The following is a 54,192-nucleotide window of genomic DNA, read 5'->3' on the forward strand; positions in this document are numbered from 1 at the left end:
CGTCGAGCATCGCGGTGACCGCGCGGTGGTGACGCTGGACGAACCGGATCGGCTCAATGTGCTGTCGGCGCCGTTGGTGCGACAGCTGCGGCGCGCCCTGACGGCGCTTGACGCCGATCCGGATGTCCGCGCCGTGGTGCTGACCGGCGCGGACCCCGCGTTCAGCGCCGGCGGCGACCTGAAGATGATGCGCACGTTCACCGAGCGGCGCACCGACCCGCCGCCAGGCGGTGCGGCCGATGTGTGGCGCTGGATTCGTCGCGAATTCGGTGGTATCGCGCGGCTTATCGCCACCTCGGACACCATCTTCGTGGCCGCGCTCAACGGTTCGGCGGCGGGCGTCGGCCTGGCCTGGGCGCTGACCTGCGATCTGGCGATCGCCAGCGAGCAGGCGGTGATCGTACCCGCCTTCGGCCGGCTCGGTCTGCTCCCGGAAGTGGGTACCAGTTGGGCCCTGACCAGGCGCTTGGGCTATCAGGGCGCGCTGGCCTACTACCTGCGCGGTGAGCACATCGACGCCCACACCGCCCAACGGCTGGGTCTGGTGCATGAAGTGGTGGCCCACGACCAACTGTTGGCGGCCGCCGATCAGTGGTGCTCGCGGGTCGCTGCGATGCCGGCTCATGCCGTGTCGATGGCCAAACCGCTGCTGCGCGCGGCAGCCGATACCGGCTGGAACGAGGCGATCACGCTCGAGGAGTACGCCGAACCGGTCTGCTTCACCACCGCCGCGTTCGCCGACACCGTGCACAGCATGTTGACCCGGCGTTGACTCTGCCCGCCAGGCAGAAGTGCGAGGGCGGCGTCTGGTCAGCGCAGAGTCATCCCTGAAGGGGTGAGGCGCTGAGCCGCTACGGCTGGCGGTATCCCGGCGGGTTGGGGGTGTCCACCCACAGGTCGACGCCCAGGTCCGAGCCCGGCACGCAGTCGTAGACCGACAGGTCGCTCACACCGGATTCGAGCAGCACGTCCTCGCACAGCGCCGAGTTGCCGGTGTACTCGGTGGACGGCCGGTTGAGGATGGCGTAGGCGGCGTCGGCGTAAACGTCGGGCTTGCGGGCCCGGGCCATCGCCTCGTCGCCGCCCAGCAGGTTCTGCACCGCGGCGGTGGCCACCAGGGTGCGCGGCCACAGCGTGTTGGACGCGATACCGGCGGCGCGCATCTCCTCGGCGATGCCCAACGCGCACAACGTCATTCCGAATTTTGCCATCATGTACGCCGTCGGCTTGAGCCACTCGGACTCCAGCCGGATCGGCGGAGAAAGAGTCAGGATGTGCGGGTTGTCGCGGCCCTGCATGTGCGGGATGCAGGCGTGCGAGACGGCGTAGGTGCCGCGCACCTGGATGCCGTTCATCAAATCGAAGCGCTTCATCGGCACCTCGGTGATCGACCCCAGGTTGATCGCCGATGCGTTGTTGACGCAGATGTCGATGCCGCCGAACTGCGCAACGGCCTGGGCGACCGCAGCATCGACCGCCTCGGAGTCGCGGATGTCACCGACGATCGGCAGCGCCTGCCCGCCGGCTTCCTCCAGCTCCTTGGCCGCGGTGTACACGGTGCCCTCGAGTTTGGGGTGGGGCTCGGCCGTTTTGGCGATCAGCGCGATGTTGGCGCCGTCGCGGGCGGCCCGCTTGGCGATGGCCAGCCCGATGCCGCGGCTGGCGCCTGAGATGAACATGGTTTTCCCGGAGAGCGACATGGCGTCAACCCTATGCCGCCCCGATGTCCGCCGTGACCGCAGTGGTCACAGAGATCAGATCGCGCGGCGCCACCGCTACCTCGAGGCCGCGCTTGCCGGCACTGCACAGCACCCGGTCCCAGCACAGTGCCGAGGCGTCCACGACGGTGGGCAGCGGTCGGCGCTGGCCGAACGGCGAGATCCCGCCCAACACGTAGCCGGTCGAACGTTGAGCTGCGGCGGCATCGGCCATGACGGCCTTGGACGCGCCCAGCGCAGCGGCCGCGGCTTTGAGTGAGAGCTTCCAGGGCACCGGCAACACCGCGACCGCCAAACCGCTCGACAGGGCCAGGATCAACGTCTTGTACACCTGCGCGGGGACGAAGTCGGTGTCGGCGGCCAGCGCCGCGACAGCTTCCGCACCGAACGCCTCCTGATGCGGATCGCGAGGGAAGCTCAGCACCTGGTGGGGTACCTGCGCGGCGACCAGAGCCGCGATCGCCGGGGTCGCTGCGCGCACCATGGCCTCAGGTTAGCGTCGGGAATGCAAGTGACCCGCGGTGCTGTTGAGTCGTAGGATCGACCGGAAGGAGAAAGCTGGTGTTGACGGCGTGCCTGGAACGCTCGGTGTCGCACCCTCCGACAACTGAAGGGACCGCGATGGCTGACGCCGCTGGCGCGAACAGCACGGTCGGTCTGGCGCAGGGCCAGGAGACGGACGCCGAGCTCACCGCGCGTTTCGAGCGCGACGCGATTCCGCTACTCGACCAGCTCTACGGCGGTGCGCTGCGGATGACCCGCAACCCCGCCGACGCCGAGGATCTGCTGCAGGAAACCATGGTGAAGGCCTACGCCGGGTTCCGGTCCTTCAAGGAGGGCACCAACCTCAAGGCGTGGCTGTACCGGATCCTGACCAACACCTACATCAACAGCTACCGCAAAAAGCAGCGTCAGCCTGCGGTGTATCCCACCGAGGAGATCACCGACTGGCAGCTGGCGTCCAGCGCCGAGCACACCTCGACCGGGCTGCGATCCGCCGAGGTGGAAGCGCTCGAATCGCTGCCGGACACCGAGATCAAGGAAGCGCTGCAGCAGCTGCCCGAAGAGTTTCGGATGGCGGTGTACTACGCCGACGTCGAAGGGTTCCCGTACAAGGAGATCGCCGAGATCATGGATACCCCGATCGGGACGGTGATGTCGCGGCTACACCGCGGCAGACGCCAGCTGCGTGAGCTGTTGACCGACGTGGCCAGGGACCGCGGATTCATTCGCGGTGAACACACACCCGAGGAGGTCTCGTCGTGACCGAGCACTCCGAAGACACCCACGTCGACGCCGACTGCTCGGCCGTGATCGCCGACGTATGGACGCTGCTGGACGGTGAATGCACCCCGGAAACCCGGGCGAAACTGCAACGCCACCTCGAAGACTGCCCGGGATGCCTGCGGCACTACGGGGTCGAGGAACGAATCAAGGCGCTGATCGCCAGCAAATGCAGTGGTGAGAAGGCCCCTGAGGGGTTCCGGGAACGGTTACGGCTGGAGATCAGCCGCACCATCATCATCCGCGGCGGCTGATCGAGAATCAGCCGACAGAATCAGGCGTTAGGCCGCTTGCCGTGGTTGGCTTTGCTGTACTTACGGTCGCGCTTCTTGCGGCCACGCTTGGCCATGACTGATCCTCCTTGCAGATGTACCGGTGCATATTCTCTCATGCCGCCGGTGTAATGCAGCCACGGGGCTGAATGGTCAGCTGACCGGGACGGTTGGATCTGCTGGCGTGGTGTCGGCCGGATCGGGCAGGGTGGGGCTGGTCAGGCCCGGTGTGGTCGGCGACTGGCCGGGCACCGTCGGGCCGGTCAGATTCGGGGTCTGCCCCGGCAGCGACGGCGTCTGGCCGGGCAGCGTGGGGCTGGTCAGACCCGGGGTCTGCCCCGGCAGCGACGGCGTCTGGCCGGGCAGTGCCGGGCTGGTCAGACCCGGCGTTTGGCCGGGCACGCCCGGCAGCTGGCCGGGCAGCGTAGGCGTTTGGCCGGGCAGTGTGGGGGTCTGGCCCGGCAGCGCCCCGGGGTAGCCAGGTGCCGTTGCGCCGGGGTAGCCGGGAACTCCGGTGCCGGGGTAGCCGGGCATCGTCGTCCCTAAATAGCCGGGCAGGGTGGAACTCGGGTATCCCGCCGCCGGCGACACCGCGCTGGGGCCGGTGGGCGTGATGCCCGGGAAGAATTGATTCAGGATCGAATTCACCGGACCCATCAGCGTGTTGACGACGGTGACGGCGGTGTTGGGGTCGGCGCCCACGGCGGGGTCGTCGGTGAGTACTGGTTGCTGGGGAGCGGCCGCCGCGACCGGGCCGGCCAACCCGAGGATGACGAACACCCCCGCTGCGATTCCCGCGCTCAGCCCCACCCGGCTCACCGGTTTGCGTGTCCACTGAGTGTCAAACTTGTTGATGGACAACGGAATACTCCTCACCTCTGCTGATGCACCAGGTGTGCTTCAGTCCCCTCAAGTCGCTCCTGTAACAGTGGTATTCAATAATCACATCCGAAACGCGACATGGTCACAGAACGATCTCTATAGGTTTGCTTATTAATCTTCGAATTCGTTTATCCCGCATGCACAGTGGCGGCCGGCACCGGCCGTTCAGGGCCGCCCGGCTGGTCAGCGGCACGCCCTCCTCACCAGCGCGGGGCCCTTGTGGTTCGATGGAGCGGCAGGATTGCCAAACGCCGGCTGGGTTGGAACGAGGTGATGATGGCCGAGGATGTTCGCGCGGAGATCGTGGGTAACGTGCTGGAAGTCGTGGTCCGCGAGGGCGATCAGATCGGCGAGGGTGACACCGTGGTGCTGCTGGAGTCGATGAAGATGGAGATTCCGGTCCTCGCCGAGGTTGCCGGCACCGTCACCAAAGTCAGCGTCTCCGTCGGCGACGTCATCCAGGCCGGCGACCTCATCGCCGTGATCAGCCCGCCGTCTGACTGATGTCAACCCTCGGTGACCTGCTCGCCGAGCACACCGTCCTACCCGGCAACGCCGTCGACCACCTGCACGCGGTGGTCGGGGAGTGGCAGTTGCTGGCCGATCTGTCCTTCGCGGACTACCTGATGTGGGTGCGTCGCGACGACGGCGTGTTGGTCTGTGTGGCGCAATGCCGTCCCAACACCGCGCCCACGGTGTTGGTCAGCGACGCGGTGGGCACCGTTGTCGCCGCCGACGGGTTGCCGCTGGTGACCATGGCGTTCGACTCCGGCACCATCGGGCGGCACAGTGACGCCCGCCAGCACAGCACCGAAGCGGTGCCGGTGCGCTACGCCGATCAGGTGGTGGCGGTGTTGACGCACCAGAGCGCCCTGGCATCCGAGCGCGCATCCAGCCCGCTGGAGACCGCCTACCTGGATTGCGCGGCCGACCTGGTCCTGATGCTCTCCGAGGGGACGTTTCCCGACATCGGAGACCTGGCGATGTCGCGATCAAGCCCACGGGTGGGCGACGGTTTCATCCGGCTCGGGGTCGACGGTGTGGTGTCCTACGCCAGCCCGAACGCTCTGTCCGCCTACCACCGGATGGGTCTGACCGCCGAGTTGGAGGGTCATGACCTGGTCGCCGTCACCTGGCCGTTGATTTCGGACCCGTTCGAGGCCCAGGAACTCGCAGAACACGTCCACGACTCGCTGGCCGGCGGGTCCAGCATGCGCCTGGAGGTCGATGCCGGTGGCGCCGCGGTGCTGCTGCGGACATTGCCGCTGGTCGTGCGCGGTGCGGCGGCCGGCGCGGCGGTGCTGGTCCGCGACGTCACCGAGGTCAAGCGCCGCGATCGCGCCCTGCTGTCCAAGGACGCGACCATCCGCGAGATCCACCACCGGGTCAAGAACAACCTGCAAACGGTGGCGGCGCTGCTGCGCCTGCAGGCCCGCCGCACCACCAACACCGAGGGCCGCGAGGCGCTGTTGGAGTCGGTGCGACGGGTGTCGTCGATCGCCCTGGTCCACGACGCGCTGTCGATGTCGGTCAACGAGGAAGTCAACCTCGACGAGGTCATCGACCGGATCCTGCCGATCATGAACGACGTCGCGACGGTGGACACCCCGATCCGGATCACCCGCGTCGGCGCGCTCGGTGTGCTGGACGCCGACCGTGCCACGGCGCTGATCATGGTGATCACCGAACTCGTGCAGAACGCGATCGAACACGCCTTCGGCCCCGCGGTCACCGCGGGTTCGGTGACGATTCGCGCCGAGCGGTCGGCGCGCTGGCTGGACGTGATGGTCAGCGACGACGGACGCGGGTTGCCCGACGACTTCAGCCTGGAGAAATCCGACCGCCTGGGTCTGCAGATCGTGCGCACCCTGGTGTCGGCCGAGCTGGACGGCACCCTGGACGCGCTGGGCTCGGCCGGCGGCGGCACCGACATGTCGCTGCGCGTGCCGATCGGCCGGCGCGTGCGACTGGCGCAATGACTCCCGAGCGGGAAGTCGTAGCCCGCACACGCAAAACGACCCCGGCGGTGTCCGCCGGGGCCGCTGCGTTCGTCTCCGCGGGTGTCAGACCCCGGTGCGGGCCTTCGTCCGCGCGTTGCGACGCTTGAGGGCGCGCCGCTCGTCTTCGCCCATACCGCCCCAGACGCCGGCGTCCTGGCCGGTCTCCAACGCCCAGGCAAGGCATTCAGTGGTCACCGGGCACCGGTTGCACACCAGTTTCGCGTCCGCAATTTGCGCAAGCGCGGGCCCGCTGTTTCCTACCGGGAAGAACAGCTCCGGGTCCTCGTCACGACAAACGGCCCTGTGGCGCCAATCCATACCTGGTCACTCCTCACTATGTGCGCTGCTCGACGCAGTGCTCTGTGCACAGCAGTGCGCACAGACATTTTCTTCGACTGTTCAGCGGGCGCAAAGAACCGTTACAGTTTGCATCCGATAATGTGATCGTTTCACAGGCTGAACAGATGTCAATAGCATTCGCGCGCCCGTGGGCAATGTCACGTCGGGCGCCGTTGGCCGACCCACTGCCGGATACACTCCCCGTTTGTACTACACTGAGCGCGAATTGTGCGTTATTTTCGCCTGTGAATCGCTATCTCCGCAGTTCAGGCGGGGTTTTTTGCGGGTGGCGCGACGACGCTGAGGGCGTCGGGGACCGCACGGAACGTCATGTCACTCCGCAGACCGAGGTAGTCGCCATCGATCTGGGTGGCGATCCCGGCTTCATCACCACCGGCACAGGTGACCCGCACCGTGGACACGTCATCGTCGCGGATGAGGTGCTTGGCGGCCATCTTGGGCTCCTTGGCGAACATCTGCCGGACCAGGCGCAGATTCGGGATCAGCTTCATGCTGGTGATTGCCCACACCCCCAACCCGGTCTCGAAGGTGCAGTCGGGGTTGGTGAACACCGGCCGGGTGTTGGCGTAGGTCCAGGGCCTGGTGTTGGACACGAAGGCGAAGTGCACACCCTCGACCGGGTCGTGGCCGGGAAGTTGCAGGGTCAGCTTCGGGTCGCTGCGGGCACTTGTCAGCATCGCCGCCACGGCCACCCGGATATAGCGCGCTGCGCTGACCTTGCGGCCCTTGGCGCGTTGCGCCTCGACCGCTGCCACCACCTCGCCGTCCACGCCCATCCCGGCGTTGAACACAGCCCAGCGCTCGCCACAGTCGATCAACCCGACGCGCCGCCAGCTACGGTTCGGCCCATACTCGCCGAGCAGGTCGATGAGTTGGTTGGTGGCGTCGACCGGATCTGCCGGGATGCCCAGGGCCCGGGCGAACACGTTCGCCGACCCGCCCGGCACCACCGCGACCGCCGGGACGTGTCCTTGCGGCACCGTTCCGGGCGTGCCCAGCAATCCGTTGACCACGCCGTGCACGGTGCCGTCGCCGCCATGAACGATGACCAGGTCGACCCCATCCTGGGCCGCCGCCTGCGCCAACTCGGCGCCGTGACCACGGTGGTGGGTGTGTTCCACGGTCAGCTGCAGCCGGCTTTCCAGAGCGTGTACCAGCAGGTCACGGCCGGCCGGGGTGGTGGAGGTAGCGGTGGGGTTCACGATCAGCACGGCGCGCACGAGGTCCGAGTCTAGGCGCGGGCTGGTTACGCTGACGGCATGACCGTCCCCGTCGCCCCGGCAGTCGTGCGCCGCGCGGGCCTCCTGGTCGCCGCCGAAGGCGCGGTCGGGCTGGTCGTTGCGGTGGTGCTGGTGTTACGGGGAATCGGCGGCGCCGACCAGCGTGTCGTCGGCGGAGCCAGCCTGGCCGTCTGCTTCGCCCTGGTCGGCGGCGGCGTGCTGGGGGCCGGGTGGGCGTTGGCCCGCGGCCGGCCCTGGGGGCGCGGCGCCGCGGTATTCGCCAACCTGCTGTTGCTGCCGGTCAGCTGGTACGTCGCGGTCGATTCGCATCGGTGGGGCTACGGCATCCCGATTGGTGTGCTGGCGCTGGGCGTGCTGGGGCTGCTGTTCAGTCCGGCCGCGGTGCGCTGGATCGCCGCGCGTGACCGCTAGCCCGCTGCCAGCGCGGTGAGAGCCGGACCGGACAGCCGGTAGGTGGTCCAGCCGTGTTGCGGTTGGCCGCCGACCGCGTCATACAGCGCGATCGCGTCGCTGTTCCAGTCCAGCACTGCCCACGACAGCCGGCTGTAGCCGTTGGTGACGCATTCGGCGGCCAACGTCTGCAGCAATGCGCGCGCCAGCCCGCGCCGGCGAAATCGCGGCCGTACGTACAGGTCTTCCAGGTGCACGCCCGCAACGCCATCCCAGGTGGAGAAATTGTGGAACCACAGCGCCACCGCTGCGACCTCGCCGTCCACCTCGGCCACCTGAGCGCGTACGGTGGCTGGATCGCCGAAAAGGGCTTCCTGCATGTGTGTTTCGGTCACCGTGCATTGTTCGGCGGCATGCTCGAAGTCGGCCAGCTCGTGGATCATCGCGGTGATGTCGGGGACGTCGGCGGGCTGGGCGGACCGGATGCCTTCACTCACTGTGCGCTCCCAGTGCTCGGAGGATGGTCGTGAATTTCGTTGTGGTTTCCGCTACTTCGTCATCTGGATCGGATTCGGCGACGATCCCGCCACCGGAATGCGCGATGACAGTGCGGCGGTCGGCGGACAGTAGTGCACCGCGGATCGCCACCACCCACCGGCCGTCTCCGGCGGCGTCGCACCATCCGACCGCGCCGGCATAGAAACCGCGATCACCCTCCAACGAGGTGATGAGTCGGGCGGCGTCGCTGGTCGGCACCCCGCCGACCGCCGGCGTCGGGTGCAGCGCCAGCGCCAGATCCAGTGCGGTGATGGAGGTATCACGCAACCGGCCGGTGATCGGTGTGCTCAGGTGCCACAGCGCTGCGGTGTGGCTCAGCTGCGGCTCCGCGGCGATCTGCAGGTCGACGCACAACGGCTGCAGGGCCTCGTGCATGGTGTCGATCACCAGTTGATGTTCGTGACGGTTCTTCCCCGACGCCGCCAGGGTGGTGCCGCTGACGCGGTCGCGCTCGGGATCAGCTGAGCGCGGCGCGGATCCGGCGAACGGTCGGCACGTCACCTGATCGCCGGTGCGTGCCACCAGCAGTTCCGGGCTGGCGCCCACCAGGGCGGTACCGGTAAACGGGTCACCGGCCGCCGTCAGGTCGACCAGGTAGCCGTAGCCGGTGGGGTCCGCGGCGATCAGCCGCCGCAGGATCGTCATGGCATCCAGCGGAGCGTCGGCCACCAGCTGCAGCGCCCGGGCCAACACCACTTTGCGCAGTGTCGTGCCCGGCGCGGTCAGCTCGTCCAGCGCCCGGCGGATGCGCTCGCGATGCTGTGCAGGCGTCGGCATCGTCGCGGCGATGCGGACCGTCGGGAGCGGACCCGCCGGTGGCTCGTCGAATCCGCCGGATCGGGTCACCGTGTCCGGGACAATCAGTGCGGCGGGTGCGGCAACGTCGAACGGTAACGCTCCCAACATGATTGGAGCCGCACCCGAGCGCAGCGCGGCCTGCGCGGTCGCGGCGTCGCGATAGCGGGCACGTACCCCCTCGGCGAACAGCGTCCCGGTCGGCCCGCATAAGACGAACGGCGGGCCGCTCACCGGCCGGTCAACCCGAGCGCAGCGATTTGACGCACCCCGTGCTCGAAACCGCAGACGGCGACCGAGCCTGCGGACATGCCGAAGCGGGAGCCCTCGACCAGCGGCAGTTCGAGCCAGCGGGTGATGACCGCCCGGGAGAAGTGGCCGTGTCCGACGAACACCACGTCACGCGAAACCAACGCGGCCAACGCCAGCTGCACCGCCTCATCGGCGCGGTCGCTGACCGCCGCGACACTTTCACCGTCCGCGCAGCCGTGCGTCCATACCAGCCACCCGGGTTGGGATTCGCGGATCTGCGCGGTGGTCAGCCCCTCATACGAACCGTAATCCCATTCGGCGAGCAACTCGGAGGTCGCGTCGACACGCAGGCCCGCCAACTCGGCGGTGGCCTGCGCGCGGCGGCGTGGGCTGCTGATCACGAGCGGCTGATCGAGGTTCAGTGCGCTCACCACGCCGGCGGCGCCGCGCGCCTCCCGGCGACCGGTGGCGGTGAGCTCCAAGTCGGTGCGCCCGGTGTGTTGGCCCGATTTCGACCATTCCGTCTCGCCGTGGCGCAGCAGCACCAGCCGATGATTCTCGACAGTTCCTAGGCCCACGCCGACCGATTGTGCCCGACGGTGCCAGGATGGGCACTTGTGACCGCCGGCACAACGCCGTGCGACGCGAGAGGAGGAGCGGTGCCAATGGCCCGCGCCGACGACGATGCAGAGCGAAGCGATGAGGAGGAGTGGCGCCTGTGACTGAAGCCCGGGTTCTGGCGGTGGCCAACCAGAAGGGTGGGGTGGCCAAGACGACGACGGTGGCGTCGCTGGGAGCGGCGTTGGTGGACCAGGGAAGGCGGGTCCTGCTCGTCGACCTCGACCCCCAGGGCTGCCTGACGTTCTCGCTGGGCCAGGATCCCGACAAGCTGCCGGTGTCGGTGCATGAAGTACTGCTCGGCGACGTGGAGCCCAACGCTGCGCTGGTGGACACCGCCGAGGGCATGACCCTGCTGCCGGCCAACATCGACCTGGCCGGCGCCGAGGCGATGCTGTTGATGCGGGCCGGCCGCGAGTACGCCCTCAAACGGGCGCTGGACAAGATCGCCGACTCCTTCGACGTGGTGATCATCGACTGCCCGCCGTCGCTGGGAGTCCTGACGCTCAACGGCCTGACCGCTGCTGACGAGGTCATCGTGCCGCTGCAGTGCGAGACGCTGGCGCACCGCGGGGTGGGGCAGTTCCTGCGGACGGTGTCCGACGTCCAGCAGATCACCAACCAGAACCTGCGCTTACTGGGCGCGTTGCCGACGCTGTACGACTCGCGCACCACGCATAGCCGTGATGTGCTGCTCGACGTCGCCGACCGTTACGACCTGCCCGTGTTGGCCCCACCGATTCCCCGCACCGTCCGGTTCGCCGAGGCCAGCGCGTCGGGATCGTCGGTGCTGGCCGGGCGCAAGAACAAGGGGGCGGGCGCCTACCGGGAGCTGGCCGCGGGGCTGCTGAAGCACTGGAAGTCCGGCAAGGCGCTGCCTACGTTCACCCCGGACGTCTAGCGTCTGGTCCGTTGGCCGCGAACGTGCACAGAATGCCAGGTTTCGCGGGGTAATCCCGTACAGGTGTGCACCCTCGCGAGGGAACTCAGCGCAGCCCCACCAGGGTGTCACCGCGCTGTTCGATCACCGTCGAGCCCGACACCGCGGGAATCACCGCGGCAGGCCCGTCGGGTCGAGTCAGTGCGATCACACGTTCGCGCTCTCCACTGGCCGGCGCGTAGACGCCGAGTCCATCGCTGACCGGGACCAGCAGTCTGCCCGCCATGATCGCGCCCGGACCGACCGGAACCGAATCTCCCTCCGGGTGAATGGTGTAGCGGTAGGTCAGGTTCGCCGCGTTGAACACCAACACGTCGCTGCCGGTCCACCAGGTGACGACGTCGCCGGTGCTGGAGACCGCGGCCGCCGCCGCTGCAGCGCTGCCCAACAGGGTGCTGGACACGGTGGCGCCGGCCTGGTCAAACACGTCGACCCGCGGTTTGGCGGCCGGCAGGTACACCAGGGTCTGGTTGTCCGAGACGGCCAGCACCCGGGCACCGGAATCGGCGTTGACTCCCGGCAGCGGGACATAACGCGCCTCGGGCTCGTCCTCATCCTTGCCCGCTCGCAACAGGGCAAGCCGCACATCGGCTTGGTCCGGGCAGGATTCCAGCACCGACACCGCCGAGGATCCGGCCGCCGCCGACAACAGGGTGCACCCGGTGCCCAGACCGTGTAGCGACGGCTTGACCGGCGCGTCGATCTCCCCGTAGGACAGCATCCGGACCAGATCCGATCGCCACAGCTCCAGCCGGGTCGGACCGGCCGACAGCACCGCCGAGCCGTTGGAGGTCACGCTGACGTGCTTGTCGGAGTAGCTGGTACGCGCGGGGCCCCGCTGACCGGTGGCCGCATTGACCGCGCTGACCTGCCCGCAGCCCCGGGCGTCGGGGTAGACGGCCAGCGCGTAGTGGTAGACGTACGACACCGCACACAGGTCGCGGTCACGGGCGTAACTCCACCGGGATTCCGCGGTTCCCGGGTCACGCCCATCCATCTGGTGCCCGTCGCCGGTGACCAGCGTTCCGGACACCAGGACGGGGCGGCTGGTTGCCGGGCTGGCGACACTCCAGCGCTGGGACAGCGTCGCCGGCACCTCGCGGGCCGCGGACGGCTCCGGCCCGGGGGACGTGGCAGGTCGGCTCTGGGTGGCGCGGGCGTCGCTGGTCCACCAGATCAGGGCGGCGGCGACGGAGACGACCAGGATGATCGCCGCGACGGCCATGACGTCGGCCTTGGTGCGGCGCTCGGGTTTGACCATTCGTTAGTCGGCGGTCGCCGCGCCGGCTTCCGCCGCCTTGCGGGGACGGCGCCGGCGGCGACGGCGTCCGGCGTGCTCGCCGGACGACGGGGCCGCGGCGGCCTCGGCGGCCGGGGCCTCACCGTTGGTGACCGGGCCGGTGACGGCTTTGCCGCCGCGGGTGCGTTGCCGGGTCCGGTTGCTGGCCGGGCGCCGCGAACCGGCGCTGTCGGCTTTGTCGCCCTTGTCATCACGCGCGGCCCGTTTGACCGGTGACTTGCGCGGCGAGCCGACGGTGCCGGTGGCCTCGGTAGGAATGTCCAGTTCCTCGTAGAGGTGCGGGGAGCTGGAGTAGGTTTCGGCGGGCTCGGGGCAGCCCAGGTCCAGCGCCTTGTCGATCAGCGTCCAGCGGGCCAGCTCGTCCCAGTCCACCAGGGTGACCGCGATGCCGGTTCGGCCGGCGCGGCCGGTGCGGCCGATGCGGTGCACGTAGGTCTTCTCGTCGTCGGGGCACTGGTAGTTGACGACGTGGGTGACGTCGTCGATATCGATGCCACGGGCAGCGACATCGGTGGCGACCAGCACGTCGATGTCGCCCTTGCGGAACGAGGTGAGGGCCTTCTCGCGGGCCACCTGGCCCAGGTCGCCGTGCACGGCGCCCACCTTGAAGCCGCGTTCGGCCAGCTCGTCGGCGACCTTCTGGGCGGTGCGCTTGGTGCGGGTGAAGATCATGGTGGCGCCGCGGCCGTTGGCCTGCAGCACCCGGCTGAGCATTTCGACCTTGTCCAGCGCGTGCGCGCGGTACACGAACTGCTTGGTGTTGTCGTGCACCGCCGAATCCTGGGGTGCCTCGGCGCGGATGTGCGTCGGCTGGTTCATGAAGGTGCGGGCCAGCGTGATGATCGGGTCGGGCATCGTCGCCGAGAACAGCATCGACTGGCGGTCGTCGGGGATCTGGGCCAGGATGCGCTCGATGTCGGGCAGGAACCCCAGGTCCAGCATCTCGTCGGCCTCATCGAGCACCAGCACCGACAGCCCGCCCAGCTGCAGGTGGCCCTGCTGGGCCAGGTCCAGCAGCCGGCCCGGGGTGCCCACCACCACGTCGGCGCCGGCCTGCAGCGCCTCGATCTGCGGCTCGTAGGGACGTCCGCCGTAGATCGACACCACCGACAACGGCCGGTCGCCCGCGGTGAGGTACTTGGCGGCGCCGGTCAGGTCGCCGTACACCTGGATGCACAATTCGCGGGTGGGAACCACCACCAGGGCGCGCGGCGCGCCGGTCAGCGGGCGGGTGTCGTCGGCGGTGACCCGGTTCAGCAGCGGAACGCCGAACGCGTAGGTCTTGCCCATCCCGGTGCGGGCCTGCCCGATCAGGTCGTCGCCGGCCAGCGCCAGCGGCAGCGTCAACTCTTGGATGGCGAACGGCGACTCGATGCCGTCTTCGGCCAGCGCGCGCACGATCTCATCGCGAACGCCCAAGGTGGCGAAGGTGGTATGGGGGGTATGCAGAAGCGGGCTCATGCGTGGCAAAGGCCTTTCGGTGTCAGTCTCGTGTGCGTCATCGAGGGTTTCGGGCGCGCACGAGGTGACGGTCGAACTTTGCCGGTGGCGGCCGCCGCGCTCATCTGGGCGGGGCCGACTGCGTGCACGCACATTTCTTCGGTAGCGCCGTCTGGGCACTATCCGCTCTTCATGGTACTTGGTCGTGGGCTGTGAACCCGCATCCGCGCGAGCGGTGAGCGTCAGCCGGGCGCAGCGGGTCACCACCAGATGGGCGGCGGGGTGATCGCCAGGGCGGCGAAGCCGGGCGCAGCGGGTCACCACCAGATGGGCTTAAAGTGGCCGCATGAGTTCGCCTCCGCCAGCAGACCAGTTGACCGATCCTCCGGCGTCGCGGCTGCCAGCGGACCACCCCGGCATCAACGAGTTGTTCGCGTTTTTGGCCTACGGCGAAGTGGCCGCGTTCTATCGGCTCACCGATGAGGCGCGGATGGCACCTGACCTGCGCGGGCGCATTTCGATGGCGAGCATGGCCGCCGCGGAGATGGGGCACTACGAATTGCTGCGCGACGCGTTGGAGCAGCGCGGTATCGATGTGGTGGCGGCGATGTCGAAGTACGCCCCCGCCCTGGAGGCCTATCACCGGCTGACCACGCCGAGTACGTGGCTGGAAGCCCTGGTCAAGACCTATGTCGGGGACGCGCTGGCCGCCGACCTGTACCTGGAGATCGCCGGCGGGTTGCCCGCCGAGACGGCCGACGTGGTCCGTGCCGTGCTGGCCGAGACAGGACACTCCCAGTTCGTCGTCGCCGAGGTGCGGGCAGCCACGGCCAAGCAGCGCAGCCGCCTGGCGCTGTGGTCGCGCCGACTGCTCGGCGAGGCGTTCACCCAGGCTCAGTACGTGCTGGCCGACCACGACGAACTGGTCGACCTGGTGATGTCCGGGCCAGCCGGGCTGGGCCAGCTCACCGGCTTCTTCGAACGGTTGCAGCACACCCACGACCAACGGATGCGCGAGCTCGGCCTGGCCTGATCTGCCCGTGACCAGCACGCCCGCCCAGCACCTGCGCGACCTCGCGCGGCTGCGTCGGGTCCGTGACCGGATCGACCGGGATTACGCGCAACCGCTGGACGTCGAGGCGCTGGCTCGCGGCGTGCACATGTCGGCCGGGCACCTCTCGCGCCAGTTCAAGATCGCCTACGGCGAATCGCCGTACTCCTACCTGATGACCCGGCGCATTGAGCGCGCGATGGCGCTGTTGCGTCGTGGCGATCTGAGCGTCACCGAGGTTTGTTTTGCGGTCGGCTGCGCATCGCTGGGCACCTTCAGCTCCCGCTTCACCGAACTTGTCGGGATGCCGCCGAGCAGCTACCGGGACCGGACCGCCCATCTCACCGCGGGGATCCCGTCGTGCCTCGAGAAACAGGTGAGCAGACCGGTCAGGAATCGAGAAGCGCCGGCGATCACGCTGCACCTACCGTGACCGTCATGAACATCACCATTCATTCCAGCTTCCTGCCACACGACGACCCGGAAGCGTCGCTGGCGTTCTATCGCGACGTTTTGGGCTTCGAGGTGCGCCTGGACGTCGGCAACGGCAGGATGCGCTGGATCACGGTTGGTCCTCCCGACCAGCCCGACACGTCAATCGTGCTGTATCCGCCCGGCGCCAACCCCGGCGTCACCGATGACGAGCGGCGGGTCATCGCCGAGATGATGGCGAAGGGCACCTACGCCACGCTGCTGCTGGCCACCAAGGATCTCGACGCCACATTCGAACGAGTGCAGTCCGGGGATGTCGAGGTGGTCCAGGAGCCCACGGACCAGCCGTACGGGGTGCGCGACTGTGCGCTGCGGGATCCGGCCGGAAACATGGTCCGCATTCAGCACCGGGCCTGATCAGCGGGTGCAGGTGGTGACCATCGAGTTGTTGGCCGACACTGCCAGCGGCTGGCCGGCGGCGTCGACAATCGAGCAGTTCAGCTGTCCGAACAGGCTCGTCGCCGTCACCGACTCGATGTTCACCCCGGGGTTCAGCACCACCGTCTTGGTCCACGGCAACGCCACGTTGAGCTCGGTGTGCGGGACGCCCTGTTCGTCGGTGTAAACCACGCTGACCAGGTCGAGCAGCTGTTTGGTGCCGGTCACCCGGTAGACGACGGTGCGCGGATTGACCATTGGCGGCGCAGGGACGGCGGCTTCGGGCGCCGCGGGCGGTGCCGGCTCCACCGAGGACTGACTCGGCGGCACCGCCGGGGTCAGGGTGGTCACCGTCTCCGGGGACCGCGACGCGCTGGGGGCCGGGGCTGTTGGGGTGGCGACCACGGTGCGGGTCGGGGGCGGCCCGACCACGGTCTCCTGGGCGCCGCCGCTGTCGCTGTTGAGGATCACCGCGGTGGTGACAGCGGCGGCCAGGAACACGCCACCGGCGACCACGGCGATGGGACGCCACCGCTGATCGACGGGCGCGGCGTACTCGTCGTAGTCGTCGTAATCGGCGTCGTACCCGTAGTCGGCGTAGTCGTCCTCGGGATAGTCGACGTATCCCGGGGAACCCTGTTCGCGAGTCCTCAAGTCGTACACGCGTCGACGGTATGTGGCGAATATCTGCAGGCCACCGTGGCGCGCGGGGGCGTTACGGCATTGTTGTCGCTCCGTTATGCGCACGGCGAACGACTGGCACGCACCATCGCTCGGCGGCGTCTACTAGCCTGCGTACGAACGCCTAACGAGAAAGGGGCCAGCGTGGAGGTCAAGATCGGGGTCACGGACAGTTCGCGGGAACTGGTCTTCGCCAGTGCGCAGACGCCCGACGAAGTTGAGAGTCTGGTCACCGACGCGCTGGGCAAGGGCGCCGAGGGCTCGGCGGTGCTGGCTCTGAGCGACGAGAAGGGCCGCCGATTCCTGGTTCAGACGGCCAAGATCGCCTATGTCGAGATCGGGGTGGCCGACAGCCGCCGGGTCGGCTTCGGCATCGGGGCGGGTCCCGCTAGCGGGTAAGGGGGACGTGCGATAGCCCGCCCCAGGCGAACACCACGGTGCCTTCGACCGCGGCTTCTTTGGAGATCGGGCGGTCGCTGTCCAGCCAGTAGCGGGCGCAGTCGACACTCAACGCGACCAGCCCCACCGCGATCATCCGGGCGCGGTGCGGCTCCAGCCCGGAGTCGTGGCTGACCAGGTCGAAAATGGCGTCGATGCAGGACTCGGTGGCCACCCGGACCTGGGCAGCCACCTGCGGCTCGCTGACGTAGTCGTTTTCGAAGATCAGCCGGTAACCCTGGCCGTCGTGCTCGATGAAGTCGAAGAACGCCTGGACCGCCGAGCGCAGCCGCTGCTGGTTGTCGGTGGTGGTGCGCAGCGCTTGGCGCACCCCCGACACCAGGTTCTCCACATGCCGTTGCAGGACCGCCAGATACAGCTCCAGCTTGGATGAGAAGTGTTGGTAGAGAACAGGTTTGCTCACGCCCGCCCGGTCGGCGATCTCGTCCATTCCGGCGGCGTGATACCCGCGGTCGACGAACACCTCGCTGGCGGCGATGAGCAGCTGACCGCGGCGTTCGTCGCGCGGTAGCCGGTTGCCGCGACGGTTGCCGCTGGCCGGGTTGGCGCTGCGTTCGGTCGTCGGGGCAACTTCGCTCATCGAGTCCTCAATCTGCGTTATTGCCGCTAGCGATCACTACACGCCGGCGGCTTGTCGCAACAGACATTACTACCGTCGCCTCCGGCTGCCCTGCACCGCAGGCCTGTACCGGGGCGGTGGGATCGGCTTCGGCGCGCCAGGAATCCCAGCTAAAGCGGGTTGTGCCATCCTGGGACGGTGACCTACGACCCGGCGCGGCGCGGCGGCGGTGGAGTGCCGATGCTCCGCGACGAGTGGCGAGAGCCGCTACGCGCCCAGCGTGACCCCCTCGCCGGGGAGTCCGGGCGGGCTCGGTCCAATCGCGACACCCGCCGCCAATGGCGCAAGCAGACATGGCTGGGACGGTTCGTGTCCACCTACGGCTGGCGAGCCTATGCGCTGCCGGTGCTGGTGGCGGTCACCGGGGTGGTGCTGTATCAGACGGTGACCGGCACCAGCGCGCCGGCTCCGGCCATTGACCCGCCGGTCCAGGGGCCGCCGACCATCGGGGCATCGGGCACCGCGATCATCGGTGCGCCGCCGCGGGGACTGACCGAATTCGACGCCAGCCTGCCCGCCGGCCAGCTGCCCGACGGGGGAGCGTTCACCGAAGCAGGCGACAAAACCTGGTACGTGGTGCCCGGCGTCACCGACAAGATCGGTGAGGGCACCGTCAAGACCTTCCGCTACACCGTCGAGGTCGAAGGCGGAATCGACACCGCCCCGTTCGGTGGTGCCGAGGCGTTCGCCAGCATGGTCGACAAGACGCTGACGGACCCCCGGAGTTGGATCCACAACCCGCAGTTCGCCTTCATCCGTATCGACGTCGGTGAACCGGATTTCAGGATCTCGCTGACCTCGCCGCTGACGGTGCGGGAGGGCTGCGGCTACGACATCCAGCTGGAGTCGTCCTGTTACAACCCGGTCTACGGGTTCGACAAGCAGCCGCGGGTGTTCATCAACGAAGCGCGCTGGATGCGCGGGGCGATCCCGTTCCAGGGCGATACCGGTTCCTACCGGCAGTACCTGATCAACCACGAGGTCGGCCACGCCATCGGCTACCAGCAGCACGAGTCATGCGACAAGCAGGGCGGACTGGCCCCGGTGATGATGCAGCAGACGTTCTCCACCTCCGATGACGACGCCGCAACGTTCGACCCGGACTGGGTGAAGGCCGACGGCAAGACCTGTCGGTTCAATCCGTGGCCGTACCCGATCGCCTGAAGCCGGGCAATCGAGCCCCGCAGCGTTCGCCGTATCGTCGGTGGCATGAGCACGCCTCTGCCGCCGCTGGTCACACCGGCAGCTGAGCTGACCCCCGCCGAGGTCGCCCGCTACAGCCGCCACCTGATCATCCCCGACATGGGTGTCGACGGGCAGAAACGGCTGAAGAACGCGCGGGTGTTGGTTATCGGTGCCGGCGGCCTGGGCGCCCCCACCCTGCTGTACCTGGCGGCTGCCGGGGTCGGGACGCTGGGCATCGTCGACTTCGACGTCGTCGACGAGTCCAATCTGCAACGCCAGATCATTCACGGGGTCTCCGACATCGGCCGGCCCAAGGCGCAGTCCGCCCGCGACTCGATCGCCGCGATCAACCCGTTGGTGCGGGTGCGGCTGCACGAGGAGCGGTTGACGTCGGCCAACGCCGTCGACCTGTTCGCGCAATACGACTTGATCCTGGACGGCACCGACAACTTCGCCACCCGCTACCTGGTCAACGACGCTGCGGTGCTGGCGCACAAGCCGTATGTGTGGGGGTCGATCTACCGTTTCGAGGGGCAGGCCGCCGTGTTCTGGGAGGACGCACCCGACGGACGCGGCCTGAATTACCGCGACCTGTACCCGGAGCCGCCGCCGCCGGGCACCGTGCCGTCGTGCGCCGAGGGCGGTGTGCTGGGCGTGCTGTGCGCCTCGGTCGCCGCGGTGATGGGCACCGAGGCGATCAAGCTGATCACCGGGATCGGCGAGTCGCTGCTGGGACGGGTGTTGCTGTACGACGCGTTGGAGATGAGTTACCGCACCATCACGCTCCGCAAGGATCCGGCGACCCCGAAAATCACCGAACTGATCGACTACGAACAGTTCTGCGGGGTGGTGCCCGATGTGGCCGAAGCAGTCGCCGACGCCACGATCACCCCGCTTGAGCTGCGGCAATTGTTGGACTCCGGGGCCAAGGTGGCCGTCATCGACGTGCGTGAGCCGGTGGAGTGGGCGATCAATCACATCGAGGGCGCCGAGCTGATCCCGCAGTCGACGATCGACTCCGGTGAGGGTCTGGCCAAGCTGCCGCAGGACCGGATTGCGGTGCTGTACTGCAAGACCGGCGTTCGGTCGGCCGAGGTGTTGGCGACGTTGAAGAAGGCCGGATTCGCCGATGCCGTGCACCTGCGGGGCGGAATTGTGGCGTGGGCCAAGCAGATGCAGCCCGACATGGTCATGTACTGAGCCGTTGCGGGCCGTTGCACCGTTAGGCTAACGGGGTGACCCTCGAGCCGCCGCCCGAACATGTGCTGGCGGCGTTCGGCTTGAGCGGTGTGCGCGCCGCCCCGCTGGGTGCCAGTTGGGAGGGTGGCTGGCGCTGTGGGGAAGTGGTGCTGTCCTTGGTGGCCGATCATGCGCGCGCCGCCTGGTCGGCCAAGGTCCGCGAAACGTTGTTCGTCGACGGGGTGCGGTTGGCCCGTCCGGTGCGCTCCACCGATGGCCGCTATGTCGTGTCGGGGTGGCGGGCCGACACGTTCGTCGCCGGCGCACCCGAACCACGCCACGACGAAGTGGTGTCGGCGGCGATCCGGCTGCACGAGGCCACCAGCAAGCTGGAGCGGCCGCGGTTCCTGACCCAGGCGCCGGTCGCGCCGTGGGCCGAGGTCGACGTGTTCATCGCCGCTGATCGGGCAGCTTGGGAGGAGCGTCCGTTCGCCTCGTTGCCGTCGGGGGCACGGGTGGCTCCCGGATCAGCCGACGCGCAGCGCTCGATCGATCTGGTCAAACAGTTGGCCGGGCTGCGCAAGCCGACCAAGAGCCCGAATCAGCTGGTTCACGGCGACTTGTACGGCACGGTGCTGTTCGCCGGCGCCGCCGCGCCGGGCGTCACCGACATCACCCCGTATTGGCGGCCCGCATCCTGGGCCGCGGGGGTGGTCGTGGTGGATGCCCTGTCGTGGGCCGAGGCCGACGACGGTCTCATCGAACGGTGGGATGCGATGCCGGAATGGCCGCAGATGCTGTTGCGGGCGTTGATTTTCCGGCTCGCGGTCCATGCCTTGCACCCGCGGTCCACCGCGGAGGCGTTTCCCGGGCTGGCCCGCACCGCGGGACTGATCCGGCTGATTTTGTAGTCGGGGCTTCTCAGCGAATGTCGACTTGATGCACGGTCCGTCGGCTCGAGGCGTGCAACAGCTCGACACTCGGCGCGCTAGGACGTGTTAGAAGATATGCCGGACCTCGGCGAGCCTGACCCGGCCGTCATCGGCCAGCACCCCTTCGGCGCGCAGCCGTTCGAGTTGGCGGGTGCTCAGGTGGGGAGCCGGTCGCCCGGACGCACGGATCACCCGATGCCACGGTAGGTCCGCGGAGTCGGTGCGCATGATCCATCCGACGATGCGCGGGCTGGAAAGCCCTGCCGCGGAAGCGATATCGCCGTAGGTGGCGACGCGTCCGGCGGGAATCGCCGCGACCAGGGCGCGGACCGCCTCCACCTGTTCGTCGGTTACCGCAGCCATCAGGTCAGCGCAGCCGCTCGCGGATCAGCTCGGCGACCTCGGCGGGCCGCGCGTGCGGCACCATGTGATGGCAGTCCATATCCACCAGCCGGAAGGCCGGTCCCAGTCGCGCGCTGAGCCCCGCGATCAGGTCCTCACCCACATACGGCGGTGTGGTTCGACTCGCCCGTACCAGGGTCGTCGCGATGCCCGGCGCCGGCAACACGGCGTCGCGGGCCAGTTCGCTCCAGTAGGACATCATCGCCGGCACGCTGATCCGCCAGCCGTAACGCCCATTCGGCAGGGTGATCAGGTGTTCGTCGAGTTCGGCATCCAGCACCGCCGGGTCCACGTCGGCCCACGAGCCGTGCTCCTTCTCGGCACGGGCTTCGGCGGCATCGGGGTAGTCGGGCGAGGCCAGCATCGCCTCGGCGATGTCGCGCATCCATTCGCCATCCAGACCGACGGCAGGGTCCAGCAGCACCAGCGCCGCCACCAGATCCGGTCGGTCCGCGGCCAGACGAAGCGCGATGGCACCGCCGAACGAATGCGAGACCACCAGCACCGGCGTGTCGGCGTGCTGCTCCAGCAGCGTCACGAGCTCCGCGACGTTGGCGTCGATGGTCCACGGTGCCGCCCACGAGGAACGACCGTGGCCCAGCAGATCCGGTGCGAGCACATTGAACTCGCTCAGGTGGTCTTCGGACAAGTGCTGCCAGCGCTGGCCGTGACCCGTCAGGCCGTGGATCGCCAGGATTCGCGCCGGTCCGGGTGGCCCGTAGCGGTGCGCGTGCAAAAGGCCGCTCATCCTGCTGATGTTGCCAGCCGCCCGGCCCGGACCGTCGCGGCGGGGCGGCCGGGCGCACCGATCACGGGCTGCGTCGCCCCCTTTTTCCGGGCCGGCCGTCCGCGGGCAATCCCCGATCGGCTCTCAACCTGGCATTGTCGGTGCGCAGCGCCGTGTTGTGGGCCTCCAGCTGGGTGTTCCGGGTCTCGAGGTCCAAGATCTGGCCGATGCCGGCCAGGTTTACTCCTTGCGCGACGAGGTCGGTGATGTGCTTGAGACGGTCGAGATCGTCGTCGCTGTAGCGCCGGGTACCGCCGTCGGTGCGGCCCGGAGTCAGCAGCCCCCACCGCTCGTAAAGCCGCAACGTCTGCTGGCCGATTCCCGACAGCTCGGAGGCCACCGAGATGCCGTACACGCCCCGCGCAGACCGCGATGCCGAGCCATCGGTCACTTACTGCTCCATCCGTCCAGAAAACATGATGAACCCCCTTGCGGAAGCCTACCGCAAGTGATAATAAAGAATCTGCATCAGATGTCATAGATTTAATACGTGGCGAGGAGGTGAAATATGATGCTGATGCGTACAGATCCGTTCCGCGACCTGGACCGGTTGGCCCAACAGGTGCTGGGCACGGCCGCCCGGCCGGCCGTCATGCCGATGGACGCGTGGCGCGACGGTGATCAGTTCATTGTGGAGTTCGATATGCCTGGAGTGCGGCCGGATTCGCTGGACCTCGACGTCGAGCGCAACGTGCTCACCGTCCGAGCGGAGCGCCCGGAGCTCGATCCTGGCCGAGAGATGGTGTCGGCGGAACGCCCGCGCGGCGTGTTCAGCCGTCAGCTGTTCCTCGGCGACAACCTCGACACCGAAAAGATTGCCGCCAGCTACAACGACGGCGTGCTACGGCTCGCCATTCCGGTGGCCGAGCGCGCCAAGCCGCGCCGCATCGCCATCAGTCACGAGGGCGAGCGCGAGGCGATCAACGCCTGAGCGGCCCGGGGCAGTCTCAAGGTGCTGAGGCGCGCGCCGGAGACCACGCGGTGACTCCGTGCCGTCCCACCTACTGCGACACCTGAGGCGTGACGGACGCCGTTCATCGGCGCCGGCAGGCGCATCGCCACTTGTCGTGGCTGTTTCGCGAGGACCGCACGGCTGTCATCACCGAGGGTGGGCGCGCGGCGCCGATTCCGGCCCGCGTGCCCACCCGCACCGGCGGTGCGGCGCTGGGTGTGTCGCCCGGGTTTGTCAGACCCCGGTGGTGTGATGGCCGGGTGAGTGAACGCTGGGGTCTCGAGGCGCGCGCCGCGCTGGATCCGGCGCGGCGCGGCGTTCTGCGGGTGCTGGGCGGTCCGGGCACCGGCAAGACCACGTTGCTGGTCGACGCCGCCGTCGCACACGTCGCCGCCGGGGCCGACCCCGAGTCGGTACTGCTGCTCACCCCCGGCAGGATCGCGACCGCAGCACGCGCCGCGATGACGACCGCGCTGCTGCGGGCCCGCCCCGCCGGTCGGCCGGTGATCCGAGAACCGCTGGTGCGCACCGTGCACGGCTATGCGTTCGCGGTGCTGCGGCTGGCCGCCCAGCGCAGCGGCGGACCGCCGCCGCGGCTGCTCACCGGCGCCGAGCAGGACGGCATCATCCGGGAGTTGCTCGCCGGGGACCTCGAGGACGGCGGCGACTGGCCGGAGGCGCTGCGCCCGGCGCTGGGTACCGACGGCTTCGCCACCGAACTTCGCAATCTGTTGGCCCGCTGCGCCGAACGGGGCATCGACCCGCTCGCTTTGCAGCGGCTGGGGCGGTCAGCGGCGCGACCGGAGTGGACGTCGGCCGGCCGCTTCGCGCAGCAGTACGAGCAGGTGATGTTGCTGCGGGCCGCCGTGGGCACCGCCGCCCCGCAAGCGACGATGCCGGCGCTGGGTGCCGCCGAACTTGTCGGCGCGGCGCTCGACGCGTTTGCGACCGATCCGGAACTGCTGAGCGCAGAACGCGCGCGCCTGCGGGTGTTACTGGTCGACGACGCGCAACAACTCGACCCGCAGGCTGCCCGTTTGGTGCGGGTACTGAGCGGCGGGGCCGAGGCGACCCTGCTCGCCGGAGACCCACACCAGGCGGTATTCGGGTTCCGCGGCGCTGATCCGGGCGCGCTGCTGGGCGGGGACACCCCGTCGGTGGCGTTGTCGGTGTCGCATCGCTGCGCACCCGCCGTGGCCCGCGCCATCAGCGGCATCGCCGGGCGGCTGCCGGGCGCCGGGGCCGGACGGGTCATCGAGCCCACCGGAGTCGACGAGGGATCGGTGCGGGTGCAACGGGCCGGTTCCGGTCACGCCGAGGCGGCGCTGATCGCCGACTCGCTGCGTCGAGCCCACCTGATCGACGGCGTTCCCTGGTCGCAGATGGCGGTGATCGTGCGGTCGGTGCCGCGGGCCGCGGCGCGGCTGCCGCGTGCGCTGGCCGCCGCCGGTGTCCCGGTGGCCGCGCCGGCTGCCGGTCGCGGCTCGCTGGCCGAGCAGCCCGCGGTGGCCGCGTTGCTCACCGTGCTGGCGGCGGCCGGCGACCGGCTGACCGGGGAGCGCGCGCTGGCCCTGATCACGGGCCCGATCGGACGGGTGGACCCGATCTCGTTACGTCAGCTGCGGCGCATCCTGGACCGGTCGGCGTCGGGAGACTTCGGCGATCAGTTGGCGGCGGTGATCGCCGGTGCGGACCCGGATCGGCTGCCCGAGCGCACTGCGCGCTCAGTACGACGGGTGCGTGCGGTGCTGAAGGCCGCCGCCGACTGCGGCGACGATCCGCGGTACGCGCTGTGGCAGGCCTGGCACAAATCCGGTCTGCAGCAGCGCTGGCTCGCAACCAGCGAGCGCGGCGGGACGGCCGGCGCGCAGGCCGGTCGCGACCTGGACGCGGTGACCGCTTTGTTCGACCTCACCGAGCAATACGTATCCCGCACCGCCGGGGCGTCGCTACCGGGGCTCGTCGACCACGTCATCGCGCTGCAGCTGGCGCCGACGCAGCCCGAACCGGCGCCGCACACCGAGGCGGTCACGGTGCTCAGCGCGCACGCGGCGCTCGGGCGTGAGTGGGATCTGGTGGTCGTCGCCGGCCTTCAGGACGGGTTGTGGCCCAACACCGTGCCACGCGGCGGGGTGCTGCGCACCCAGCAACTGCTCGACCGGCTCGACGGCATCGGTGCGGACGCCTCCGCGCGGGCACCGCTGTTGGCCGAGGAGCGCCGGCTGCTGGTGGCGGCACTGGGCCGCGCACGTCGCCGGCTGGTGGTCACCGCGGTCGACGGTGAAGCCTGCGACGGCGAGGAGATGCCGTCCGTCTTCTTCACCGAATTGGCGCAGTTCGCCACCGCGACAGCCGATTCCACACCCGCGGTCGCCCCGCCGGTGCTATCCGTACCGGCCGTGGTGGGCCGGCTCCGCGCAGTGGTGTGCGCGCCGCAGGACGCCGTCGACGCTGCCTCCCGGGCCTGCGCGGCAACACAATTGGCACGGCTTGCCGACGCCGGCGTGCCGGGCGCGGACCCGGCCGGGTGGTACGGAATGCTGCCGGACAGCACCAGCGAGCCGCTGTGGCGGGGGCCGGACCACGTCGTCACACTGTCGCCGTCCACGGTGCAAACCCTCACCGACTGTCCGCTGCGCTGGCTGGCCGAGCGACACGGCGGATCCGACCGGCGGGATCTGGGCTCGGCGGTCGGATCGCTGCTGCACGCGCTGATCGCCGAGCCGGGACGAACCGAACAACAACTGGTCGATGCACTCGAACGGGTGTGGCCGCAGCTGCCGTTCGAGTCGCCGTGGTACGCGGCCAACGAACTGGCCCGGCATCGCGCCATGCTGCTGAGGTTCCTGGAGTGGCGGGCAGCAACCCGCGGCCATCTGACCGAGGTCGGTGTGGAAGTCGACGTCGACGGGATGGTGGACGGTGTCCGGCTGCGTGGCCGGGTCGACCGAGTGGAGCGCGACGCCGCCGGCCGGTTGGTCATCGTCGACATCAAAACCGCGAAATCCCCGGCCACCAAGGACGACGCGCAGCGGCACGCCCAGCTGGCCGCCTACCAGCTGGCGGTATCACGCGGCCTGCTGGGCCGGGGCGAACAGCCGGGCGGAGCGCGGCTGGTCTACCCCGCCAAACCCGGTGCTGCCGGCGCCACCGAACGAGAGCAGGACGCGCTGACCCCGCAGGCCGGCGACGAATGGCGGGCGCGGCTGGCGCAGGCGGCCGCCGCCACCGCCGGCCCGCAGTTCGTCGCCCGGGTCAACGACAGTTGCCGGCACTGCCCGATCCGGCCGAATTGTCCCGCCCACGCGGAGCCCGCGCAGTGACCCGGTACAGCCCCGCCGACCTGGCCGCCGAACTCGGCCTGCATCAGCCGACCGACGAGCAGGCCGCGGTGATCGCCGCGCCGCCGGGCCCGCTGGTGGTGATCGCCGGTGCGGGCGCCGGCAAAACCGAGACGATGGCCGCGCGGGTGGTCTGGCTGGTCGCCAACGGTTTCGCGGACCCGGGTCAGGTGCTGGGATTGACGTTCACCCGCAAGGCCGCCGGCCAACTGCTGCGCCGGGTGCGGACCCGGCTGGCCCGGCTCGCCGGCACCGGACTGGTATCCGGCGCTCCCGCCGTGGAGGCGGCGGCCACCCCCACCGTCAGCACCTACGACGCCTTCGCCGGTTCGCTGCTGCGGGAACACGGGGTGCTGCTCGGCGTGGAACCCGACAGCCGACTGCTCAGCGAAACCGAACGGTGGCAGCTGGCCTTCAACGTCGTCAGCGGCTATACCGGTGCGCTGGACACCGACAAGGATCCGGCCGCGGTCACGGCGATGATGTTGGCGCTGTCCGGGCAGCTGGCCGAACACCTGGTGGACACCGACGCGCTTCGCGACACCCACGGCGAGTTGGAACGGCTGATTCTCACCCTGCCGGCCGGGCGCTACCAGCGGGGCAGCCCCAGCCAGTGGTTGCTGCGGTTGCTGGACACCCAGACCCATCGCGCCGAGGTGGTACCGCTCATCGATGCGCTGCATCAGCGGATGCGGGCCCAGAAGGTGATGGACTTCGGGACGCAGATGGCCTCCGCCGCCCGGCTGGCGACCGCGTTTCCTCAGGTCGGGCAGCAGTTGCGCAGCACCTACCGGGTGGTGCTGCTCGATGAGTACCAGGACACCGGGCACGCTCAGCGCGTCGCGCTGTCGGCGTTGTTCGGCGGGGGAGTCGACGACCAGCTGGCGCTGACCGCGGTCGGCGACCCGATCCAGTCGATCTACGGCTGGCGCGGTGCCTCGGCAACCAACCTGCCCCGGTTCGCCACCGACTTTCCGCGCTCGGACGGCAGTCCGGCACCCACGTTGGAACTGCGTACCAGTTGGCGCAACCCGCCCGAGGTGCTGCAGGTCGCCAACGCGGTCTCGGCGGAAGCGCGGCGGCGCTCGGTCGCCGTGCGCACGCTGCGCGCCCGCCCGGACGCGCCGCACGGCAGCGTCTGCGCGGCCCTGCTCGCCGATATCGCCGCCGAACGGGAATGGGTGGCCGATCACCTACAGCAGCGTTACCGGCAGGCCCGGGCAGCCGGCCTTGCTCCGCCCACCGCGGCAGTTCTGGTGCGCCGCAACGCCGATGCGGCGCCGATGGCCGCGGCGATCGCCGCCCGCGGCGTCCCGGTGGAGGTGGTGGGGTTGGCCGGTCTGCTGTCGGTGCCCGAGGTCGCCGATGTGGTGGCGATGCTGCGACTGGTGGCCGATCCGGCCGCCGGTGCCGCGGCCATGCGAGTCCTGACCGGGCCGCGCTGGCGCCTCGGCGGCGCCGACCTGGCCGCGTTGTGGCGCCGGGCTGGGGAACTCGCGGCGCCGAGCCGCGCCGACGGGCCTGCCCTCGAGCAGATCGCCGCACAAGCCGGACCCGACTCCGATACCGCATGCTTGGCCGATGCGGTCGCCGATCCCGGTCCGGCACACCGCTATTCCGATGTCGGGTTTCGGCGCCTAGCGGCGCTAGCCGACGAGTTGACGGCGTTGCGCACCCGGCTGTCGCACCCGCTGACCGACCTGGTCGCCGAGGTTCGCCGGGTACTGGGAGTGGAGATCGAAGCCCGAGCGGCGCGGACTACTGGGGCCGGCTGGAGCGGCGCGGAGAACCTCGACGCCTTCGGCGACGTGGTCGCCGGCTACGCCGAACGCGCCGCGGGCAACGCCGCGGCCGCCACCGTGGGCGGCCTGCTGGCCTACCTGGACGCCGCTGAGATCGTCGAAAACGGTTTGACCCCAGCGCCTCCCGTCGCCGCGGCCGACCGGGTGCAGGTGCTCACGGTGCACGCCGCCAAGGGCCTGGAATGGCAGATCGTGGCGGTGCCGCATCTGGTTGCCCGGGTGTTCCCGTCCACCGCGGTGGGGGGCAGCTGGTTGACCGACGCCGGCGAATTGCCGCCGCTGCTGCGCGGTGACCGCGTGTCACTGGGGGCCCATGGTGTCCCGGTACTGGACACCTCCGATGTCACCGACCGAAAGCAGTTGTCCGACAAGATCGCCGAGCATCGGCGTCAACTGGATCAGCGGCGTGTCGACGAGGAGCGCCGGCTGCTGTACGTGGCGATCACCCGCGCCGAAGACACGCTGCTGGTGTCTGGGTACCACTGGGGCGACACCGGGGTCAAGCCGCGGGGGCCGTCGGAGTTCCTCACCGAACTCAAAGCGGCGGTCGAGGAGACGGGGGCGGGCGTCATCGAACAGTGGGCATCCGCGCCCGCGGACGGAGAGCCGAACCCGCTGCGCGGCAACGCTGTCGAAGCGGTCTGGCCCGCGGACCCGCTGGGTATCCGGCGCCGCGACGTCCAGGCCGGGGCGGCGCTGGTGTCCGCCGCGATGAGCGGTGACCTGGATGCCGGGGCGGATCCTGCCGGTTGGGCCGCCGACGTCGACGCCCTGCTGGCCGAGCGGGCCCGGGCTGCGACAGCGCCGGATGCGGTGCTGCCCAGCCAGGTGTCGGTCAGCAATCTGGTCGATCTGGGCCGCGACCCGGCCGGCGCGCGGCGCAGGCTGGCGCGTCGACTGCCCACCCGGCCGGACCCGCATGCCCGGCTCGGCAGCGCTTTTCATGACTGGGTGCAGCGTTTCTACGGCGCCGAGCGGTTGTTCGACCTGGTCGACCTGCCCGGGGCGGCGGACACCGAGGTCGCACAGGCCGACGCCGAGGACCTGGCGGACTTGCAGGCGGCGTTCCAGGGGTCGCCGTGGGCGTCGCGCACTCCCGTCGCGGTTGAGGTGCCGTTCGAGATGGCCCTGGATGACACCGTGGTGCGCGGCCGCATCGATGCGGTGTTCGCCGACGCCGACGGCGGTTTCACCGTGGTGGATTGGAAGACCGGCGACCCGCCCGCCGGGCAGGATGCCGCCCGCGCCGCCGCGGTCCAACTCGGCGTCTACCGGCTGGCGTGGGCGGCACTGGCGGACTGCCCGGAATCCGCGGTGCGTACCGTATTCCACTACGTGCGCCTGGGCACCACCGTCGTCCCCACCGAGCTGCCGGAACTCGACGACCTGGCGACGCTGCTCTGCCCGTCTACGCCGGGTCCCGCCTGATCCGCAGCGCTGCGACGATCATCGGAATCTGCAGCGGCAGGCGGGCGATCGCCCCGATCCGCATCGGCCATGGTTTGTTCCACCACATGCGCACCATGTTCAGGTTGCCGGGGAATACACCGACGAACACGGCGACGGCGGCCGAGGCGCCGAGCCGACGGGTCCGGGGCGCCAACAGCAACGCGCCGGCGGCCAGCTCGGCCACCCCCGATGCATAGGTGTACAGGCGCGGGCTGCCGGGCAGCTCGGTGGGGATGATCGCATCGAAGGGCTTCGGCGCCACAAAGTGCAGCGAACCCATGCCGAGCAGCAGCGCGGCAAGCCGGTGGGCGGGAGTCATGGTTACATTGTGGGGTGCACCGTCTGATAGCGGGTCGCCGTGGCCAAAGCTAGCTGGCGGCGGCTGCGCGGACTCGATGAAGAGCTGACCGCCCAGCCAAGCTACGCGCTGGTCAGCCGGCTGCGCATTCCCCAGGCCGGACAGACCAATCCAGTCGGCGTCATCGCGCGCCGGCTGGCCATCACGATGGCGGCGCTGTTCACCGCGACCCTGTTCGTCTACTTCGACCGAGACGGTTATCAGGACGTGCAGGGCGACCGACTGACGTTCCTGGACTGCCTGTACTACTCGGCGGTGACGCTGTCCACCACCGGCTACGGCGACATCACCCCGATCACCGAGTTCGCCCGCATGATCAACGTTCTGATCATCACCCCGCTGCGGATCGCGTTCCTGATCTTGTTGGTCGGGACCACCGTCGAAGTGGTAACCGAAACATCCCGACAGGCACTGAGAATCCAGCGCTGGAGGAGAAGAGTGCGCAACCACACCATCGTCGTCGGCTACGGCACCAAAGGAAAAACGGCGATCGACGCCATGACCAGCGACGAGGTCGCGCTGGGCGACATCGTCGTCGTCGATTCCGAACAGGCCGCCCTCGACCATGCCGAAACCGCCGGTCTGGTCACGGTCCGTGGTGACGCCACCAAGTCCGACGTGCTGCGACTGGCCGGCGCCCAGCGCGCGGCGGCGATCGTGGTGGCCACCGGCCGCGACGACACCGCCGCACTGGTTACCCTGACCGCCCGTGAGATCGCCCCCAAGGCAGTCATCGTGGCCTCAATCCGGGAGGCGGAGAACCAGCACCTGCTCGAACAGTCCGGCGCCGACTCGGTCGTGGTGTCCTCCGAGACCGCCGGACGGCTGCTCGGTATCGCGACCACCACACCCAGCGTGGTGGAGATGATCGAAGACCTCCTGACACCCGACGCCGGGTTCGCCATCGCCGAGCGCGAGGTGGAGCAGACCGAGGTCGGCGGATCGCCGCGGCATCTGCACGACATCGTGCTGGGCGTGGTCCGCGACGGGCAGCTGTTGCGGGTGGACGCCCCCGAGGTCGATGCGATCGAATCCACCGACCGGCTGCTGTATATCCGCAGCGTCGTGAACTAGGACAAACCCGTGGTCGAATTCCAGCTGCACAGTGTGCCGTTGCTGTCGCGGGTCGGTGCCGACCGCGCCGATCAGTTGCGCACCGATATCGACGCGGCAGCCACCGGATGGCCCGAAGCCCTGTTGCTGCGGGTGGACCGGCGCAATCAGGTTCTGGTCGCCGACGGCCGGGTCGTGCTGGGCCCGGCCGTAGCGCTGTCAGCCACCCCGCCACCGGACGCGGTGTTCCTGGGCCGGATCGACAACGGCCGCCATGTCTGGGCGGTGCGCGGTGCCCTGCAGGCCCCCGAGGACTCCGATGCCGAGGTCGCCGACCTGCGCCGGTCGGGGCAGGTCCTCGACGATCTCAGCGCGCAGCTGGTGTCGTCGGCCACGGCCCTGCTGAACTGGCATGACCGCGCCCGGTTCTCCGCGGTGGATGGTTCGCCGACCAAATCGGTCAGGGCCGGCTGGGCGCGCGTGGACCCGGTCACCGGGCACGAAGAGTTCCCGCGCATCGACCCCGCGGTGATCTGCTTGGTCCACGACGGCGCCGACCGCGCGGTGCTGGCCCGTCAAGGGGTGTGGCCGCAGCGGATGTTCTCGCTGCTGGCCGGATTCGTGGAGGCAGGAGAGTCGTTCGAAACCTGCGTGGCACGCGAGATCCGTGAAGAGATCGGCCTGGATGTCACCGACGTGCGGTACCTGGGCAGCCAGCCGTGGCCGTTCCCGCGGTCGTTGATGGTCGGATTCCACGCAGTGGGCGATCCGGCCCAGCAGTTCGTCTTCAGCGATGGCGAGATCGCCGAGGCGGCGTGGTTCACCCGCGACGAGGTGCGTGCCGCCCTGGCCGCCGGGGACTGGGGCAGCGACTCGGACTCGGAGCTGCTGCTGCCGGGCTCGATCTCCATCGCCCGGGTGATCATCGAATCCTGGGCCGCGATCTGAAGCAGCAAAACCATCGCACTGCTACGGTTATTGTGATATAAAGGTTGCGTTGCTGCCAGCCGGAGGGTGAGTTCATGTCGATACCGCAGGTCTTGGTCGGGTTCGGGTTACCGCTCCTACTGACGCTGTCGCTGGTCCCGCGGGGGATCCGCTACGTGCGGCAGATCATCGACTCGCCGCACATGAGCCAGGGCATGAAGGCCGGGGTACTGGCCATGCTCGCCATGCCGCTGCCGCTGATCGCCTTCATCTGGATCCAGGCGCTGGTCCTGCTGCCGCAGATGCTCGTGGGGTAGGTCAGCCGCCCAGCTCGGCCAACTTGGCCTTGACGTCCTTGATGCTGGGGTTGGTCAGCGTGGCGCCGTCCGCGAATTTGACCGTCGGGACCGTCTGGTTGCCGCCGTTGGCGCTCTCGACGAAGGCAGCCGCGGCGGGGTCCTCCTCGATGTTGATCTCGTCGTAGGAGATCCCGGACGTCTTCAACATCGTCTTGAGCCGGACGCAATACCCGCACCAGGTGGTCGAGTAGATGGTCAGCGGCGCATTGCTCACGGTCATGGCTCCCAAGCTAGCCACCGGCGGGCGCAGCGGTGTCGGCCACCCCTGCCAAGATGGACGCCATGCCGGATCCCCTGATCGCCGGTCTCGACGATGAGCAGCGCGAGGCTGTGCTGGCCCCGCGCGGACCGGTCTGCGTGCTGGCCGGTGCCGGCACCGGCAAGACGCGCACCATCACCCACCGCATCGCGCAGTTGGTCGGGGCCGGCCACGTCGCCGCCGGGCAGGTGCTGGCGGTGACGTTCACCCAGCGCGCGGCCGGGGAGATGCGGGGCCGGTTACGCGCCCTGGACGCCGCCGCGCAGACCGGCGCACGCGTTGGGGCGGTGCAGGCCTTGACATTTCACGCCGCCGCGCGTCGCCAGCTGCGGTACTTCTGGCCGCGGGTGGTGGGCGACACCAGCTGGCAGCTGCTGGACAGCAAGTTCGCCATGGTCGCCCGCGCCGCCAACCGGGCCGGGCTGCAGCTGTCCAGCGACGACGTCCGCGACACCGCCGGCGAGATCGAATGGGCGAAGGCCTCGCTGATCAGCCCGGAACAGTATCCCGACGCGGTGGCCGAGATCAGCCGCGACATCCCGCTGGACGCGGCCAAGGTCGCCGGGGTGTACGCCGGCTACGAAGCGCTCAAAACCCGCGGCGACGTGGTGATGCTCGACTTCGACGACCTGCTGCTGCACACCGCCGCCGCGATCGAGAACGACGCCGCGGTGGCCGAGGAATTCCGGGACCGCTACCGCTGCTTCGTCGTCGACGAATATCAGGACGTGACCCCGCTGCAGCAGCGGGTGCTGTCGGCCTGGCTGGGACAGCGCGACGACCTGACCGTGGTCGGTGACGCCAACCAGACCATCTACTCGTTCACCGGCGCCTCGCCTCGGTATCTGCTGGATTTCTCCCGCCGGTTCCCGGACGCGACCGTGGTGCGGCTGGAACGCGACTACCGGTCCACTCCGCAGGTGGTGTCGCTGGCGAACCGGGTGATCGCCGCCGCCCGCGGCCGGGTGGCGGGCAGCAAGTTGCATCTGGTGGGTCAGCGCCCGCCCGGCCCGGAGCCGTCGTTTAACGAACACGCCGACGAAGTCGCCGAGGCCGCCGCGGTGGCCAAGGAGATCGCCCGGCTGATCGAGGCCGGCACCGCGCCGGCCGAGATCGCGGTGCTCTACCGGATCAACGCCCAGTCCGAGGTGTACGAGGAGGCGCTGACCGAGGCCGGGGTGGCCTATCAGGTCCGCGGCGGCGAGGGCTTTTTCGCCCGACAGGAGATCCGCCAGGCACTGCTGGCGCTGCAACGTGCCGCCGAGCGCGGCGACGACGATGCCGGCCTGCCCGAGCTGGTGCGGGGGGTCCTCGAGCCGCTCGGGCTGACCGCCCAGCCGCCGGCCGGCGTCAAGGCCCGCGAACGCTGGGAGGCGCTGGCCGGGTTGGCCGAGCTGGTTGACGACGAGGTGGCGGCCCGCCCCGGCCTGGATCTGCCCGGCTTGTTGGCGGAGCTGCGGATGCGCGCCGACGCCCGGCACCCCCCGGTGGTGCAGGGCGTCACGCTGGCGTCCTTGCACGCCGCCAAGGGCCTGGAATGGGATGCGGTGTTTCTGGTCGGGCTGGCCGATGGCACCCTGCCGATCAGCCACGCCCTGGCGCACGGACCCGACAGCGAAGCGGTCGAGGAGGAGCGTCGGCTGCTCTATGTCGGGATCACCCGCGCCCGCGTGCATTTGGCGCTGAGCTGGGCCCTGTCGCGGACTCCGGGCGGGCGTGCCGGCCGCAGGCCGTCGCGGTTTCTGTCCGGCATCGCCCCGCAGTCCAAGAACGACGCCGGACCTGCCCGCCGCAAGCGCAACCGCGGCGCGCCGTCGAACTGCCGGGTCTGCAACCGCGAGCTGAGCACACCAGCCTCGGTTATGTTGCGTCGCTGCGAAACCTGCGCCGTCGACGTCGACACCGAGCTACTGATCCAGCTCAAGGAGTGGCGGCTGCGTACCGCCACCGAGATGAAGGTGCCGGCCTACGTGGTATTCAGCGACAACACGCTGACCGCGATTGCCGAGATGCTGCCCACCGACGAGGCCGCGCTGGTCGCGATCCCCGGCATCGGGGCGCGCAAGCTCGAACAGTTCGGCCCGGACGTGCTGGATCTGGTCCGCGGCCGGGCGTAGCGGTCATCCGGCTGCCGCCGCAGCGGACCGGCGATTTCACCGATAACCGCAGGTCAGAAATTCGGTTGCCGGTCATCGCCGCGACCGGCTACCCTCGAAGCCGCAGTTCCTACGGTCTGACACGGAAGGAGGGAGCCTCGATGATCGCCGTAAACGCACTCGGTGTAGCCGCGATGGCGCACGGCGCCGGCACCCTCCATGCCGCCGCCGGGCAGCGCAAGCGCGCTGCTGCCGCCGCTGCGACCGACGCGTCCGTGGATCGGGGCTCTACCTAGAAGCCCGCGATATTCGCCAATGGCCACGGACCCCGACGTCACCGGATCCGTGGCCAGATTTTTTGGGGCAGCACCCCTGGTCCGGATCTCCCGCACGAGACCTTCGAACCAGGAAGCAGGTGAAACAACATGTCAGCCCTGACGGAGCCCGACGAGCAGCTGCCGGAGTTGCCCTGTCATGTCGGCGATCCCGATCTGTGGTTCGCCGACAGCCCCGCCGAGCTGGAGCGCGCCAAGGCGCTGTGCGTGGATTGCCCGATCCGCCGCACCTGCCTGGCCGCGGCGCTGGAACGGGCCGAGCCGTGGGGCGTGTGGGGAGGCGAGATCCTGGACCGCGGCGCGGTGGTGGCGCGTAAGCGGCCGCGCGGGCGTCCCCGCAAGGCGGTCGCTGCCTAGACCCGGGCGCCGAGATCGACGTGAGCGTGGGGTTCTCTCGAACTTCTCCGCGCCAGCGTCGATCTCGGTGGCCTACTCGGTGAAGCCGGGGACGTATTCCTCGCTCAGCCGCTTGATCGGCACATGGGCATCGAGTTGGCACATGATCGCGGTCGTGGACCCGAGCACCCGCATCGGCATCGCCAGCTTGGGCGGCAGGTCCAGCTGGCGCGCGGTCTTGAGCTGCTCGACCGGGCGTTCCAGCTGCTTGCCGGCCATCCGTTGCAGCCATTTGCGGTTGTAGTGGAACTCCTCGACTTCGACCGGTTCGACGTATTGGCGCAGCATCTCGTCGATCTCGCGAACCGACACCTCCTGGCCCTTCTGAATGAACCCGCCCTGGCGCATCGTCGCGATGACCTGCTCGTAGTCCTTCTCCCGGGCAAAGCGCACCGCGGCGCCCAGCTCACGGGGGAAACCTCCGGGCATCGGTGCCACCGCACCGAAGTCGATGATGCCCATCCGACCGTCGGGCATCAGCATGAAGTTGCCGGGGTGGGCGTCGGCGTGGATCAGCTCCAGCCGGCGCGCGGCATCCCAGGTGAACTCGGCCAGCCGGGTTCCCATCAGGTCGCGCTGCTCGACGGTGCCGTCGCGGATGATCTCGGCCATCGGGATGCCGGTGATCCACTCCTGGATCACCGTCTTGGGGGCGCTGGCCACGATGTTGGGGATCAGGAAGTGCGGGTGGCCCGCGTAGGCCTTGGCGAACACCCGCTGGTTGTCGGCCTCCAGCCGGTAGTCGAGCTCCATTTCGGTGCGCTCGATCAACTCGTCGATCACGCCCTGGACGTCGACGCCGGGCGCCAGCTGCTTGAAGATGCCGGTCAGTCGCCGGATCGTCTTGAGGTCGGCGCGCAGTGCCTCATCGGCGCCGGGGTACTGGATTTTGACCGCAACCACGCGACCGTCCGACCACACCGCCTTGTGCACCTGGCCGATGCTGGCCGAGGCGACCGGGGTGTCGTCGAACTCGGTGAACCGCTCACGCCATTTGGTGCCCAACTGGGCGTCGAGCACCCGGTGCACTTTGGCCGCCGGCAGCGGCGGGGCGTCCTTCTGCAGCTTGGTCAGCGCTTCGCGGTAGGGCTCGCCGAACTCCTCGGGGATGGCGGCTTCCATCACCGACAGCGCCTGTCCGACCTTCATGGCACCGCCCTTGAGCTCACCGAGAACGGTGAACAGCTGGTTGGCGGCCTTCTCCATCAATTCGGCGGTGACCTCGTCTTTCGACTTGCCGGCCATTCGCTTACCCAGCCCCAGCGCCGCTCGGCCGGCGAACCCGACGGGAATACTGGCCAGCTTCGCGTTGCGCGCTGCGCTGCCGCGCTTGATGTCTGCCACGGGTCCATCATCCACGACGGGGTCACCGGCGTGCGCAGCGATCGCCAACAATCGTTGTCAGCACCCGCACAGCGGATGCCGGCTCCAGTGCCGCGCCACGATCGAAGCGGCGGCCAGGTCGAATTCCAGGGTGGCGTTCAGGGTCGGCGGCGGCTCCGGGGCCGGCCCGCCCGCGACCGCGGCGATCACCCGTTGCACCTCGTTGAGCGCCAGCGCCGCGGTCGCCAGCACGGTGGCCCGGTCGGCGCTTCCGACGGTGTCGCGCAGCTGGGCCGCCACCGCGGGCCACGCCGCGTCCCGGTCGCTGCGGTGCAGATCGGCGCAGGTCAAGCAGCTGGTGACACCCGGTATCACCAGCGGGCCGATCAGGCCGGTCCCGTCGCGGACGCGGACCGGCAGGTGAGCGACACCCTCGGCGTGCAGATCACGCACCAGCTGCGGGTCGGCCACCAAGTAGTCCGCCAGCACCACCAGGTCGGTGTCACTGGCTGTCGCGGCGGCGTTCGATTGTTGGCTGTGTTTGATCCGGCTGCCCGAGCAGCGTAGCGCCTGCATCAGCAGATCCGAGAGCGGGCCGCGGCCGTGCACCCGAATCGAGGCCGACCGGCGCGTCCGGTGCCGCGGTGCGCGGCGCAGTACCCCGGCATCGGTCAGTGCCGTCAGCAACGCGGTCAGCTCGTCGGCGTCGGCCAACCCCAGCCGGGCGGCCTGGCGCTGCAGGTCGGCGGTGGTGGTCGGGGACCGCAGCGAGCGCAGCAGTGTGGCGAGCCCGTCGGCGTCGAGACCGGCCGGCGGCCGCACCAGCACGGCACGACGCGGATCCCAACCCACCTGCACCTCGCCGTCGGGGCGCAACAGCACCGGCAGGGCCGGATTCAGCGCTAGGGGTGCCATGGCTGGAGGTTGCCACAGCCGCAGGGTCGAGCGGGCTCAGTTATCCACAGGCGGGTCGTCGCCGCCGGCGCCCTTCTCGAATTCGGCGATCGCCTGGTCGATCGCCTGGTCGATGCCGCTGGCATCGCCCCCCAGGACGCGGTCGATGAAGGCGGCTGGCTCGTCGAGGTCCGAGGCGGCCGGCAGCAGGTCCGGGTGCTGCCACACCTTGTCGCGGGCGTCGACGCCGACGGCCTCGGTGAGGCGTTCCCACAGCACCGCGGCCTCGCGCAGCTTGCGCGGCCGTAGCTCGAGCCCCACCAGGGTGGCGAACGTCTGCTCGGCGGGACCCCCGGTGGCGCGGCGGCGACGCAGCGTCTCCGACAACGCGGCCGTACCGGGAATCCGCTCGCCCAACGCCGCGGTCACCACCGTCTGCACCCAGCCCTCGATCAACGCCAGCAAGGTTTCCAGCCGCTCCAGCGCCTGAATCTGCTCCGGTGTCGCCTTGGGCTCGAACACGCCCTGGGTCAACAACTGCTCCATGGCGGCCGGATCGGCCAGCGACGCCGGGTTGAAGCCCTGGGCGAGCTCCTCGATGCCGCTCATGTCGATCTTCATGCCCCGGGCGTAGGCCTCCACCGCGTTGAGCAACTGACTGGACAGCCAGGGCACATGACTGAACAGCCGGTGATGGGCGGCTTCGCGGGCCGCCAGGAACGTCACCACCTCGCTGCGCGGACGTTCCAGCCCGGCGGCGAACTCCTCGACGGCGGCGGGCAGCAATGCGGCCGCCCCGTGCGGTCCCAGCGGCAGACCGATGTCGGTCGAGGTCAGCACCTCTTTGGATAACCGGGCCAGCGCCTGGCCCAGCTGCGAACCGAACGCCATCCCGCCCATTTGCGACATCATCGACAGCAGCGGTCCGGCCATCGCTTTGGCCTCTTCGGGCAGCGCAGACGACCACACGGTGGCGATCTGCTCGGCCATCGGGTCGCACAGCCGCTGCCAGGTGGCCAGCGTGTTGTCGACCCAGTCGGTGGGGGTCCAGGCGGCGGTCTTGGTGGTGCCCGCCGGCAGCGCGGTCGCCCCGTCCAGCCAGGTTTCGGCCAGCCGGACCGCGTCGTCGATCGCGGTCTGGGTGGCGGCAGGAACCGGAGCGACGAAGCCGATGGAACTCGACGCCAGCTGCCGGGCCAACTCGTAGTTCACCGGCCCAGACGATGTGCCGCCGGCCATCGCGGGGCCCGCGCCGCTGAACATCTGGCCCAGCCGGGTGAAGATCTGGCCCAGGTCAGCCATGTCAAAGTTGCCGCCCATCCCGAACGGGTCGCCGGCGCCCGACGTGGCGTCGTCGCGCCGCTTGTCGCGGTCTGGGTCGTCTCCGGGAACGGAGAAGCCGAAAGGCAGGTCAGCCATAACTCAACGGTACTCACCGGTGTCGGAGGCGGTGCACGGCGCGGTCACGCTCTAAGTGAACGCGTCGGACGGCGGTCCGATTACGATACCCGCGTGAACAGGCGGATTCTGACGCTGCTGGTGGCGCTGGTGCCGATCATCACCTTCGGGGTGCTGCTGGCCGTCGTGACGGTGCCGTACGTGTCGTTGGGTCCCGGCCCCACCTTCGACACGCTCGGCGAGGTCGACGGCAAGCAGGTGGTCGAGATCGCGGGCACCCCCACCCGCCCGACGTCGGGCCACCTGAACATGACGACGGTGGCCCAGCGCGACGGCTTGTCGTTGGGGGAGGCGTTGACGCTGTGGCTGTCCGGGCGCGAACAGATCATTCCGCGAGACCTGGTCTACCCGCCGGGCAAATCCCGTGAAGAGGTCGACGAGGAGAACACGGCCGACTTCAAGGACTCTGAGAACAGCGCCGCCTACGCCGCGCTGGGATATCTGAAGTACGCACCGGCGGTGACGGTCGTCGAGGTCACCGACTCGGGACCATCCAAGGACAAGCTTCAGGCCGGCGACGCGGTGGACGCCGTCGACGGGGTCGCGGTCACCGCCGTCGAACAGTTCACCGGGCTGCTCAAGCACACCAAGCCGGGCCAGGAGCTGACCGTCGACTTCCGCCGCAAGAACGCGCCGAACGGCACGGCCCGGATTACGCTGGGCGCGAACAAGGATCGCGACTACGGGTTCTTGGGCGTCAAGGTGATGGACGCGCCGTGGGCGCCATTCGCGGTCGACTTCAATCTGGCCAACATCGGCGGGCCTTCGGCCGGTCTGATGTTCAGCCTGGCGGTGGTCGACAAGCTCACCACCGGTGACCTTGCCGGTTCCAACTTCATCGCCGGAACCGGCACCATCACCGCGGAGGGGCAGGTCGGCCCGATCGGAGGGATCACCCACAAGATGGTCGCCGCCCAGGAGGCGGGCGCGACGGTGTTCCTGGTTCCCGCGGACAACTGTTACGAGGCGCGCTCCGACAACGACAAGCTGCAGTTGGTCAAAGTCGACACGCTCGGACAGGCCGTCGACGCGCTGCACACGCTCACCGCCGGCGGTAAGCCCCCGAGCTGCTAGCTGGTCCAGGCGCACCGCGCGACGCGGATGCGTACAGTTGGGGCGGTCGGGAAAACTGAGCAGGGAGTTGGCACGTGGGTATGCGGCCCGCCGCGAGGATGCCGAAATTGACTCGGCGTAGCCGGATTCTGATTGCACTGGCTTTGATCGTGATCGGGTTGCTGCTGGTGGGCCCGCGATTGGTCGACGCCTACGTCGACTGGCTGTGGTTCGGTGAGGTCGGCTACCGCTCGGTGTTCACCACCGTGCTCGTCACCCGGCTGGTGGTGTTCCTGGCGGCCGGACTGCTGGTCGGCGGCTTGGTTTTCGGCGGGCTGGCGTTGGCCTACCGCAGCCGGCCGGTGTTCGTACCGGTCAGTGGTGCCAACGACCCGGTGGCGCGCTACCGCGCCCTGGTGATGTCGCGGCTGCGGCTGTTCGGGATCGGCATCCCGGTGGCGATCGGCCTGTTGGCCGGCATCATCGGGCAGACCTACTGGGTGCAGATTCAACTGTTCCTGCAGGGCGGCCACTTCGGCATCACCGATCCACAGTTCGGCAAAGACCTCGGCTTCTATGCGTTCGAGCTGCCGTTCTACCGGCTGGTGCTCAGTTATGTGTTGGTGGGGCTGTTCCTGGCGTTCCTGGCGAACCTGGTATCGCACTACGTTCTCGGTGGTATCCGGTTGTCCGGGAACACCGGTGCGCTGAGCCGCCCGGCCCGCATCCAGCTGGTGAGTCTGTTGGGTTCGCTGGTGCTGCTCAAGGCGGTGGCGTACTGGCTGGATCGCTACGAGTTGCTGTCCCACACCCGCGCCGGCAAACCCTTCACCGGCGCCGGCTACACCGACATCAACGCCGTGCTGCCGGCGAAGCTGATTCTGCTGGCGATCGCGCTGATCTGCGCGGCCGCGGTGTTTTCCGCGATCGTGCTGCGGGACTTGCGGATTCCGGCGATCGGTCTGGTGCTGCTGCTGCTGTCGTCGCTGATCGTGGGCGCTGGATGGCCGCTTATCGTGGAGCAGATCAGCGTCAAACCCAATGCGGCGCAAAAGGAAAGCGAATACATCGCGCGCAGTATCACCGCGACCCGGCAGGCCTACGGGCTGACCGACACCAAGGACGGTGGGCCGGTCACTTACGAGAACTACCCCGGCGGTGCCCCGGCCACCGCCCAGCAGGTCGCGGCTGACCGTGCGACCACCGCCAACATCCGGTTGCTCGACCCGACGATCGTCAGCCCCGCCTTCACCCAGTTCCAGCAGGGCAAGAACTTCTACTTCTTCCCCGACCAGCTGACCATCGACCGCTACCGCGACAACGACGGCGCCCTGCGCGACTACGTCGTCGCGGCACGCGAACTCAACCCGGACCGGCTGATCGACAACCAGCGGGACTGGATCAACCGGCACTCGGTCTACACCCACGGCAACGGATTCATCGCGTCTCCGGCCAATACCGTGCGGGGCATCGCCAACGACCCCAACCAGAACGGCGGGTATCCCGAGTTCCGGGTCAACGCCGTGGGCGCCAACGGCAGCGTCATTTCCGACGGGCCGGCACAGCTGGACCAGCCGCGGATCTACTACGGACCGGTGATCGCCAATACCCCCGAGGATTACGCGATCGTCGGCCGCAACGGGGTGGACCGCGAATACGACTACGAGACCAACACCGAAACCAAGAACTACACCTACACCGGCAGCGGTGGTGTGCGCATCGGAGACTGGTTGTCGCGCAGCGTGTTCGCGGCCAAGTTCGCCGAACGCAACTTCTTGTTCTCGTCGGTGATCGGGCCGGGCAGCAAGATTCTGTTCAACCGGGACCCGGCGCGGCGCGTGGAGGCGGTGGCGCCGTGGCTGACCACCGATTCCACGATGTATCCGGCCATCGTCAATAAGCGGCTGGTGTGGATCCTGGACGGCTACACCACGCTGGACAACTACCCGTACTCCGAGCTGACCTCGCTGTCCTCGGCGACCGCGGACTCCAACGAAGTCGAGTTCAACCGGCTCACGCCCGACAAGCGGGTGTCCTACATCCGCAACTCGGTGAAGGCCACCGTGGACGCCTACGACGGCACCGTGACGCTGTATCAGCAGGATGAGCACGACCCGGTGCTGGCGACCTGGATGAAGGTCTTCCCGGGAACGGTTAAGCCCAAGGGCGACATCACACCCGAGCTCGCCGCGCACCTGCGCTACCCGGAAGACCTGTTCAAGGTTCAACGGATGCTGCTGGCCAAGTATCACGTCAACGACCCGGTGACCTTCTTCTCCACCTCGGACTTCTGGGATGTGCCGCTGGACCCGAACCCGACGGCCAGCAGCTACCAGCCGCCGTACTACATCGTCGCCAAAAACCTTGCCAAGGGCGATAGTTCGGCGTCTTTCCAGCTGACCAGCGCGATGAACCGGTTCAAGCGCGACTATCTGGCTGCCTACATCAGCGCCAGCTCGGATCCCGAGACCTACGGCAAGCTGACCGTGCTGACCATTCCCGGCCAGGTCAACGGGCCCAAGCTGGCCAACAACGCGATCACCACCGACACCGCGGTCAGCCAGGACCTCGGTGTCATCGGCCGCGACAACCAGAACCGGATCCGGTGGGGCAACCTGCTCACGCTGCCGCTGGCCGAGGGCGGCCTGCTCTACGTCGAACCGGTCTACGCGTCGCCGGGTACCAGCGACGCCGCCTCGTCATACCCGCGGTTGATCCGGGTGGCGATGATGTACAACGACAAGATCGGTTACGGCCCCACCGTGCGTGACGCGCTGACCGAGCTGTTCGGCCCGGGTGCGGATGCCACCGCTGCCGGGATCGCGCCCACCGAAGGCGGCGCGCCGGCCAACCCACCGCACCAGCGCCCACCCGCGGCGGGGCCCGACGGTTCACCACCACCGGCCGCGGCGCCGCCGTCCCCGCCGGCGGGGGTACCGGCGACGTTGTCGCCGGACAAGGCCGCCGCGCTCAAGGAGATCCAGTCGGCGCTGGGCGCCGCACGCGAGGCGCAGCGCAAGGGCGACTTCGCCGGCTACGGCGAGGCCCTGCAACGCCTCGACGAGGCCATCACCAAGTTCGACAACGCCAAGTAGCGCTTCCGCGGCCGCGAGCGTGCGCAAAATGCCGGTTTTTTGGGCTCGGACCGTACATTTGTGCACCCTCGCGGTTCGCGGCGCGGGCGGCCCAGCAGGCGATTTGGCCGCGACGACGGCGTTCGGTAACCTTGGCAGGTACCCGTCGCGGGGTGGAGCAGCTCGGTAGCTCGCTGGGCTCATAACCCAGAGGTCGCAGGTTCGAATCCTGTCCCCGCTACTAACGAAAGTGGCCCCCGGAGGAAACTCCGGGGGCCACTTTCATTGAACCCCCGGATTTCAGCTGGGCGACTTGATCGCGTCAAGGCCTCGCAATTGGTGACGGTTGGGTGTGGCCGCTGCAACTAGGGTTGTGTGTGCCGACAGCCGGGAGGACAGATGCCGTTCGAAGCGAAGCTGAGCAAGGGTCGCGTGGCATTGATGGGGCTGGGTTGCGTGCTGCTGGTAATCGTCGGGCTCTGGCTGCTCGGGGCACTCGGGACTGCGCCGGCCGATACGTCCGTGGCGCGTGAGGTCAAGCGACTGGTCGCGGGTTGGGCCGCACTGCTGCTCGGGGGACTGGCGCTGCCGATATCCGTCTCCCGGCTGTTCCAGTCCGGGGTCGAGGTGCGGGTCGATTCAGTGGGCATCTACTGGCGGCGCTGGTCGGATCGGGTGATCCCGTGGTCGGCGATCCGGCGCATCGAGACGGCGAAGGTACAGCGGCAACGCTTCGCCTGCCTGTCCTTGTACGACCCGGAGGCCCATCGCGCCAACGGGATCGCCGGCCGCGTCAAACGGTTGAGCAAGGCGCTTGGCTCGGCGAGGTTCGGCGACATCGCCGTAGGTGTGACCGGAACCGACCGGAGTTTCGACGAGATGATGGCGGCCGTCCAGCATTACGCGCCCGCGCAGGTGTGTGAGGCCGGCGCCGACAGTTAGACGGCCCCGCCGAACAACACCTGCTCCATCAAGGTGCGCACACACGCCTGCGGGTACGCCGATCCATCTGCGGGACCGCCGGCCGAGTCGGCGGTGAGCCGGTCGTAGTGCACCAGCCGCCCCAGGTCAACGACCAGGCTCATCGCGGCGTGGACGAGAAACCGCGCCTGCGTCGCGGTGAGCTCGGCGCGGGCCGCGGTCAACAGCCGCACCCAGGAGTCGATCGTCGATCGCTGCACGTTGCGCAGCAGCACCTGATCGGCAGCAGCGAGATTGACCCGTTCGCTGTAATACACCGACGCCAGTTCGGGGTTGGCGAACGACGTCGCCACATATGCCTCAACCAGCAAGGCCAGTGCCTCGCGCGGGTCGCACGCGGTGCCATGGATCCGCGACAGCTCCCCGGAGAGTCGATCCGCGGCGCGCCGCATGACGGTCGCGAGGATGTCGGATTTGCCTGGGAAATAGCGGTAGATCCCCGACGGCGGGATGCCGACCGCGGCCGCGATCTGCGCCACACTGGTCTCCGCATAACCGTTCTGGTGGAACAGCATCATCGAGTTGTGCAGCAATGCCTCGTAGACGCCGGCGTCCGCGGCGAAGATGCGCCACACCGGTGGCTGCGCGACGGTTTTTTGCGGTTCCGGAAGCTCGCCGGCCAGCAGATCGGACGCCGCCGCGGCCATCAACGCGTGGATGTCGCCGTCTGGTGCCTGCACCCCGTGGTCGACGACGCTGCCGGCGACACTGAGCAGCCCAGATGACAGCATCCACAGCTGCGAAGAGGTCAACGACGGGCGCACCGCGGCAAGTGGCTGTTGGATGCGGCGGTTGGCCAGGCGCAGCTGATCCATCAGTGTCGTCGCGTCCTCGCCCTGTAGGTAGCGCGCCTGCCATCGGTACAGCCCGCCGGTGGCCCGGTTGCGTACGCCCAGGTCGATCAGCTCCTGCACAACCTCGTCCAGCACCACCTGCGGGTCCTCGGCGGCGTCGGTATCGACCGCCTCGGTGCAATCCACCAACTCCTGGCTCAGCGCCAGGACCGCAGCGCGGAACAAGTCGTACTTGCTGGCGTAGTGCCGGTACAACGCCGGCGCCGAGACGCCGACCCTGGTTGCGATGGCCTCAACGCTCACCGCGTGATATCCGAGCGTGCTGAATGCCTCCGCGGCAACCCGGGCGATGGTGGCTTTGCGGTCCTTGGGCCGACGCCGGACATCACCCGGCGCGGGGGGAGAGGTGCGGCTCATGGGGACATCGGTTCTCATCCTAGTGAGCGTCCGCACGACGATCCGCCGCACGCAACGCCCCGCGCGCCCGCGCGTTCCAGGTATGCCGGGGTGCCAGCGCAGACGCCCGAGCCAGCTGGGTGAACGCCTGCAGCGACCCACGGTCAGCCGCGGTGACTGTGATACCGGTGAGCTGTTGCGCGCGTGGATGTTGCATCGCGCGGATCGCCCGATGCGGCACCGTGCGCATCCACCAGTCGGTCGGAGCGAAGATCTGCGCCCGATACGGTTCGAAGTGCGGACCTGCCGCCAGCTGTGTTCGGCAGCTGTCGTCGAAGTACTCGACGAACTCCGGCCAGCTCGACGGCATCGGCCGGGTGGACACCCCATAGCGCCGATACCAGGCGCAGCACTCCTGGTAGAGCTGTTCGTGTTCGTCGGCGTCCAGCTTCCGGATGAACGTATTCACCATCACGAAAAGGCTTTCCACGTAAGCCGCGTGCTGAAAGTGGAAGATCTCCGGACTCAGCGCATGGTAAGGGTTGCCACCGATGTCCCGGCCCTTGACGTGTTCGTGGGCGAACCGGATCTGCGGCCGCATGTCCGCGCTGGCGTAGGCGATGTTCACGGCTTGCGTCACGGTCCGCTTCTTGTGCAGCCAAATGCGCTCGCGCATCAACGCGTGTTCGGTGATGCCGGCCGCGATCCCCGGGTGCAGCATCAGCAGGCACACCGCTCGGGGCAGCACGAACAGGTACCGCCGATCGGCCAGATAGCGCCACAGCATGCTGCTCGGACCGAGGTTGTCGATGCTGCGAGTCGCCATCAGATCATCCGCGATTCTCTCCTCTGGTCGGGACGGTGAGCAGCATGGCACAGCGAGTCAGCGCTTCGCAACAGGTAAGTTAACGCGGATTTCTGCTACGGTGTGAGTCCCGTGATCGACAAGCTCTGCAATTAACCGGAAACCAGGGCACAGTTAGGGCAAGTTATTCAGTGTTATTGCCGGAATGCCATGCCTGGTGAATGGCCGTGGTGCTGGGCAAACAACGTCGGGCGAGCGCGTCGAATCCCATCGCGTGTGCCACACCGCACGACAAGTGGATAGCCCGCAATGGCGCCATGTTCTAGAACGGCGGCGCACAACAGTGGACGCGATATCGGCCCAGCGCTCGGCGCCGCCGACCGCGGTTTCGGCGGCCTGTTGGCCGCCATCGGATGATTCGCTCGGATCAGTTCCGCATCCGCAGTACCACTTTGCCTTTGGCGGTGCGGTTCTCCAGTGCCGCGATCGCGTCGGCGGCTCGGTCCAGCGGATAGACGTCGGGCTCCGGTGACGGCACCGCGCCCGAAGCGAGCAGCGGCTGCAGCGCCGCCCACTGCTCGCCGAGGTAGCCCGGATGCGACATCGCCCACGCCCCCCAGCCCACGCCGACTACGTCGACGTTGCTGAGCAGCAACCTGTTTACCTTGACGGTCGGGATGTCGCCACCGGTGAATCCGACGACCAACAGCCGCCCGCCGGGCGCGAGCGACCGCAGCGAGTCGGTGACCCGGTCACCGCCGACCGGGTCGAGCACGATGTCCACCCCGCGAGGTGTCAGGTCGTGCACCGCATCCTTGAACCCGTCAGCCAGGACCACATCAGTGGCACCGGCGGCCCGGGCGATGTCGGCCTTCTCCGGTGTGCTGACCACCGCGATCACCCGCGACGCGCCGAGCGCGGGTGCCAACCGCAGCGTCGACGTGCCGATCCCGCCGGCCGCGCCGTGCACCAGCACGGTTTCGCCCTTGGCGAGCCTGCCGCGTTGGGCCAGCGCGAAGTGCACTGTCAGGTCGTTGAACAGCAGGCCCGCGCCGGCCTCGAAGGACACCGTCTCCGGCAGCGGGAACACCTGCTCGGCGGGCAACGCGATGACCTGCGCCATGCCGCCCGTCAAGAGCGTCAGCGCCGCCACCCGGTCACCGGCGGCGACGTGCGCGCCGGCCGGGGCGCTGCGCACCACGCCGGCCGCCTCGGCGCCGGGTACGAACGGCAGCGGCGCTTTGTGCTGGTAGAGGCCTCGCGATTGCAGCGCATCGGGGAACGCCACGCCCGAGGCGTAAACGTCGATGATCACACCGTCGCCGCGGGGCTCATCGAGGTCGACGACCTCGGCAGCCTGCGGACCGTCGAGCCGGGATATCTGCACTGCACGCATCGCAACTCTTTCTGTAGCCGGTTGTAGCCAAAAACATAGACCACGCGGGCTAAACTCGCCCGAGGGTAAGTTGAGTTATGGGGGCCGCGGGCGAGGGGAGCGGGCAATGAGTTCTCGATTGACTACTCGGCGCGTCGCCGCCGACGGGTTGCCGCCCAGCCGCACCATGGCTGTCCGCGGGGTGGACGGTACCCGGCTGCACACCGAGGTTTTCGGCCCGCCGGACGGCTACCCGATCGTGCTGGCGCACGGCATCACCTGTGCGATCCGGGTGTGGGCGAACCAGATTGCGGATTTGGCCACCGACTACCGGGTGATCGCCTACGACCACCGCGGCCACGGGCGCAGCGGCGTCCCCAAACGCGGCGGCTACAGCCTCAATCACTTGGCATCTGACCTCGACGCGGTGCTGGACGCGACGCTGGCCCCGGGCGAACGCGCGGTCATCGCCGGTCACTCCATGGGCGGGATCGCCATCACCGCCTGGTCGGAGCGCTACCCGCTCCGGGTGGAGCAGCGTGCTGACGCGGTCGCGCTGATCAACACCACCACCGGTGACCTACTTCGCGACGTCGACCTGTTCCCGGTGCCGCAGCCGCTCAGTCAGGCCCGCGTCGCCGCGGCCCGCCGCATCTTGTTGACGTTCGGCTCCGCGCCGGTGGTCGGCCCGGCGGCCCCGGTCGTTCAGCAGTTTGTGAAGATGATCGCGGTCGGCAGGGACGCCGACCCGGCCGCCGCGGCGCTCATCTACCGATTGTTCGCCTCCACGCCGGTCGCCGGACGCGCCAACTGGGTTCGGGTGCTGGTCAACTCGCTGGGCCCGCACCACATCAGCCTGCGCGGGCTGACGGTGCCGACCCTGGTCATCGGCAGCACCCGCGACCGGCTGCTGCCGATCGTGGCGTCGCGTCGGATCGCCTCGGCCGCACCGAATCTCACCAACTTCATCGAGCTGCCCGGTGGGCACTGCTCGATCCTGGAGTATCCGCGCGACGTCAACCGGGAACTGCGCAATCTCGCTGAGTCCGTTGCACCCGTCGCGGGCGCCGCGGGGGAGATCAGCTCCTAGCCGCCGAATGTCGACTTGTGTCACGCTGTTCTGCAAAACGCCGTGCATCAACCCGACATTCGGCGCTGACCCGGGCTACGGCGCCATCGTCAGCCAGTCCGGGAACCCGGTCGGGTCGTGCCGGCCGAGCACTCCGTGCTCGTAGAGCCCCCAGCCCTCCACCGGGGCGGCGTCGCCTTCGCGGCACACCGCGCGACCGACGTGGTCGATCATCCCGAACCCGGTCCGTGCGATGATGCCGGGATCGGTCATGTCGTAAGTCCGCCGCTCGGTGAACTTTTCGCCCTTCCAGGTGCCGTGCAGCCAGTCGATGTCACCGCCGTAGCCGCCGCCGACATGGATGGGCACCGGAAGCTTGGACTCCACCTCGAAGACCACCGGGGTACCGTCCGGGCGGGTCGCCTCGATGGTGGCGCCGGTCGCGATACGGGTACCGGAGATGTAGCGGGTGGCGACCCGCGGCCAGCCCAGCTGTTCGATGCGACCGTCACGCCAGATCCGGGTGCAGTCGTTGAGGGAGCGGAACCCGCTGGGGTCCTCCTGGATGATCATCACGATGGCGAAGTCGTCGAAGGCGATCGGAACATACAGCCACCACATGCCTTCGAAGGGGGGGTCGGCGGGCCGGCCCTGGGGCTCGGCCTCACCGACTGGCCGGATGCCCCAGGAGCGGTCGCGTGATCCGATCCAGACCGCCGGGTCCACAGCGATCTCCTCGCCGTCGATGACGATCTGGCCGCTCCAGCTGCCCAACTGGGCGAACCGCTGGGCGTCCAACGTTTTCCGGTTCCCGGTGCGCAGGATGTGCGGCTGTTCCTGCACCACGTCGAACAGGCCCTGCCAGGTCAGGTCAACCACGATGCCCTCGGTCTCCTCGAGGACCACCCGCACCGAGCGCAGCGGGTCGATGACCTCGATCCGGTAGCCGCCCACATGCTGGTTGAGGCGGTCCTGGTCGATGGCGTCGGACAGGTGCACCGCGGTCTGGGTGTCGCCGCGACGCACCAGCACGTAGGCGTCCTTGACCCCGAGGTTGGGGTAGTAGCCGCACCCGGTGATCAAAAAGATGTCACCGGTGCGGTCATGGGCGTTCAGGTAGCAGCGGTCGTAGAAGTTGCGGTCCGATGAGCCCGGCCAGGCGATCGGTTGCGGTATCTGGTGCACCGGGTATTCGTCGAGCGGTCCGAGCATCAGTTCTGTTCTCCAATCAGCTTTTTCAGCAGTCCTGCGTGGTAGAAGAGGGATTCCACATCGTCGGGCATGGGCATCTCACCGAAGTGCACCCGCCGCGCCCCGGTGCGCATGAACACGATCGCCCACATCAGACCGGCGTAGACGTAAAACCAGTGCAGGTCGCCGAGTTCGGCGCCGGTGAGCTGCTGGTAGGTGGCCCGCACATCCTCTTCGCGCATCACCTCGGGCAGTCCGGGCAGCCCGGCGATTCCGGCGAGCTCCTCAAAGACCATGTGCGCGAAGATCACCCACGACACATCGAGCTCGCGGGGTCCCAGGGCCATCATCTCCCAGTCCAACACTGCAACCGGCTCGAAGTCCCGGTACATCACGTTGCCGATCCGAGCGTCACCCCAGCACAGCACCGTGTCGCCGGCGTCGGCGTCGGCCGGCCAGTTGTCTTCCAACCAGGCGAAGACGCGATCCAGCAGCGGTGAACGCCCGATGCCCGGAACCGCGTACTCGTACCAGTCGCGCACCCAGCCGAAGTGGCGCCGCAGCGCGGTGTCGCCGGTGCGGCCTTCGCTGAGATAGTCGAATGTCTGCTCGGCGTTGGGGATGGCGTGCAGCTTGGCCAGCACCTCAACGGTGCTGTCCTGCAGTTTGCGCTGCTGCTCGGCGGTCGCATCGGCGAACCAGTTCCCGCCGAAGGTGTAGGGCATCAGGTCCGGCGGTACCACGCCGTCGACGTGGTCCATCAAGAAGAACGGCTTGCCGAGCACGTCGCCGGTGTTCTCCAGCCAGCGCATCCGCGGCACCGGCACGTCGGTCAGCTCACCCACCTGGCGCATCACCTCGAACTGCTGGTCAAGCCGGTATGTCGGGAACACCGGTACGTCTTCGGCGGTGGGCGCCACCCGCGCCACCCAACGCTGCTCCACCGGTCCGCCGTCGTCCCAGCGGCCGGTCAGGATGATCGTCTCCGATGACATTCCGGTGGTGTCCACGCCGCTTTCGACGGTGACTTCCGGGGTGACGCCGCCCTCCATCACGGTGGACAGCCAGTGTGACAACACCGCCGGCACCGTGCTGACGTCACGGCTGGAGCGCTGGAGGTGATCAATGTCTTGGACACCCTGTTGATTGGCCACGATGGCTTCCTTCGTCCGGTAATTACGCTACGATCAGTAGCGTTATGAAAGCAGACCAGCCTGCCATTGACAAGGCCCCGACCGCGGGACGGCCCCGGGATCCGCGCATCGACGCGGCGATTCTGGCCGCGACCGCGGAGCTGTTGGTGCAGATCGGCTACGCAAACCTGACGCTGGCCGCCGTCGCGGAACGGGCCGGGACGACGAAATCGGCGCTGTACCGGCGCTGGTCGAGCAAGGCGGAGCTGGCGCACGAAGCCGCGTTTCCGGTGGCGCCCACCGCACTGGTCTCGCCCGCGGGCGACATCGCCGCGGACGTGCGGGCCATGATCGCGGCCGCTCGCGACGTGTTCACCAGCCCCGTGGTGCGCGCGGCGCTGCCCGGCCTGGTCGCCGATATGGCGGCCGACGCCGAACTCAATGCGCGGGTGCTGTCGCGATTCACCGGGCTGTTCGATGCGGTGCGGACGCGGCTGCGCGAAGCCGTCGCGCGCGGGGAAGTGCAGCCCGATGTGGACCCGGACCGGTTGGTTGAACTGATCGGCGGCGCGACGTTGTTGCGGATGCTGTTGCGCCCCGACGAGAAGCTGGACGAGGGCTGGGTGGATCAGACCAGTGCCATCGTGGTGCACGGTGTGATGGCATAGGTGGATGAACCCGCAGCCTTTCCCGCACGACTGGCGCTCGGCGCTGGTCCTGGTCGCCCATCCCGACGATCCCGAGTACGGCATGGCTGCCGCGGTGGCGAAATGGACGGCGGCCGGGAAGACGGTCCGCTACGCGCTGGCTTGCCGCGGGGAGGCCGGCATCGCCGGCATGCCGCCGGAGCAGTGCGGGCCGCTGCGCGAGGCCGAACAGCGACGGGCGGCGCAGATCGTCGGCGTGGACCCGGTGGACGGCGTCGAGTTCTGGGACTTTCCCGACAGCAACATCCGCGACATCCCCCGAGCTGCGCGCCAAGATCGCCTCGGTGATCCAATCGGACAAACCCGATGTGGTGTTGACGTTGTTCGGCGGGCCGGAGTTTGCGCCGGGCTTCCCCAATCAGCGCGACCACATCGAGTTCGCGGCCGCGGTCACCGCAGCCTATGACGGACTGGCCGATCCGCCGCGCTGGTTGTTTCAAAGCGCGCTGGCGGGCACCCACGTCGAGACGGTGGACGACTACATCGAGGTCGCGGTGGAATCGTTGACAGCGCACGACAAGTACCTCTCGGTGCTCGACCCGCAGACCCCGGTGCGCGAGCAGGCCCGCCGGGTTGTCGAGATGGCCACGCCGCAGGTCGCGGGTCAACGAGCGGCCGCGTTCACTCTGGAACGGGGTGTGACCGCATGACGGACCTGAACGGGCGGGCCGCGATCGTCACCGGAGCCAGCCGAGGATTGGGTCGCGAGATCGCGCTGGCCCTGGCGGCCCAGGGGGTGGCGGTGGCGGTCGCCGCACGCACCGAGCAGACGTGGGATGAGCGGCTGCCCGGCACCATCGGGGCGACGGTTGCCGACATCGAAGCCGCCGGCGGCCGCGCCGTCGCTATTCGGGCCGACCTGCTCGACGCCGCCGACGTGGCGGCTCTGGTAGCGCAGGCGCGGGATGCGCTGGGGCCGATCACGATTCTGGTCAACAACGCCGCCTTCACCGCGCCCGGACGCCCTCCTACGCCCAACACAACGCCCAAGCCGGCCAAACCGGCGGCCGCGGCTGCGGCGAAGCCTGGTTGGCCGGGAATGCTGGGTACGCCGCTGTCGGCCTACCGCCGGCATTTCGAGATCTCGGTGTTCGCCGCCTATGAGCTGATTCAAGGGGTATGCCCGGACATGATCGAGGCGGGCTTCGGCTCGGTCCTCAACATCACCTCGGTCGCGGCGCGCCGGCCGGGTACCGGCCCCTACCCGGACCGTAGCGGCGGAGTGCTGCCGGGCTACGGCGGATCCAAGGTTGCGCTGGAACACCTGACCCAGTGCACGGCCTACGACCTGCAGGGCCACAACATCGCGGTCAACGCGCTCTCGCCGTCCCAGCCGATACCGACACCCGGCCTGTCCTACTACGTCCGCGAGTTCGACGAGGTGGCCTCGGCGCAGGAGTTCGCGCAGGCCGCCGTCCGGTTGGCGCAGGTGGATCCCAACATCGTCACCGGACGCGTGATCGGGCACCGCGAGGTGCTCGACGGCACGTTCCGGCCGTGGGAGGAATCCGAGTGACGCACCGGCCGGCCGCATGCCAAGATTCCCGGCATGCCTAGTTCCCTGATCGAGGTCCGTCGGCAATACACCGCTGCCGACGAGGTGGCGATCATCGACGCGGTCCACGAGTCACTGGTCGCCGCGTTCGGGATCCCGCCCGCCGACAAGCATGTCCGGTTGGTCGCGCGCCAGCCGCACCGGTACTCCCATTCGCCGAACCTGACGGATCCGGAGCGCTACACCCTGGTGACGGTCGACTGCTTCGCGGGCCGATCCGTGCAGGCCAAACGCAACCTGTACCGCGAGATCGTCAGTCGTCTTGGTGCACTGGGTATCCCGGCGGATCACGTCACCATCCTGCTGCGGGAGAGCGCAACCGGGAACTGGGGGATTCGGGGCGGTCAAGCCGCCTGCGACCTCGACCTCGGTTTCAATGTCAACGTGTGACCGAACGTCTCGCCATCACGGGATCACCCAGTCCGACCATGGGTTAGCGGGCATCACCGACGATGACCACGATCAGGACGCGGATAGCTCACCAACTGGAAACGACGCACCCGGCTCACTGGTCGGGTGGGTCGGGGTCGTGGAGGAGTTCTTCGGGGTGGTGGGCGTGGTTGATTTGGGGTGCGGTGGTGCCGTTGGTCCAGGCGAGGCGGCCGTTGGTGACGGTGGTGGTGTAGTGGCCGTTGGTTTCGCTGGTGTGGTCGCATGGGCAGGCGAACCAGAGTTGGTCGGCGTTGGTGTGGCCGCCGGCCGCCCAGCCGGGTTCGTGGTGGACTTCGCAGTGGTAGCCGGGTTGGGTGCAGCCGGGTCGGGTGCAGCCGTGGTCGCGGGCGTGGCAGATGAGGCGTTGGTCGGTGGTGGCGATGCGGCGGCTGCGGCCCAGGTAGAGGGGT

Annotated in this window: 57 protein-coding genes, 1 tRNA gene and 1 pseudogene (1 of these 59 cut by a window edge); 32 read left to right on the plus strand and 27 right to left on the minus strand. The window is 68.8% G+C overall.

Features of this window, described 5'->3' with window-relative positions; genetic code table 11:
- Window positions 1–772, plus strand: the 3' portion of a protein-coding gene (locus AC5Y36_RS14400) for an enoyl-CoA hydratase/isomerase family protein (RefSeq protein ID WP_500041598.1). 68 nt of this gene lie to the left of the window's left edge; only the last 772 of its 840 coding nucleotides appear in the window; its start codon lies off the left edge, out of view; the stop codon is at window positions 770–772.
- A 79-nt stretch (window positions 773–851) separates the two neighbouring features.
- Here AC5Y36_RS14400 and AC5Y36_RS14405 read toward each other — a convergent pair whose 3' ends face one another.
- Both AC5Y36_RS14405 and AC5Y36_RS14410 read right to left on the minus strand, forming a co-directional pair.
- A complete protein-coding gene (locus AC5Y36_RS14405; protein ID WP_500041599.1) occupies window positions 852–1,700 on the minus strand; it encodes an SDR family oxidoreductase in 849 nt (282 codons plus the stop codon).
- A 10-nt stretch (window positions 1,701–1,710) separates the two neighbouring features.
- A complete protein-coding gene (locus tag AC5Y36_RS14410; RefSeq protein ID WP_500041600.1) occupies window positions 1,711–2,202 on the minus strand; it encodes a YbaK/EbsC family protein in 492 nt (163 codons plus the stop codon).
- A gap of 137 nt (window positions 2,203–2,339) precedes the next feature.
- Here AC5Y36_RS14410 and AC5Y36_RS14415 point away from each other — a divergent pair, with 137 nt between their 5' ends.
- Both AC5Y36_RS14415 and rsrA read left to right on the plus strand, forming a co-directional pair.
- Window positions 2,340–2,984 (plus strand): sigma-70 family RNA polymerase sigma factor, encoded by a 645-nt coding sequence (locus AC5Y36_RS14415; protein ID WP_500041601.1) that lies wholly within the window; start codon window positions 2,340–2,342, stop codon window positions 2,982–2,984.
- The gene (gene rsrA, locus AC5Y36_RS14420) at window positions 2,981–3,256 is read left to right on the plus strand and encodes a mycothiol system anti-sigma-R factor (protein WP_500041602.1); all 276 of its coding nucleotides are present in this window, start codon (window positions 2,981–2,983) and stop codon (window positions 3,254–3,256) included. Before AC5Y36_RS14415 ends, rsrA begins: the two co-directional genes overlap by 4 nt.
- A gap of 20 nt (window positions 3,257–3,276) precedes the next feature.
- On the opposite strand, the gene AC5Y36_RS14425 is transcribed toward rsrA, so the two are convergent.
- Window positions 3,277–3,351, minus strand: coding sequence for a 50S ribosomal protein bL37 (locus tag AC5Y36_RS14425; RefSeq protein ID WP_089025046.1), 75 nt, complete (start codon window positions 3,349–3,351; stop codon window positions 3,277–3,279).
- A 76-nt stretch (window positions 3,352–3,427) separates the two neighbouring features.
- Complete coding sequence (locus AC5Y36_RS14430; protein ID WP_500041603.1) at window positions 3,428–4,135, minus strand: hypothetical protein; 708 nt, start codon at window positions 4,133–4,135, stop codon at window positions 3,428–3,430.
- Window positions 4,136–4,432: 297 nt separating this feature from the next.
- On the opposite strand from AC5Y36_RS14430, the gene AC5Y36_RS14435 reads away from it, so the two are divergent.
- Both AC5Y36_RS14435 and AC5Y36_RS14440 read left to right on the plus strand, forming a co-directional pair.
- A complete protein-coding gene (locus AC5Y36_RS14435) occupies window positions 4,433–4,660 on the plus strand; it encodes a biotin/lipoyl-binding carrier protein (protein ID WP_500041604.1) in 228 nt (75 codons plus the stop codon).
- A complete protein-coding gene (locus tag AC5Y36_RS14440) occupies window positions 4,660–6,135 on the plus strand; it encodes a sensor histidine kinase (protein WP_500041605.1) in 1,476 nt (491 codons plus the stop codon). The genes AC5Y36_RS14435 and AC5Y36_RS14440 overlap by 1 nt, the downstream gene beginning before the upstream one ends.
- An 84-nt stretch (window positions 6,136–6,219) precedes the next feature.
- On the opposite strand, the gene whiB1 is transcribed toward AC5Y36_RS14440, so the two are convergent.
- Window positions 6,220–6,474, minus strand: a complete 255-nt coding sequence (gene whiB1, locus AC5Y36_RS14445) for a transcriptional regulator WhiB1 (RefSeq protein WP_071027132.1) — start codon at window positions 6,472–6,474, stop codon at window positions 6,220–6,222.
- Between the two features lie 287 nt (window positions 6,475–6,761).
- Window positions 6,762–7,736: a diacylglycerol/lipid kinase family protein gene (locus AC5Y36_RS14450; protein WP_500041606.1), complete on the minus strand. Its 975-nt coding sequence runs from the start codon at window positions 7,734–7,736 to the stop codon at window positions 6,762–6,764.
- A gap of 39 nt (window positions 7,737–7,775) precedes the next feature.
- Between AC5Y36_RS14450 and AC5Y36_RS14455 the strand changes: the two genes are divergently transcribed.
- The gene (locus AC5Y36_RS14455; RefSeq protein ID WP_500041607.1) at window positions 7,776–8,168 is read left to right on the plus strand and encodes a hypothetical protein; all 393 of its coding nucleotides are present in this window, start codon (window positions 7,776–7,778) and stop codon (window positions 8,166–8,168) included.
- On the opposite strand, the gene AC5Y36_RS14460 is transcribed toward AC5Y36_RS14455, so the two are convergent.
- The 3 genes from AC5Y36_RS14460 to AC5Y36_RS14470 are packed head-to-tail and all read right to left on the minus strand — an operon-like array spanning window position 8,165 to window position 10,330.
- Complete coding sequence (locus tag AC5Y36_RS14460) at window positions 8,165–8,590, minus strand: GNAT family N-acetyltransferase (protein ID WP_500041655.1); 426 nt, start codon at window positions 8,588–8,590, stop codon at window positions 8,165–8,167. The two genes, AC5Y36_RS14455 and AC5Y36_RS14460, sit on opposite strands and share 4 nt — an antisense overlap.
- Window positions 8,591–8,636: 46 nt before the next feature.
- Window positions 8,637–9,734: an isochorismate synthase gene (locus tag AC5Y36_RS14465; protein ID WP_500041608.1), complete on the minus strand. Its 1,098-nt coding sequence runs from the start codon at window positions 9,732–9,734 to the stop codon at window positions 8,637–8,639.
- Window positions 9,731–10,330 (minus strand): acid phosphatase, encoded by a 600-nt coding sequence (locus AC5Y36_RS14470; protein ID WP_500041609.1) that lies wholly within the window; start codon window positions 10,328–10,330, stop codon window positions 9,731–9,733. The genes AC5Y36_RS14465 and AC5Y36_RS14470 overlap by 4 nt, the downstream gene beginning before the upstream one ends.
- Before the next feature lie 140 nt (window positions 10,331–10,470).
- Here AC5Y36_RS14470 and AC5Y36_RS14475 point away from each other — a divergent pair, with 140 nt between their 5' ends.
- Window positions 10,471–11,271 (plus strand): ParA family protein, encoded by an 801-nt coding sequence (locus AC5Y36_RS14475; protein WP_500041610.1) that lies wholly within the window; start codon window positions 10,471–10,473, stop codon window positions 11,269–11,271.
- Window positions 11,272–11,356: 85 nt separating this feature from the next.
- Here the strand turns inward: AC5Y36_RS14475 and AC5Y36_RS14480 are convergent, their stop codons facing one another.
- Window positions 11,357–12,571, minus strand: a complete 1,215-nt coding sequence (locus AC5Y36_RS14480; RefSeq protein WP_500041611.1) for an Rv3212 family protein — start codon at window positions 12,569–12,571, stop codon at window positions 11,357–11,359.
- A gap of 3 nt (window positions 12,572–12,574) precedes the next feature.
- Window positions 12,575–14,071 carry a DEAD/DEAH box helicase gene (locus tag AC5Y36_RS14485; RefSeq protein ID WP_500041612.1) on the minus strand — a complete coding sequence of 499 codons (1,497 nt, stop codon included), beginning with the start codon at window positions 14,069–14,071 and terminating at the stop codon, window positions 12,575–12,577.
- A 325-nt stretch (window positions 14,072–14,396) separates the two neighbouring features.
- Between AC5Y36_RS14485 and AC5Y36_RS14490 the strand changes: the two genes are divergently transcribed.
- The 3 genes from AC5Y36_RS14490 to AC5Y36_RS14500 are packed head-to-tail and all read left to right on the plus strand — an operon-like array spanning window position 14,397 to window position 15,950.
- Window positions 14,397–15,083, plus strand: coding sequence for a ferritin-like fold-containing protein (locus AC5Y36_RS14490; protein WP_500041613.1), 687 nt, complete (start codon window positions 14,397–14,399; stop codon window positions 15,081–15,083).
- Window positions 15,084–15,090: 7 nt separating this feature from the next.
- Complete coding sequence (locus tag AC5Y36_RS14495; protein ID WP_500041614.1) at window positions 15,091–15,534, plus strand: helix-turn-helix transcriptional regulator; 444 nt, start codon at window positions 15,091–15,093, stop codon at window positions 15,532–15,534.
- A gap of 5 nt (window positions 15,535–15,539) precedes the next feature.
- Entirely contained in the window at window positions 15,540–15,950 is a 411-nt protein-coding gene (locus AC5Y36_RS14500) for a VOC family protein (protein ID WP_500041615.1), read from the plus strand.
- On the opposite strand, the gene AC5Y36_RS14505 is transcribed toward AC5Y36_RS14500, so the two are convergent.
- Window positions 15,951–16,634: an MmpS family transport accessory protein gene (locus AC5Y36_RS14505; RefSeq protein WP_500041616.1), complete on the minus strand. Its 684-nt coding sequence runs from the start codon at window positions 16,632–16,634 to the stop codon at window positions 15,951–15,953.
- 162 nt (window positions 16,635–16,796) lie between these two features.
- Here AC5Y36_RS14505 and AC5Y36_RS14510 point away from each other — a divergent pair, with 162 nt between their 5' ends.
- The gene (locus tag AC5Y36_RS14510) at window positions 16,797–17,051 is read left to right on the plus strand and encodes a DUF3107 domain-containing protein (RefSeq protein WP_500041617.1); all 255 of its coding nucleotides are present in this window, start codon (window positions 16,797–16,799) and stop codon (window positions 17,049–17,051) included.
- On the opposite strand, the gene fasR is transcribed toward AC5Y36_RS14510, so the two are convergent.
- Window positions 17,041–17,691, minus strand: a complete 651-nt coding sequence (gene fasR / locus AC5Y36_RS14515; protein WP_500041618.1) for an HTH-type transcriptional activator FasR — start codon at window positions 17,689–17,691, stop codon at window positions 17,041–17,043. The two genes, AC5Y36_RS14510 and fasR, sit on opposite strands and share 11 nt — an antisense overlap.
- A 177-nt stretch (window positions 17,692–17,868) precedes the next feature.
- On the opposite strand from fasR, the gene AC5Y36_RS14520 reads away from it, so the two are divergent.
- Genes AC5Y36_RS14520 through AC5Y36_RS14530 form a run of 3 tightly spaced genes read left to right on the plus strand, consistent with a single transcriptional unit; the run spans window position 17,869 to window position 21,005 of the window.
- Window positions 17,869–18,894, plus strand: a complete 1,026-nt coding sequence (locus AC5Y36_RS14520) for a DUF3152 domain-containing protein (RefSeq protein ID WP_500041619.1) — start codon at window positions 17,869–17,871, stop codon at window positions 18,892–18,894.
- A 45-nt stretch (window positions 18,895–18,939) separates the two neighbouring features.
- The gene (gene moeZ / locus AC5Y36_RS14525; RefSeq protein WP_500041620.1) at window positions 18,940–20,115 is read left to right on the plus strand and encodes an adenylyltransferase/sulfurtransferase MoeZ; all 1,176 of its coding nucleotides are present in this window, start codon (window positions 18,940–18,942) and stop codon (window positions 20,113–20,115) included.
- Window positions 20,116–20,150: 35 nt separating this feature from the next.
- Window positions 20,151–21,005, plus strand: coding sequence for a TIGR02569 family protein (locus AC5Y36_RS14530; protein WP_500041621.1), 855 nt, complete (start codon window positions 20,151–20,153; stop codon window positions 21,003–21,005).
- An 87-nt stretch (window positions 21,006–21,092) separates the two neighbouring features.
- Here the strand turns inward: AC5Y36_RS14530 and AC5Y36_RS14535 are convergent, their stop codons facing one another.
- From AC5Y36_RS14535 to AC5Y36_RS14545, 3 genes are all read right to left on the minus strand, one after another.
- A complete protein-coding gene (locus AC5Y36_RS14535; RefSeq protein ID WP_500041622.1) occupies window positions 21,093–21,389 on the minus strand; it encodes an MGMT family protein in 297 nt (98 codons plus the stop codon).
- A gap of 4 nt (window positions 21,390–21,393) precedes the next feature.
- Entirely contained in the window at window positions 21,394–22,176 is a 783-nt protein-coding gene (locus AC5Y36_RS14540) for an alpha/beta fold hydrolase (protein WP_500041623.1), read from the minus strand.
- Between the two features lie 61 nt (window positions 22,177–22,237).
- Window positions 22,238–22,606: a MerR family transcriptional regulator gene (locus AC5Y36_RS14545; protein ID WP_500041624.1), complete on the minus strand. Its 369-nt coding sequence runs from the start codon at window positions 22,604–22,606 to the stop codon at window positions 22,238–22,240.
- 117 nt (window positions 22,607–22,723) lie between these two features.
- Between AC5Y36_RS14545 and AC5Y36_RS14550 the strand changes: the two genes are divergently transcribed.
- The 3 genes from AC5Y36_RS14550 (at window position 22,724) to AC5Y36_RS14560 (ending at window position 29,738) form a co-directional block, all read left to right on the plus strand.
- Window positions 22,724–23,146, plus strand: a complete 423-nt coding sequence (locus tag AC5Y36_RS14550; protein ID WP_500041625.1) for an Hsp20/alpha crystallin family protein — start codon at window positions 22,724–22,726, stop codon at window positions 23,144–23,146.
- 281 nt (window positions 23,147–23,427) lie between these two features.
- A complete protein-coding gene (locus AC5Y36_RS14555; RefSeq protein ID WP_500041656.1) occupies window positions 23,428–26,490 on the plus strand; it encodes an ATP-dependent helicase in 3,063 nt (1,020 codons plus the stop codon).
- A complete protein-coding gene (locus AC5Y36_RS14560) occupies window positions 26,433–29,738 on the plus strand; it encodes an ATP-dependent helicase (RefSeq protein WP_500041626.1) in 3,306 nt (1,101 codons plus the stop codon). The genes AC5Y36_RS14555 and AC5Y36_RS14560 overlap by 58 nt, the downstream gene beginning before the upstream one ends.
- Here the strand turns inward: AC5Y36_RS14560 and AC5Y36_RS14565 are convergent.
- Window positions 29,719–30,078 (minus strand): DoxX family protein, encoded by a 360-nt coding sequence (locus tag AC5Y36_RS14565; protein WP_500041627.1) that lies wholly within the window; start codon window positions 30,076–30,078, stop codon window positions 29,719–29,721. The genes AC5Y36_RS14560 and AC5Y36_RS14565 overlap by 20 nt on opposite strands.
- 39 nt (window positions 30,079–30,117) lie before the next feature.
- On the opposite strand from AC5Y36_RS14565, the gene AC5Y36_RS14570 reads away from it, so the two are divergent.
- From AC5Y36_RS14570 to AC5Y36_RS14580, 3 genes are all read left to right on the plus strand, one after another.
- Entirely contained in the window at window positions 30,118–31,191 is a 1,074-nt protein-coding gene (locus AC5Y36_RS14570; protein WP_500041628.1) for a potassium channel family protein, read from the plus strand.
- Between the two features lie 9 nt (window positions 31,192–31,200).
- Window positions 31,201–32,118, plus strand: a complete 918-nt coding sequence (nudC, locus tag AC5Y36_RS14575; RefSeq protein WP_500041629.1) for an NAD(+) diphosphatase — start codon at window positions 31,201–31,203, stop codon at window positions 32,116–32,118.
- Window positions 32,119–32,192: 74 nt separating this feature from the next.
- Window positions 32,193–32,414 carry a hypothetical protein gene (locus AC5Y36_RS14580; RefSeq protein ID WP_500041630.1) on the plus strand — a complete coding sequence of 74 codons (222 nt, stop codon included), beginning with the start codon at window positions 32,193–32,195 and terminating at the stop codon, window positions 32,412–32,414.
- 1 nt (window position 32,415) lies between these two features.
- Here AC5Y36_RS14580 and AC5Y36_RS14585 read toward each other — a convergent pair whose 3' ends face one another.
- Window positions 32,416–32,670, minus strand: a complete 255-nt coding sequence (locus AC5Y36_RS14585) for a mycoredoxin (protein ID WP_500041657.1) — start codon at window positions 32,668–32,670, stop codon at window positions 32,416–32,418.
- Between the two features lie 59 nt (window positions 32,671–32,729).
- On the opposite strand from AC5Y36_RS14585, the gene AC5Y36_RS14590 reads away from it, so the two are divergent.
- From AC5Y36_RS14590 to AC5Y36_RS14600, 3 genes are all read left to right on the plus strand, one after another.
- Window positions 32,730–34,832, plus strand: coding sequence for an ATP-dependent DNA helicase UvrD2 (locus AC5Y36_RS14590; protein ID WP_500041658.1), 2,103 nt, complete (start codon window positions 32,730–32,732; stop codon window positions 34,830–34,832).
- 140 nt (window positions 34,833–34,972) lie between these two features.
- Window positions 34,973–35,107 carry a hypothetical protein gene (locus AC5Y36_RS14595; protein WP_500041631.1) on the plus strand — a complete coding sequence of 45 codons (135 nt, stop codon included), beginning with the start codon at window positions 34,973–34,975 and terminating at the stop codon, window positions 35,105–35,107.
- A 129-nt stretch (window positions 35,108–35,236) separates the two neighbouring features.
- Window positions 35,237–35,503, plus strand: a complete 267-nt coding sequence (locus AC5Y36_RS14600; RefSeq protein ID WP_500041632.1) for a WhiB family transcriptional regulator — start codon at window positions 35,237–35,239, stop codon at window positions 35,501–35,503.
- A gap of 72 nt (window positions 35,504–35,575) precedes the next feature.
- Here the strand turns inward: AC5Y36_RS14600 and AC5Y36_RS14605 are convergent, their stop codons facing one another.
- Genes AC5Y36_RS14605 through AC5Y36_RS14615 form a run of 3 tightly spaced genes read right to left on the minus strand, consistent with a single transcriptional unit; the run spans window position 35,576 to window position 39,178 of the window.
- On the minus strand, window positions 35,576–36,901 hold the full coding sequence (locus tag AC5Y36_RS14605) for a macrolide-binding ATPase MABP-1 (RefSeq protein WP_500041633.1): 1,326 nt from the start codon (window positions 36,899–36,901) through the stop codon (window positions 35,576–35,578).
- 42 nt (window positions 36,902–36,943) lie between these two features.
- A complete protein-coding gene (locus AC5Y36_RS14610; protein ID WP_500041634.1) occupies window positions 36,944–37,780 on the minus strand; it encodes a cyclodehydratase in 837 nt (278 codons plus the stop codon).
- A gap of 36 nt (window positions 37,781–37,816) precedes the next feature.
- Window positions 37,817–39,178: a zinc-dependent metalloprotease gene (locus AC5Y36_RS14615; RefSeq protein WP_500041635.1), complete on the minus strand. Its 1,362-nt coding sequence runs from the start codon at window positions 39,176–39,178 to the stop codon at window positions 37,817–37,819.
- A 93-nt stretch (window positions 39,179–39,271) separates the two neighbouring features.
- Here AC5Y36_RS14615 and AC5Y36_RS14620 point away from each other — a divergent pair, with 93 nt between their 5' ends.
- The 4 genes from AC5Y36_RS14620 (at window position 39,272) to AC5Y36_RS14635 (ending at window position 44,286) form a co-directional block, all read left to right on the plus strand.
- Complete coding sequence (locus tag AC5Y36_RS14620; RefSeq protein WP_500041636.1) at window positions 39,272–40,291, plus strand: YlbL family protein; 1,020 nt, start codon at window positions 39,272–39,274, stop codon at window positions 40,289–40,291.
- Window positions 40,292–40,365: 74 nt separating this feature from the next.
- On the plus strand, window positions 40,366–43,365 hold the full coding sequence (locus AC5Y36_RS14625) for a UPF0182 family protein (RefSeq protein WP_500041637.1): 3,000 nt from the start codon (window positions 40,366–40,368) through the stop codon (window positions 43,363–43,365).
- Window positions 43,366–43,511: 146 nt separating this feature from the next.
- A tRNA-Met gene (locus AC5Y36_RS14630) sits at window positions 43,512–43,585 on the plus strand.
- Between the two features lie 158 nt (window positions 43,586–43,743).
- Window positions 43,744–44,286 carry an STM3941 family protein gene (locus AC5Y36_RS14635; RefSeq protein WP_500041638.1) on the plus strand — a complete coding sequence of 181 codons (543 nt, stop codon included), beginning with the start codon at window positions 43,744–43,746 and terminating at the stop codon, window positions 44,284–44,286.
- Here AC5Y36_RS14635 and AC5Y36_RS14640 read toward each other — a convergent pair.
- The 3 genes from AC5Y36_RS14640 to AC5Y36_RS14650 form a co-directional block, all read right to left on the minus strand.
- Window positions 44,283–45,554, minus strand: coding sequence for a TetR/AcrR family transcriptional regulator (locus AC5Y36_RS14640; RefSeq protein ID WP_500041639.1), 1,272 nt, complete (start codon window positions 45,552–45,554; stop codon window positions 44,283–44,285). The genes AC5Y36_RS14635 and AC5Y36_RS14640 overlap by 4 nt on opposite strands.
- 1 nt (window position 45,555) lies before the next feature.
- Window positions 45,556–46,341: an oxygenase MpaB family protein gene (locus AC5Y36_RS14645; protein ID WP_500041640.1), complete on the minus strand. Its 786-nt coding sequence runs from the start codon at window positions 46,339–46,341 to the stop codon at window positions 45,556–45,558.
- A gap of 406 nt (window positions 46,342–46,747) precedes the next feature.
- Window positions 46,748–47,716 carry an NADPH:quinone oxidoreductase family protein gene (locus tag AC5Y36_RS14650; RefSeq protein ID WP_500041641.1) on the minus strand — a complete coding sequence of 323 codons (969 nt, stop codon included), beginning with the start codon at window positions 47,714–47,716 and terminating at the stop codon, window positions 46,748–46,750.
- Between the two features lie 106 nt (window positions 47,717–47,822).
- Between AC5Y36_RS14650 and AC5Y36_RS14655 the strand changes: the two genes are divergently transcribed.
- Window positions 47,823–48,785 (plus strand): alpha/beta fold hydrolase, encoded by a 963-nt coding sequence (locus AC5Y36_RS14655; RefSeq protein ID WP_500041642.1) that lies wholly within the window; start codon window positions 47,823–47,825, stop codon window positions 48,783–48,785.
- A 75-nt stretch (window positions 48,786–48,860) separates the two neighbouring features.
- On the opposite strand, the gene AC5Y36_RS14660 is transcribed toward AC5Y36_RS14655, so the two are convergent.
- Window positions 48,861–49,976 (minus strand): Rv3169 family protein, encoded by a 1,116-nt coding sequence (locus AC5Y36_RS14660; protein ID WP_500041643.1) that lies wholly within the window; start codon window positions 49,974–49,976, stop codon window positions 48,861–48,863.
- The gene (locus AC5Y36_RS14665) at window positions 49,976–51,109 is read right to left on the minus strand and encodes a phosphotransferase family protein (protein ID WP_500041644.1); all 1,134 of its coding nucleotides are present in this window, start codon (window positions 51,107–51,109) and stop codon (window positions 49,976–49,978) included. Before AC5Y36_RS14665 ends, AC5Y36_RS14660 begins: the two co-directional genes overlap by 1 nt.
- A gap of 44 nt (window positions 51,110–51,153) precedes the next feature.
- On the opposite strand from AC5Y36_RS14665, the gene AC5Y36_RS14670 reads away from it, so the two are divergent.
- The 4 genes and pseudogenes from AC5Y36_RS14670 (at window position 51,154) to AC5Y36_RS14685 (ending at window position 53,740) form a co-directional block, all read left to right on the plus strand.
- Window positions 51,154–51,756: a TetR/AcrR family transcriptional regulator C-terminal ligand-binding domain-containing protein gene (locus AC5Y36_RS14670; RefSeq protein ID WP_500041645.1), complete on the plus strand. Its 603-nt coding sequence runs from the start codon at window positions 51,154–51,156 to the stop codon at window positions 51,754–51,756.
- Window positions 51,757–51,760: 4 nt separating this feature from the next.
- Window positions 51,761–52,445 (plus strand): annotated as a pseudogene (locus tag AC5Y36_RS14675) (PIG-L deacetylase family protein).
- Window positions 52,442–53,311 carry an SDR family NAD(P)-dependent oxidoreductase gene (locus AC5Y36_RS14680; RefSeq protein WP_500041646.1) on the plus strand — a complete coding sequence of 290 codons (870 nt, stop codon included), beginning with the start codon at window positions 52,442–52,444 and terminating at the stop codon, window positions 53,309–53,311. The pseudogene AC5Y36_RS14675 and the gene AC5Y36_RS14680 overlap by 4 nt, the downstream one beginning before the upstream one ends.
- Window positions 53,312–53,344: 33 nt before the next feature.
- Window positions 53,345–53,740 carry a tautomerase family protein gene (locus AC5Y36_RS14685; protein ID WP_500041647.1) on the plus strand — a complete coding sequence of 132 codons (396 nt, stop codon included), beginning with the start codon at window positions 53,345–53,347 and terminating at the stop codon, window positions 53,738–53,740.
- 115 nt (window positions 53,741–53,855) lie between these two features.
- Here the strand turns inward: AC5Y36_RS14685 and AC5Y36_RS14690 are convergent.
- Window positions 53,856–54,192, minus strand: a 337-nt coding sequence (locus AC5Y36_RS14690) for an HNH endonuclease signature motif containing protein (protein WP_500041648.1), incomplete at its 5' end; no start/stop codon positions are given.

Source organism: Mycobacterium sp. NGS50 (assembly GCF_059812545.1).

Coding starts and splice junctions, on each gene's coding strand:
- AC5Y36_RS14410 (WP_500041600.1), bottom strand. CDS start 2,202: ATGGTGCGCGCAGCGACCCCGGCGATCGCGGCTCTGGTCGCCGCGCAG.
- AC5Y36_RS14455 (WP_500041607.1), top strand. CDS start 7,776: ATGACCGTCCCCGTCGCCCCGGCAGTCGTGCGCCGCGCGGGCCTCCTG.
- AC5Y36_RS14485 (WP_500041612.1), bottom strand. CDS start 14,071: ATGAGCCCGCTTCTGCATACCCCCCATACCACCTTCGCCACCTTGGGC.
- moeZ (WP_500041620.1), top strand. CDS start 18,940: ATGAGCACGCCTCTGCCGCCGCTGGTCACACCGGCAGCTGAGCTGACC.
- AC5Y36_RS14435 (WP_500041604.1), top strand. CDS start 4,433: ATGGCCGAGGATGTTCGCGCGGAGATCGTGGGTAACGTGCTGGAAGTC.
- AC5Y36_RS14440 (WP_500041605.1), top strand. CDS start 4,660: ATGTCAACCCTCGGTGACCTGCTCGCCGAGCACACCGTCCTACCCGGC.
- AC5Y36_RS14565 (WP_500041627.1), bottom strand. CDS start 30,078: ATGACTCCCGCCCACCGGCTTGCCGCGCTGCTGCTCGGCATGGGTTCG.
- AC5Y36_RS14500 (WP_500041615.1), top strand. CDS start 15,540: ATGAACATCACCATTCATTCCAGCTTCCTGCCACACGACGACCCGGAA.
- AC5Y36_RS14685 (WP_500041647.1), top strand. CDS start 53,345: ATGCCTAGTTCCCTGATCGAGGTCCGTCGGCAATACACCGCTGCCGAC.
- AC5Y36_RS14550 (WP_500041625.1), top strand. CDS start 22,724: ATGATGCTGATGCGTACAGATCCGTTCCGCGACCTGGACCGGTTGGCC.
- AC5Y36_RS14595 (WP_500041631.1), top strand. CDS start 34,973: ATGATCGCCGTAAACGCACTCGGTGTAGCCGCGATGGCGCACGGCGCC.
- AC5Y36_RS14490 (WP_500041613.1), top strand. CDS start 14,397: ATGAGTTCGCCTCCGCCAGCAGACCAGTTGACCGATCCTCCGGCGTCG.
- fasR (WP_500041618.1), bottom strand. CDS start 17,691: ATGAGCGAAGTTGCCCCGACGACCGAACGCAGCGCCAACCCGGCCAGC.
- AC5Y36_RS14460 (WP_500041655.1), bottom strand. CDS start 8,590: ATGATCCACGAGCTGGCCGACTTCGAGCATGCCGCCGAACAATGCACG.
- AC5Y36_RS14670 (WP_500041645.1), top strand. CDS start 51,154: ATGAAAGCAGACCAGCCTGCCATTGACAAGGCCCCGACCGCGGGACGG.
- AC5Y36_RS14590 (WP_500041658.1), top strand. CDS start 32,730: ATGGACGCCATGCCGGATCCCCTGATCGCCGGTCTCGACGATGAGCAG.
- whiB1 (WP_071027132.1), bottom strand. CDS start 6,474: ATGGATTGGCGCCACAGGGCCGTTTGTCGTGACGAGGACCCGGAGCTG.
- AC5Y36_RS14660 (WP_500041643.1), bottom strand. CDS start 49,976: ATGCTCGGACCGCTCGACGAATACCCGGTGCACCAGATACCGCAACCG.
- AC5Y36_RS14540 (WP_500041623.1), bottom strand. CDS start 22,176: ATGAGCGGCCTTTTGCACGCGCACCGCTACGGGCCACCCGGACCGGCG.
- AC5Y36_RS14680 (WP_500041646.1), top strand. CDS start 52,442: ATGACGGACCTGAACGGGCGGGCCGCGATCGTCACCGGAGCCAGCCGA.
- AC5Y36_RS14405 (WP_500041599.1), bottom strand. CDS start 1,700: ATGTCGCTCTCCGGGAAAACCATGTTCATCTCAGGCGCCAGCCGCGGC.
- AC5Y36_RS14580 (WP_500041630.1), top strand. CDS start 32,193: ATGTCGATACCGCAGGTCTTGGTCGGGTTCGGGTTACCGCTCCTACTG.
- AC5Y36_RS14610 (WP_500041634.1), bottom strand. CDS start 37,780: ATGGCACCCCTAGCGCTGAATCCGGCCCTGCCGGTGCTGTTGCGCCCC.
- AC5Y36_RS14535 (WP_500041622.1), bottom strand. CDS start 21,389: ATGGCTGCGGTAACCGACGAACAGGTGGAGGCGGTCCGCGCCCTGGTC.
- AC5Y36_RS14645 (WP_500041640.1), bottom strand. CDS start 46,341: ATGGCGACTCGCAGCATCGACAACCTCGGTCCGAGCAGCATGCTGTGG.
- AC5Y36_RS14650 (WP_500041641.1), bottom strand. CDS start 47,716: ATGCGTGCAGTGCAGATATCCCGGCTCGACGGTCCGCAGGCTGCCGAG.
- AC5Y36_RS14615 (WP_500041635.1), bottom strand. CDS start 39,178: ATGGCTGACCTGCCTTTCGGCTTCTCCGTTCCCGGAGACGACCCAGAC.
- AC5Y36_RS14640 (WP_500041639.1), bottom strand. CDS start 45,554: ATGAGAACCGATGTCCCCATGAGCCGCACCTCTCCCCCCGCGCCGGGT.
- AC5Y36_RS14635 (WP_500041638.1), top strand. CDS start 43,744: ATGCCGTTCGAAGCGAAGCTGAGCAAGGGTCGCGTGGCATTGATGGGG.
- AC5Y36_RS14600 (WP_500041632.1), top strand. CDS start 35,237: ATGTCAGCCCTGACGGAGCCCGACGAGCAGCTGCCGGAGTTGCCCTGT.
- AC5Y36_RS14415 (WP_500041601.1), top strand. CDS start 2,340: ATGGCTGACGCCGCTGGCGCGAACAGCACGGTCGGTCTGGCGCAGGGC.
- AC5Y36_RS14480 (WP_500041611.1), bottom strand. CDS start 12,571: ATGGTCAAACCCGAGCGCCGCACCAAGGCCGACGTCATGGCCGTCGCG.
- AC5Y36_RS14655 (WP_500041642.1), top strand. CDS start 47,823: ATGAGTTCTCGATTGACTACTCGGCGCGTCGCCGCCGACGGGTTGCCG.